The sequence below is a fragment of the Streptomyces sp. NPDC033180 genome (genome assembly GCF_055577645.1).
This window is the reverse complement of record NZ_JBVIPU010000001.1, coordinates 653,396-709,260: the sequence shown is the minus strand read 5'-3', so window position 1 is coordinate 709,260 and position 55,865 is coordinate 653,396. Positions and strand designations below refer to the sequence as shown.

The following is a 55,865-nucleotide window of genomic DNA, read 5'->3' as shown; positions in this document are numbered from 1 at the left end:
GCCGCTAGCCTTGGCTCATGCCCCGATACGAGTACCGCTGCCGTTCCTGTGGCGACACCTTTGAGCTGAGCCGCCCGATGGCCGAGTCCGCCGCCCCCGCGGCCTGCCCCGCCGGGCACGAGGACACGGTGAAGCTGTTGTCGACAGTGGCCGTCGGGGGCTCGGCCTCGTCCCCCGCCCCTGCCCCGCGTGGCGGTGGTGGCGGGGGCGGCTGCTGTGGCGGGGGCTGCTGCGGCTAGCAGGCCGGGGCCGGCGGGCCGGGCGGCTTCAGCCGGCGGGCCTTCAGCCGGCGGCCCGATCGGCTTCAGCAGAGGATCAACGCACCACGGTCCCGGGCCCCGCCCCCAGCAGCCCCAGCTCTGCCCGCGTGGGTGCCCCCTCCCAGTCACCGCGTGACGCCACGGCGAAGGCGCCCGTGGTCACCGCCCGGTCGAGACGCCCCGTCCCGTCCTCCTGGTCGAGCAGCGCCGACAGATACCCGGCCACGAACGCGTCCCCCGCGCCCACGGCGTCCACCGCCCGCACCGGGCGTGCCGGGGCGTACAGCTCTCCGTCGGCGGTGTACGCGGTCGCCCCGTCGGCGCCGAGCTTGACCACGACCTCGCGCACGCCCTGCGCGAAGAGCGCCTTGGCCAGGGCGTGGGTCTCACCGGTGGCCGTCGTCTCCGGTACGCACAGCGGCAGTTCGTCGTCCGACGCGATGAGGACATCGACGTACGGAATCCAGGAACGCATCACCGCCGCGGACTCCTCCTCGCTCCACAGCCGCGAGCGGAAGTTGACGTCGAGGCAGACGGTCGTGCCGTGCTCCCGGGCGAGTTCGAGGGCGCGGCGGCAGGCGGCCAGGGCGGAGGGGCCAAGGGCCGGGGTGACGCCGGTGAGGTGCAGGACGCGGGGCACGCCAGGAGCGGTGAAGGCACCCTCGACCGCGGCCGCCGTGAGGCGTGAACCGGCGGAGCCCGCACGGTAGTAGTGCACGCGGGTCACTTCGGGCAGCCGCGGTTCGAAGAGGACGAGGCCCGTGGGCGCGTCCAGATCACGGGTCGCGCCGGAGACGTCGACACGTTCGGCCCGCAGCGTGCGCAGCACCAGCTCGCCCGCCTCGTCATCGCCGACCGTGCCCGCCCACCGCGTCGTGTGGCCGAGGCGCGCGAGACCGATGGCCACGTTCGACTCGGCGCCCGCGATGGACACGTTCATCGAACCGCCCAGCTTGAGTGGTCCGCTGCCGCGCAGGGCGACCATGGTCTCGCCCAGGGTCAGGACGTCGGTGCGAGAGGGCCCCTGCTGCGTGGCGCTCATCGACCGCTCCCCGCGACCGCCGCGAACTCGGCCGCGCGCTTGCGCAGCGCGCCCAGGTCGCCGCCGTCCGCCGCGTCCCCGATGAGCGGGGAGCCGACGCCGACCGCGACCGCGCCGAGTGCCAGGTACTCCTCGGCGGCGGCCGCGTCCACGCCGCCCACCGGTACGAAGGGCAGGTCGGGGAAGGGGGCTCGCAGCGCCTTGAGATACGCGGGGCCGCCCATCGCGGAAGCGGGGAAGATCTTCAGCGCGGTGGCGCCGGCGGCGCTCGCCGCGATCACGTCGGTGGGGGTCAACACTCCGGCGGCGACAGGCAGTTCACGCCGCAGCGCCTCGTCGACCCCGGCTCCGAGCCCGGGTGTCACGATGATGTTCGCCCCCGCGTCCGCGGCTCGTCGCGCGTCGTCAGATGTGAGGACCGTGCCCGCGCCCAGCCAGGCCTGGCCGCCCAGCTCGGCGCGTGCCCGCCGCAGGACGCCCAGTGCGTCTGCGCCGCTGAGGGAGACCTCGACGAGCGGTACGCCGGACTCGACGAGTGCGATGACCGTCCGGAAGGAGGCCTCCGCGTCGGTGCCTCGCACGATGGCGAGCAGGCGCCGGGTCCGCAGGGCTGAACTGAAGGCAGTGGTGAGGTCCGACATGCCCCAAGGCTCGCACAGGGGATTCAGCGCGCCTGCTCAGGGCTGGGTCTCGGTGCCCGGGACTTTGGACCTGGGCTCGGGGCGGCGGCCTCCACGCCCGTGGCCGGCGTGCCGCACCTGCTCCGGGTGGCGTGCCCGCCAGTACGGATTGTCGTGCGGCAGGGCCGAGCCGACCCGCCCGTACATCCCGAAGATCATCAGGAGGACGCCCACCACGAAGCTGAACAGCACGTTCTGGATGCGGAAGGCGAGGAAGTTGAAGCCGGTGTCGAGGAGGGCGAGATTCACGAAGCCGCTGAGGATGAAGGCGCAGCCCAGGACCATGTTCAGCGTGGATGCGAAGTTCCCGCCGATCACCATGCCGGCGAACAGGAGCAGCCCGACGCAGATCGACAGGACGCTGAGCGCGCCGTTGGTGTTCAGACCGGCGACGGTGTCGCCCCCGGTGTCGAAGAAGCCGACCTTGTCGATCAGGCCGAGGATGCCGAACGCGAGCAGGACGAGCCCCATCAGACCCGCGCCGACGCGGTAGACCGTGCTGAGGCGGTGGTCGACGGGCAGGTGTTCGTTCAGCCTGACGCGCCGCCTGGGGCGCCTCGCCCCCGGGTGGAGTACGTGCGTGGCCATGTCCGCCTCCTGACGTCGGCGTACGGGTACCTCCAGGATCCGCCCGCGGGGCGCGGGCCGCCAGCAGAGGTGCCGGACCAGGCGTCCCTGGCCCGCTGTCCCCTAGGCTCCCTGCCCCCGCTCCTCCCGGATCTGGGTGACCACGCGGGCCACCGCCTGGCGCACGGCTTCGGTCTCGGTCAGGAAGTGCCAGTAGTCCGGGTGGCGCCCCTCCAGGGAGGCCACCGCGCGGTCCAGGCGGGCCACGGACTCGTCCAGCGGGCGGGCGTGCCGCTGCTCCGGGGTCTGGCGCCCCGCCATGGCCAGGCGCTGGGCGTCACGGATCGCGAAGCGGGTGCGCTCGATCTCGTGCTGGGGGTCCTTCGCCACCGCGTTCAGCCGCTGCAGCCGGTCGCCGGCGGCCGACACCGCCTCGTCCGTGGCGTTCAGCAGGGCGCGGACCGTCGAGAGCAGGGACGTGGCGTCCGGCCAGCGCTGGTCGTCGCGCGCCTGCCGGGCCTCCTGCAGTTTGACCTCGGCCTGGCGTACGTTCTCCGCGGCCTGGTTCGGCACGCGCTGCAGGTCCTGCCAGCAGGCGGCCGTGAAGCGTCGCCGCAGCTCGCTGAGGACCGGGTCGACCTGGCCGCTGCGGGTGGTGAGCGCCTGCGCGCGCGTACGCAGCGAGACGAGGCGGCGGTCTATCTCGGCGGCCCGCTCCGGCAACCGCTCGGCCTCGGCGCGGACGGCTTCGGCGTCCCGCAGGACGCGGTCGGCGCGCTGCAGCGTCTCCGGCACGCCGTGCTGCCCGGCGCCTTGATTGAGCTTGGTCAGCTCGGGCCCGAGGGCGGCGAGGCGGGCAGCCAGATCATCGGCCTTGAGCCCCGCCCCCCGTACGGCATCGAGGGCGTTGCTGGCGGCGAGGAGGGTCTGGCGGGCCCGCTCGACGGCCGGGGCGAGCCGGGCGAGCTGTGTCTCCGCCTTGTCGAGCAGCGGGCCCAGCCCCTGCTGGAAGCGGTCCAGGTCCTGCTTGGCCTTGTCCAGCTCGCCCTTGGCCTGCGTGAGTTCGGTGCGTGCGCGGGCGGCGACGGAGGCCTCGAGGTCGTCACGGTCGAGGTCGTGCGCGTCCACCGCGCTGATGTACTGGTGGCTGGCCTCGTCGATGCGCCGCCCGATGGCATCGAAATCGGAGACGGCACGCTGCGCGGCGGGCGTGGAGTCGACGGCGACGATGGTCTCGATGGAGATCCGCAGATCCCGCTGGGCGGTGTCCAGCTCGTAGAAGGCCGCGGCCGCCGCGTCCTTGGCGGCCTGGGCGTCGGCCCGCACGCTCTCCCCGCGCCCGCCGAACCACCGCCGGGTGCCGCCACCGGCGAAGGCGGCGGGAAGGGCGAGGGCGAGCAGGGGGAGGGGCAGGAGGGCGAGCGCCACCGCATCGCGGAGGGGGCCGCGGCGGCCCCGGACGCCGTCCGGGCGGAGACGCGGCCGCACGCTCCCGCAGCGACGTACATCCTCATCCGGCACTGCTGACGCACTCGATCTGCTCGACGTGTCCAGTGTGTACGGCTGCGAAGGTGTCGCCGTCACTATCCCTCTCCCGTGCTGTCATCCGCCTTGCCCGGTGTCACATTCTCCCACCGGTTAATGACGAACACACGGGCCGGTTAGTTCGCGCTGCGCACCGTGACTTTGCCGTCTTCGCCACGGGCGGACACCAGGTGCGAACTACCACCGCCGCGGGGAACGGAAACATCCACCCCGACCCCCTCCTGAGCTCGCCCCCATACGGGTTTGCGACCCGGGGCCACAGGCAAGGTAGGCTGTCGAAACATCCCGGGCGCGTAGCTCAGCGGTAGAGCGCTGCCCTTACAAGGCAGATGTCGGCGGTTCGAAACCGTCCGCGCCCACCCGGACGAAGACCCCCAGTCGATCATGGCTGGGGGTCTTCGACGTAGCTGTCCTTCACCTGGGCGCTGTCCTTCACCTGGGCCCGGAGGTCGTCGATCTCCTGTTGCATCGACTTCAGTTGCGCGTAGGTGTCGAAGAGATAGCGGACCTTGGTGCGCAGGGTCAGCGGGTCGATGGGTTTGAGGGCTACGTCGGCGACGCCGAGCAGGAAGGCCGCGGCGGCGATCTCGCGGCTGACGTCGAAACCGGTCAGCAGGATGATGGGTATGGTGCGTGTCTGGTCGAGACGGCGCACGTAGCGCACGACGTCGAGGCCGCTCACGCCCGGCATGCGCACATCGAGCAGGATGAGCCCGACGTCCCCGCGCAGGACCACTCTGAGGGCGTCGTCGCCGTTGGTCGCGCTCACCAGCGGGTAGCCGAGAGGGGCCAGTGCGCTCTCCAGTGCGAACAGGGTGTCCTTGTGGTCATCGACGACGAGGATCACGGATGTGGTCGGCATGGGCCTGAGCCCCCTCTCTCAGTAACTACGGTAAGCCGAAGTCGAGTTGGAGAATCCGTTCGTCACCTCAGGTTGATGCCCGAGTTGGTGCCCGGGGCCATGACCGCAGCACCGGAGGTAGCAGTAGCACCGTCAGCAACAGAGAAGAAGCCCCGCACCTGATCGGATGCGGGGCCGGGGCCGAGGGCTCGGCTTGTGCTCAGTGCAGCGGGGGGAGGGCCTTCGCCGCGTGATCGATGGCATTTCTGTTGGGGCAGTTGTTCTTGTCGTCACCCGCCCAGTCCCGCGGACGGGCACGACGGCGACCTCTTGCATGCACACCGCCGCTGCCGTGAAGTTCAGTTGTTCGCGGCGTTCGTGCCGCCGCCGCCGACGTTGTTGTCGCCGTCGGCGGTGGGGGCGTGGGCAGGCGTGGCCAGGGTGATGCCGCCGAGAGCGAGCCCGGCGAGCGCGATGATCTTCATGGGCTGCCAACGGTGATCACGTGAAAGCGTCACCCACGGTCGGCGCTATTCCTGTGCAGCCTTTGCGTAGTCCTGCGCCATGCCTCCCGCGAAGTCGTACAGCAGGACCTGTTCCTCGCCGACGACCCACGCATCGTGTCCGGGCGGACATACGAAGACATCGCCCGGTCCGACTTCGGCCTCGCCTCCGTCGTCCATGAGCAGGTGCATCCGCCCCGCGACGACGTAGGCGTTGTGGTGGATCTGGCAGCTCGCGGTGCCCGCGAGGGGGGCCACGGACTCGGACCAGCGCCAGCCGGGCTCGAAGGTGCCCACGGCGAAGTCCAGCCCTGTGAGATGGACGGCTTCGAGATGGCCGCGCGGGAAATCGCGACGCTCGTCCGGCTTTTCGACCGCCTTGACCTCGATCATGACAACTTCCTCCGTCCGGGCTGTGCCCGCTGTCTCGGAGTCAGTTGTCGCCGCCGCGGGGTCCACGGCCGACGTCATCACCAGCCGACCCCTTCACTCCATCGTCTGCCTGTCAACCGGGGGACGCCACTTGGAGGCTTCCGGGCTCGTCCGCGGCCGGGGCACCTGGACCGCGCTTCTGGCATCGATCGGGTGGTCGTCCAGAACCTTGGGGATCTTGGGTGAGTTGGAGAGTTCGGCAAGGGCTGTGCGAGTGTCCGGTCCGGATGCGTCCGGGTGCCTCGGATGCCGCGGGTGGACGACCGTCGTGCTGCCGTCGGGCCCTGCCGGAAGGGATTCACTCGTGAAGATCGCCAAGGCCGCTGCCGGCGTCGTCGGTGTCGGGCTCGCTCTGGGGGCCGCTTCTCCCGCGTTCGCCGCGCCGCAGCCGCAGCCGCAGCCGCCCGCCGACGCCGTGACGCGGACGCTCGACTCCGCCACCAAGACCACGCAGGACCTGCAGGACCTCCTCGGTGAGGCCGCCGTGGACCCCACCACCGGAGAGTTGACCGCGAACAACCCCGGGGCCGTCACGACCAAGGTCGGCGACGCGGCGCTGGGGGCGGCCTCGATGCTCGGAGGACTTCCCGCCGGGGCGCCGATCGGCTGAGTCCGGCCCGCCGAAGTGATGGCGTGGGACATGCCGTTGGCGCGGTCCGAAGGGGCGTTGCGGCGGGTGCGGCCGCCCGGCGGCGACCGCCCCGCTCAGCGGCCCGAACCCGGGTGTGTCCGGCGGTACCTGCGGTCCCAGCGTTCCTGGCGTTCCTTGCGGATGCGGTAGTCGCGGTAGGTCTTGGGGTAGCCGCCGCCTCCACCGCCTCCGCCACCCCCACCGGCTCCGCCGCCGGCTCCGGCACCTCCAGCACCCGAGGCTCCGCCCGCGCCGCTTCCGCTGCTGCTGCTCTTGCCGGAGCCCCCGCGGTCGTACTGCTGGACCATGAAGAAGACGAGCGCCGCAGCGGCCAGCCACAGAAGTGGCTGGCTGAAACCCAGGCCCACCAGTGCAAGGAGCAGGACGACCAGAAGAACATTCATGGCAGCACCTCCTTGGCGTAGGGGGAGTCAACGCCCGCTGTCACTCGGTGTCAATGGATTTCTCGTGGATGTGTTTGAGCCGTGCGCGAGCCGCCACCGCGTCGGGTCCCGACACCTCGTCCCAGAAGCGGTGACAAGTGACGAACACCGCCAACTCCCGTTCCCGCGCGCGGAGTTTCTCGACCTCCGCCTGTTCGTCCGGGGTCCAGCCGGGGGAGGCGGGGCGCTCCACCTTTCGCCAGCCGTGGTCGTCGCTGAAGCCGTCGAGGGGCGTGACCGACCAGGGGAGCCGCTTCAGCAGGGCCAGGAGTTCGGCCCGGACCTGGTGCAGTTCCTCCTGACCCGCGAGGAGGTCGCCAGGGAAGTCGTATGCAGGGGTTGCAGGCACCCCGTAATGCTACTCCTGTTCGAATTTCGAGTGCGAGAGCCGCCGCGCGTGAGGCGGGGTGAACTTCGGGGCATCCGGGGCCGGGGGTACGGGGCCGGGGATACGACGGCGCCCGGGGATACGACGGCGCCCGGGGATACGACGGCGCCCGGGGGACGTGCGGGCACCCCGGGGACGCGGGGGCGAGCGGACGACTTCACGTCCGCGCCCCACTCGCGGCAAGCTGTAAGCATGTGCCGCAGCATCAAGACGCTCCGTCCGCCCGCCATCCCCGAAGACGCCACCGAGGAGGAGATCCGGGCCGCCGCGCTCCAGTACGTGCGCAAGGTCTCGGGGTTCCGTGCCCCGGCCGCGCACAACCGCGAGGTCTTCGACCGCGCCGTGGACGCGATCGCCGAAGCCACCGCCGAGCTGCTCGCCGGGATCGAGGTGCGCGGGGCCAAGCCGCGGGCCGCCGAGCAGGTGCCCGAGGAAGCCCCGGCGGCCTAGTTCGCCGTCGCCGCCGTCGCCGTCGTTGTCCGCCCCGTCGCAGGCCCCGTCGCCGTACGAGGCCTGCGGACCAGGAACGCCGCGCCCGCGCCCGCCGCGAACAGCGCGAGCAGTGAGACGCCCGTGGCGAGCCACGTAGCGCCGAGCCACTGCCCTCCGAAGTAGCCGAGGGCGACGCTGTACCCGGCCCAGGCCACGCCCGCCAGGGCCGACCACGGCAGGAACTCTCGCACCTTGCGGTGTGCCGCGCCGGCCGCGAGAGAGACGATGGAGCGGCCCGCCGGGGCGAAGCGAGCGAGGACGACCAGGGCGCCGCCGCCCCGGGAGAGCGCCGTGCCGAGTCGTTCCTGCGCGGTGGTGAGGCGGCGCGAGCGGGCGATGGCGCGGTCCAGGCGCTCGCCGCCGCGCCAGGCGAGGCGGTAGACGGCCAGGTCGCCGAGTACCGACGCGGTGGCCGCGCAGAGCAGCAGGATCAGGATGTCCGGGACCGCGTGCGGAACGCTGCCCGCGCCCGTACCCGCCGTGCCCGCCGCGGCAGCCGCGGTGGCCGCCGTGATGACGAGGACGCCGCTCGGCAGCACGGGCAGGACGATGTCGAAAAGCACTGAAAGCGCGACTACCGCGTAGATCCATGGGCTGCTGGTCAGTGAGCCCAGACTCTCAAGCACCGAAATTCCCCGTAACTCCCCGGTCGACGACTGACTGCCGCGACGTCGCGGGGGAGCGGCAGGGGCGGCTTGGTGACAGCTGTACAGCGTACGCCGCGCTCTCTGCCGCAGATCCACGGGGGGCTCATATGTTCGCTACGTCACGTTCACCCGGCTGCCGCCTTCGATGGGGCATACGACGCCGAAGTCCCGTACCAACAGAGGCACCAACAGGAAGGAGCGGGGCAATGGTGGCAGGAACGCTCGCCGGGGCCGTGGCAACGGCGGTGCTCGCAGCGGGAGGTGGCGCGGTCGGCGGGAGTGCGCCCTTTTACGAGATGCGGGTCGAGGGGCGGTTCGCGCCGCCCGCGGCCTCCATGTACTCGTGGGCGGTCACGTACGACACGGAGCTCGTCCCCGCCGGTTCGCGGATCGAGGTCGAGCAGCGGGGCAAACCGAACGACATGACGGTCATGCTCCGGGTGAAGGGCATGAAGCCCGGTTACGCGTACGGCGCGCACGTGCACCAGAAACCGTGCGGCGCCGACCCCGCCGCGGCGGGCGGGCACTACCAGCACCGCCAGGACCCGGTCCAGCCCTCCGAGGACCCGGCCTACGTGAACCCGGAGAACGAGGTCTGGCTGGACTTCACCGCGGGCGGGGACGGCTCGGGCACGGCGACGGCCCGCCATGACTGGGAGTTCCGTGCGGGTGCGGCCCGATCCGTCGTGCTGCACCGCGAACAGGGCGGCGCGGGGGACCGGTTGGCGTGCTTCACGGTGCCGTTCCTTCCCACTCACTGAGTCCCATCCGCTGACGCGACGGCGCCCCCTTCCTCGTAACGTACGAGGAAGGGGGCGCCGTCACATGCCAGCGTGGCTGTGGCTGTGGCTGTGACTGTGGCTGCGCGCCCGCGTCAGGCGGCCACCGGCGTCCGCTCCGACGCCGCCTTGTCCTCGCTCTCGCCGCGCGAGGCGAAGAGCCGGTCGAGGCCGAGCGCGCCCGAACCCGTGAAGACGAGCAGGAGCATGGCCCAGCAGAAGATCGCGGAGGCCTCTCCGCCGTTCTGCATCGGCCACAGGGCTTCCGGCTGGTGCACCTTGAAGTAGGCGTACGCCATCGATCCCGACGAGATGAACGCCGCGGCGCGGGTGCCGAGGCCGAGGGCGACCAGGCCGCCGCCGATCAGCTGGATGACGGCCGCGTACCAGCCCGGCCAGGTGCCGGCGTCGACCGTGCCGCCGCCCATCGCGCCACCGAGCACTCCGAAGAGCGAGGCGGCGCCGTGGCAGGCGAAGAGCAGGCCGATGACTATGCGGAAAAGCCCGAGGGCGTAGGGCTGGGCGCTGTTGAGACGTCCAGTCATGGCGGGGGACTCCTTCGGTTTTTGGGGACGGTAACCGAGCGGAGGCCCAAGGTTAGGGGAACCTAATCAATGCTTGCAAGTTCAACATCTGGCCATTCCGGTGATTCCGCTTTCCGTGCGGACGGGACCGTTCCCCGCGGGGAGGGGATCTCCATCGCGCCCGCTCTTCCCGCGGCTGTCCGCAGCGCGGCCCGCGCCACCGCGTCCGCGTCCGACAGGGTCACCGAGTCGACACCCGGCCTGGCCCCGGCGGCCGTCACCCAGTGCACGCCCTCGGTGGGCACGCCGAACGCGAACCGCCTTGCGTGGGCACGACCTTGACGGTCGATCAGGTGGTAAGGGCGCGGTGTGACGTCGAGACCCCCGGTTTCATGGCCGTCCACGACGTGGGCGCGGCACTGGCCCGTCCCGAGGAGCTGCCCGAGCAGCTCGTCGGCGGTGCGCCGCACGTCCGGTTCGGGGAGCCGGGCCTCGATCACTGTGGTGACCGACACATCCGACCCCGGCACGTCGGGGGAGTGCGCGAGAAACGTGCCGTCCGCCGCGGGCCGTACGTCGAGACGCGGACCGAGCACCTCGACGACGCCCGCCTCGATCAGCGCCGCCATCTCCTCGACGCGGCGCCGGGGCGGTCCGATCGAGAGGAAGGCGTTGAGCGGGGTGTACCAGCGGTCCAGATGCTCGCGGCGTGACGTCCCCGACAGGCCGCCGTGGTCGAGGACCAGGCGGAGTTCGTTGCGCAGGTCGCGCAGCACGTCCAGGGCGGACTTGAGCGGGCTCGCGACATTGCCGAGCGCGGCGTGCGCGATGTCCTCGCGCAGATACGCGAGCAGCCAGGCGCGGAAGTCGTCCGGGGAGCGGAAGGTGTGGCCGGTGTGCGGCTGCGCGAGGCGGTCCCAGGACCAGAGATCGGCCTCGGGGATCTCGAACTCGTCCAGTACCAGGGCCTCTTGAGGGCTGTGGTGCGGGACCGCGAGGAAGGCGTCCCGGAAGTCCGCGGCCCGCTCCCGCTCCCGCTTCCGTTCCCGCTTCCGTTCCTGCTCCTGCTCCTGCTCCCGCTCAGAGCCTTGGACGAGGGCCGTGTAGTAGACCGTCTCCACCTCCTTCGCGACAAGGGGCCATATCTCGTCCAGGAAATCCGGGGCGTCGCCGCTGTCCGCGCGCTTGCGGAAGCGGGCTATGACGTCGGCGGTGAGGACGAGCGGTTCGTGCCGTCCGTAGGGGCCCTTCGCGTTGTCGCCGCGCGCTTGGTAGGGGATGCCGCGCCGCGATCCCGCGTACAGCTTCGGCTCGTGTCCCGAAGGCTGGTAGCGCAGGCCGCCTTCGGACGCCTGGGCGAAGCGTCCGCCGCGGCCCTGCGTCAGGAGCGCCATGTGGTCGAAGAAGTTCAGGCCGAGCCCGCGCAGCAGGACGCGCTCGCCGGGGGCGATGGCCGACAGGTCCACGTCGGCGGGGTTGGCCGGCGGTATGTGGCGCAGCCCGTGCCGTGCCGCGTGCGCGGCGAGGTGTTCCTGCCCTTCGTCGCTGATCGTGGGGAGATGGCCCTGCGCGAGGACGACGGCGTCGAGCCCGGTGAGCTCACGTCCGCTGTCGAGTACGAGGGACTGGGCGCTGTCGGCGGGCCCTTCGAGGCGGACGGCGCGCGCCGCGTGCACCTCGACCCGGACCGTGCCCGGGGCGCGGCGCAGGGTCTCGGCGAAGACCCACTCCAGGTAGCGGCCGTAGCAGGCACGCGTCGGATAGTCGTCCGGGCCGAGCCCCGGCGCGTGCCCGGCGGCGGCCCACGCGTACAGGCTGGGCCCCTGTCGTATCGGCCCCGCGCAGTCGACGCTCTCGTCCGTGAAGAGGGTCACCTGGGAGGCCACCGTGTTCATGAGCAGCTCGGCCGGCTGGGCGGTCCGCCAGACGCGACCCGGCCCCGGGGGTGAGGGGTCGACGACGTGGACCGCCAGCCGTGCCCCCGGCGGCAGGAGTTCGGCTGCCGAGGCGCAGAGGCGCTCCAGGACACTCGTGCCGCGGGGCCCCGCGCCGACGACGGCGACTGCAACGCCATGTTCCGGTGCGGCCGCTGCGGATGGTGCGGACAAAGGCGTGACTCCCGGGCATAGCAGGGGGTGGTGGGGGGCGTGGGGGTGATGGAAGCGGACGGTCCGCCTCATCATGCCGCCGGAAGCCCCGAAGTCGAACCCCGTGGCGGAGGTTCGTCAGAGGGGTGTGGGCTGTGTCACGTGTTGCCGGTGGGGTGCCGGTCGCCTTTGCGGGGCTATGAGAAATAAGGGCCCCGTGAGAAGTTCACGAACCCGTGAGGGGTACGAGAGTTGCTGTGCGGACCGAGCGGGCTGGGAGGGGTGTGGGGACTGGAAGGATTGGGAGGGCTGGAGGCAGAGCTGGAGGCAGAGCTGGGAGGACTGCTGGGGGCCGGGGGAGCCGTGAGACCGGGGGGCTCGACAGATGCTTCGCGGGTTACGGGCCTGAGAGACCGGCGGACCGGCGGACCGGCCGACCTGGCGGACCTGCAATGCCGGCGAGACCCGCGGGAATGCCGGCGAGACCCGCGGGGCTCGTGAGACCTGCGAGCTTCACGAGGTCCGCGAGACCCGTCAGGTTCGCGACGCCCGAGAGGCCTGCGAGACCTGAGGGATCTGCGAAGTCCGTGAGGCCCGCGAGACTCAAGAGGTCTTCGAGGTCCGCGAGACCCGAGGGATCTGCGAGGTCCGCGAGACCCGTCAGGTCCGCGAGGCCCGAGGGATCTGCGAAGCCCGTGGGGCCCGTCAGGCTCGCGAGACCTGCGAAGCCCATGAGGCCGTGAGACCTGCGAAGCCTGTGAGGGTGTGAGACCTGCGAAGCCTGTGAGGCTTACGAGACCTGCGAGGCCCGTGAGGTCCGCGGGACTCACGAGCCTACGAAGCCCCCGAGCCCCTGGGACCTGCGAAGCCCGTGAGGGTGTGAGGGCCGTGAAACCTGTGAGGCCTGCGAGACCCGTCAGGTCCGCGAGGCTCAAGAGATCTGCGAGGCCCGTGAACCTGAGATGCCTGAGATGCCTGAGAGGCCCGTGAGACCTGCGAGCTTCACGAGGTCTGCGAGACCTGCGGAGCCCGTGAGGGCGTGAGGCCCGTGAGGGCGTGAGGCCCGCGAGGCTCGCGAAGCCCGTGAGACCCGCGAGACTCACGAGGCCTGCGAAGCCCGTGAGGTTACGACAGTCGTGAACTCTGGGTCGTTTCCAGGCGTACGCCGACTCCCTTCACCACCCGCGCCTGATCGAGCTGCACGTCCGCCGAACGGCCCCGCAGTGTCAGCGTCATGAGCTGGTTGCCGAACCAAGGTCCGCCCGTTTTGCGCCAGTTGATGGCGGCCCGTGCCATCCGGCCGTGTCGCTCGAAGCGGCGGCCCAGGGCCCGGCCCACCCTGCTCCAGCCGAAGTGGAAGCCCAGCTTTATCGACGCGGGAATCGAATTGTGGACGGGGGAGCACGTCAGCTGCAGGACGCGGGATTCGGGACCGCCACCGCCCGGCCAGGTCGGTTCAGCGATGTACGCGTGGTGGACGTCGCCGGAGAGCACGCACACCGTCGCCGGTGCGCCCGCCCCCGTGCCCGCCTCGGCGATCAGGGAGGTCAGCGCGTCGAAGGACGAGGGGAACGCCGCCCAGTGCTCCAGATCCGAACGCCTGCGCAGGTTCTCGCCGAAGCGGGCCCACCGCGCTCCTCGCTCGCCGCGGCACAGCGCGGCGTTCCAGCCCTCCGCGTCATGGATGAGGTGCGGAAGCAGCCAGGGCAGCGACGTCCCGATCAGGAGGTGGTCGCAGCCGCCCGCGCCGTCCGCGTCGTCCGCCCCGTCGAGCGCCTGCTCGCGCAGCCAGCGGGCCTCGTCCGGGTCGATCATCGCGCGGTTCTGCTCGTCCAGGACGCGCGCCGCCCGGGTGTCGATCATGAGCAGCCGTACGCGGCCGAAGTCCCGGCGGTAACTCCACCGGGTCGCCCGGGGATCGGCGTCCGAGGCCGCGGCGAAGGCACGCAGCGCGTCCGTGCCGTCCGGCGTCGCGCGCAGCAGGGCGTACAGCTCGTCACGCTCCAGCTCGGCGGGCGGCAGATTGCCGAGGTGCTGGTAGACCCAGTACGACATCAGGCCGCTCAGCACACGCTCGCGCCACCAGGGCGTCGCCCGCATCTCGGCGAGCCAGGCCGCGCTGGTGTTCCAGTCGTCTATGACGTCGTGGTCGTCGAAGATCATGCAGCTGGGCACGGTGGAGAGCAGCCACCGCACCTCGGGGTCGAGCCACGATTCGTAGTAGAGGTGGGTGTACTCCTCGTAGTCCGCGACCTGGTCGCCCGGCGGGTCGTTCAGATTCCGGCGGGCCGCGAGCCAGCGCCGGGTCGCCTCGGACGTGTTGTCCGCGTACACCTGGTCGCCCAGGAGGAGCAGGACGTCCGGCCGGTCGGCGGGTGTGCCGGTGACGATGCGGGCGGCGAGGGTGTCCAGGGCGTCGGGCCCGACGGGGTCGTGCTCGTCGCTCGGCGGGGCCGCCCAGCGGCAGGAACCGAAGGTGACGCGGAGCGTCTCGCCTTCTCCCTCGCCCGGCGTGCGGATGGTGCTCGGCGGGAAGGGTGAGCCCTCCAGCGGCCACACGGGGGCGCCGCTGTCGCCGAGCCGCACCTCGTACGCGGTCTCCGTGCCCGGACGCAGGCCCGTGACCGGGATGAGCGCGTAGTGATGGCCCGCGATCTGGAACGTGTTCGCCGTGCCCTTGGCGCCGTCCGCGCAGCGCACTTCGGCGGTGCAGGGGCGGTCGGTCTCGACCCAGACCGTCGCCGTTGAACCGTCGACATACCTCAGCAGTGGACCCAGGCGCAGCCGTGCCACGATGATCACTCTCCTCCGTCGCCCCGTACGGTACGGAACGACGGAGGCCGGTGGCGAGGTTCCGGGTATTCCCGCTGGTTACAGGCCGGTGACCTCAGCGGTTCTTTCAGCAGCCGTGGAGGGCCAAGGCGCAGCAGCGGTTGAGGGCCAAGGCCAAGCAGCCGTCGAGGGCCAAGGCTCAGCAGCCGTTGAGGACCGAGGACAGCTTGGTCTTCTCCTCCGCGTTGACCGTGAGGTTGTAGTGGTGCTTCACGTCCACCCACATCCGGGCGTAGTAGCAGTGGTACGACGCGGTGGGCGGCATCCACTCCGCCGGGTCCTGGTCGCCCTTGCTCTGGTTGACGTTGTCGGTGACGGCGATCAGCTGGGGGCGGCTGAGGTCGTTGGCGAAACCTTCCCGCTGGGCGGTGGTCCAGCTGTTCGCGCCGGACTTCCAGGCCTCGGAGAGCGGGATGACGTGGTCGATGTCGACGTCGGACGCCGCGGTCCAGGTGCCGCCGTCGTACGGCGACTTCCAGGTGCCCGACGTGGCCGCGCAGCTGGAGTCCTGCTGGACGTTGGTGCCGTCGCGCTTGAGGACGACCTCGCGGGTGTTGCAGGCGCCGGACTGGGTGCTCCAGTGCGGGAACTTCTCGCGGCTGTAGCCGTCGGAGGAGCCCTCGGCCTTCTCGGTGAGCTGGCCCAGATAGGTGCGGGCGGTGGCGGCGGAGACCGGTGCCGGGGGAGCGGCCTGGGCCGGGGCGCCGGTGAGGAGCGTCGCCGCGGAGGCGAGTGCGGTCAGGGCGGTGAGAGTGGCGAGGCGTCGACGCGCGTAGACAGCGGACATACGAACTCCCTTGATGTGGGGGGATGTTGGCCGTTGGGGCGGCCATGCTGACGCGGTGGGGTTTCCTGCGGATGTGCGTCAAGTGACAGGGTCGCGTCAATCAGGTGGTCAGTTCAAGAGTTCTGGCACTGGGTCATGTGCGGCCATCTGTGCTGGAGTTGGGATTTCACGACCCGGGTCACACGCGAGGGGGTCGGAAGGCCCTGGCCCGGGAGCGAGGACGACCCCGCCGCAGGCGTCCCGCGCGGGCGTCCCGCGCGGGCGTCCCGCGCGGGCGCCCCACGCAGGCGTCCCACGCAGACGCCCCACGCAGGCGTCCCGCGCAGACGCCCCGCGCAGACGTCCCGCGCCGCCCCGCGCAGACGTCCCGTACGATGGATGGCGCAGAAGGGGAGTAGCTCTTCGCCGGACCGTCGACATACTGCTCAGCTCGCCTGAGCCGGCGCCCGGAGGCAGGCCCCGTCATCCACGCGATGGACCGCGATGGACGAGGCCGGCCAGCGAGACCTTCGGCAAGCAGTGCCCGACGTACACGACCGTGTACGTCTGTGTGCGCTGCCGTGCCGAGGTGTCGTACGTGACGTACAGATTGCTCTCGGCGGGGCAGCCCCGACCGATTGAGGAACCTTGATCAGCATCAGCGTGATGGCGCTCGTCTTCGGCGTCGTCTTCCTTGCCGAACTCCCGGACAAGACAGCGCTGGCCGGGCTCGTCCTCGGGACGCGCTACCGCGCCTCGTACGTCTTCGTCGGGGTCGCGGCCGCCTTCGTCGTCCATGTCGTGCTCGCCGTGGCGGCGGGCAGCGTGCTGACGCTCCTGCCGCAGCAGCTGCTGCACGCGCTCACCGGCGTCCTCTTCCTCGGCGGGGCGGCGATGCTGCTCCTGAAGGGCGGCGAGGACGAGGAAGAGGTCCGCGAGCCCAAGGATCAGAGCTTCTGGAAGGTCTCCGGCGCGGGCTTCATGCTGATCCTGGTCGCGGAGTTCGGTGATCTGACGCAGATCATGACCGCGAACCTGGCCGCGCGGTACGACGACCCGCTCTCCGTGGGTCTCGGCGCGGTGCTCGCGCTGTGGGCGGTCGCCGGGCTCGGCATCGTCGGTGGAAAGGCGCTGATGAAGCGTGTTCCGCTCGCGCTGATCACCAAGATCGCGGCGATGCTGATGCTGGGCCTCGGTGTGTGGAGCCTGTACGAGGCTATTGCCTGAGAAATCTGGCCGGGGGCCTCGCCCCGGGCCTCACCCCGGGCCTCGCCCCGGGCCTTCCTGAGAGCCCCGTCGGGGGTGTGACCTGCGATGCTGGCGTCTGTTGGCCCCGTTTTGTATCGTGTGGGAACAAAGTGGCTCCGCCCGTGTTCCCTGACCGGCGGGCGGGGCCGCCTTGATTCTTCCTCCGCGGAGTCTCCCCCTGCGATCCGCGGAATCTCCCCCTGTGCTCTGGAGTACGTAGATGACGGCTGAGACTGCCTCTGCACTGACCGCCCGGGCCCTTCTCCTGGACATGGACGGGACCCTCGTCAACTCCGACGCGGTGGTCGAGCGCTGCTGGCGGCGCTGGTCCGAGCGGCACGGGCTCGACTTCGACGAGACCATCAAGGTCGTCCACGGGCGGCAGGGATACGCGTCGATGGCGGTGCTGCTGCCGGAGCGGGCCATGGAGGAGAACTACGCGGAGAACCGCGAGATGCTGGCCGCGGAGACCGCGGACATGGAGGGCGTCGTCCCCGTGCCGGGGGCCGAGGCCTTCCTGGCGTCTCTGGAGGGCCTGCCGCACGCGCTCGTGACGTCCGCGGATGTGCCCCTGTCCACCGGGCGGATGGCCGCGGCCGGGCTGTCGCTGCCTGCCGTGCGGGTCACCGCGGAGAGCGTGGGGGCCAGCAAGCCCGACCCTGAGGGGTTCCTCAAGGGGGCCGCCGAACTGGGCTTCGAACCCGCTGACTGCGTTGTCTTCGAGGACTCCGGAGCGGGGATCGCCGCGGGGCTCGCGGCGGGTATGCGGGTCGTGGGGATAGGCCCCCGGGCCGGGGAGTTCGGGCCCACCGTGCATGTTGACGACTTGACGCGGGTCCGGGTGGAGCCGGTCGAGGGTGGTTCGCTGCGGCTGACGTTCGGCTGATCCGCAGCTGTTCTTCGGCCTCGGTCTCCGGTCTTCGGCCTCGGTCTTCGGTCTCTGGTTGCCGTTCGGGCAGCGGGGCAGCCGGGCTGCCGGCCAGCGGGTTGCCGGCCAGCGGGGCAAGGGGTGAGCCGCCCAGCTGGCCCGAGCCCCGTCAGGGCGCGGGGAACCGCGCGACCAGCCCCACGCACCCGCGGACGAAAGCCGGCCGGGGCAGCTGTGACCGGCGTGAGCCGGGCCTACGGCTCCCTCGTCTCCCGCTCCAGCGCCTCCCGCGTCCTCTTCCCGTAGACCCCCTCGCCGTCCGTCTGCGTCCCGCGGGCGTACTGGAAGCGGGTCACCGCGTCGGCCACCGGGGTGTCGTACGTGCCATGGGCCTCGCCCATGTACAGGTACAGCTGCCGCAGGCGCTGCTGGAGTTCCTCGACCTCCGGGCCCCTGTCACCGCGCTCCAGGACGCCGTCGGCCCTCGGAGTCGCCGACTCCACCGAGCCCGTTGCCCGCGCCGTCGAGCGGCTCGGCGGCGGGGTCGACCGCGGCCTGGGCGATGCCGAGCGTGATGGGGACGGGGAGGGGCCGGTCCTGGGCGACGCGGACGCGGACGAGGAGGTGGACGAGGAGGTGGACGTGGACGGGGGCGCGGAGGGATCCGGGGAAGCCGGCGACGACGGGCGCTCCGTGGCGGAGTCGGACGGTGCGGTCGCCGCACGCGTCGGCACGTCCGGCATCGCCTGCTCCCGTTGCGGCTTGTCGGGTGAGAGCAGCACCGCCGCGAGCACCGCGACGGCCACCACGGCCACCACCGCGCTCACCCCCGCGTACAGGCCGGCACGACCGCGCCGCGGTTCCGGTTCGTCGTCGTAGGCCTCGTACTCCTCGTCGTACGGCAGAGGGGCCGGGGCTGAGGGCAGGGCGCCCTCCGACGTGCCCCCCTCCGACGTGCCCCCCTCCGACGCGTCGCTCGCCAACGCGTCGCCCGCCGCGAAAAGACCCACATCCGCCGACCGCGGCGGAGCCACGGCCTCCGGCGGGAGAACGGGCGCGGGAGCCGGGCCCGGTTCGGGCGCCGCATCCCCCGCGGGCCCGGGCTCCGGCAGCGTCACATACGGACGTATTCGCAGCGGATCGAAGTCCTCCGCGGCGGCCGCGGCCACGGCCCTCGCGTCCCGTGCCGCGTCGGCGGCCCGCTCCGTACAGCCGCAGGCAGGCGCGCTGCCCGGCTCCCGCGACGTACCGCATTCGGGACATCGCTGACCGTCCCGGCGGCCTTCGGCGCCGTTCGGACGTCCTTCCTCCGTGCTGCTCACTCTTCGTATCCCACCCCTAGAGAACTCCAGCGATTATGCAGACCCCCGGTTCAACAGGCCATAACGGGTCACACGGACCAGGATGGAGAGGGAGTGCCCTCGCGAGGACACGCGGGAGCCCTCAGGAGGTGTCCATGACGCAGGACGTCAGCGCCCGCCCCGAGGGGCCGGAGCCAGATCCCGTCCCCGGGCCCCCGGACGAGCACGCGCACGGCGGCGTACTGGTCTCCATCGGTGCGCTGCTGCTCGGCATGCTGCTCGCCGCCCTCGACCAGACCATCGTCTCCACCGCACTGCCCACCATCGTCAGCGAGCTCGGCGGCATGGAGCACCTCTCGTGGGTCGTCACCGCGTATCTGCTCGCCGCCACGGCCGCGACGCCGCTCTGGGGCAAGCTCGGCGACCAGTACGGCCGCAAGAAGCTGTTCCAGCTGGCCATCGTGATCTTCCTGATCAGTTCGGCCCTCTGCGGCATGGCGCAGAACATGCCGCAGCTCATCGGCTTCCGCGCGCTCCAGGGAATCGGCGGCGGCGGTCTGATGGTCCTGTCGATGGCGATCGTCGGTGACATCGTCTCGCCGCGCGAACGAGGCAAGTACCAGGGCCTGTTCGGTGCGGTCTTCGGTGCGACGAGCGTCCTCGGTCCGCTGCTCGGCGGCCTGTTCACCGAGCACCTCAGCTGGCGCTGGGTCTTCTACATCAACCTGCCCATCGGCGTCGTCGCGCTCCTCGTCATCGCCGCGGCCCTGCACATACCGGTGCGCTCGACGAAGCACACCATCGACTACCTCGGCACCTTCCTGATCGCGGCCGTCGCCACCTGCCTCGTCCTCGTCGCCTCGCTCGGCGGCACGACCTGGGAGTGGGGCTCGCCGCAGATCGTCGCCCTCGCGGTGCTCGGCGTCGTGCTCGCCGTGGCCTTCGTGTCCATCGAGCGAAAGGCGGCCGAACCGGTCATTCCGATGAAACTGTTCCGGGTCAGGACGTTCACGCTCTCCGCGATCATCAGCTTCGTGGTCGGCTTCGCGATGTTCGGCGCGATGACCTATCTGCCGACGTTCCTCCAGGTCGTCCAGGGCGTGTCACCGACGATGTCGGGTGTGCACATGCTGCCGATGGTGATCGGCATGCTGATCTCGTCCACCGCTTCCGGCCAGATCGTCAGCCGCACGGGACGCTGGAAGGTGTTCCCGATCGCGGGCACGGGAGTCACCGCCCTCGGTCTGCTGCTGCTCCACCAGCTCGACGAGAACAGCGGCACGGGCGAGATGAGCGCCTACTTCTTCGTCTTCGGCTTCGGGCTCGGCCTGGTCATGCAGGTCCTGGTGCTCATCGTGCAGAACGCGGTCCCGTACGGGGACCTGGGCGTGGCCACGTCCGGCGCGACGTTCTTCCGCTCCATCGGAGCCTCGTTCGGTGTCGCGATCTTCGGCACCATCTTCGCCAACCGGCTCGTCACCAAGCTCGACGACGCCGTGGCGGGGCAGCAGTTGCCGCCCGGCGTCAGCGCGGACTCCCTCAAGGCCGACCCGCGCGGCATCGCCGAACTCCCGGCGGCACTACGGCCCGGCGTCGTGCACGCGTACGCGTCGTCCATCACGGACGTCTTCCTGTACGCGGCGCCGGTGGCCCTGGTCGCGTTCGTCCTGGCCTGGTTCCTGCGCGAGGACAAGCTGCGCGGCTCGGTCATGGCGCCCGATCCGACGCAGACGCTCGCCAGCAATCCCGTCGAGCGTTCGTCGTACGACGAGGTGGCGCGGGCGCTCTCGGTGCTCGGCACGCGGGAGGGCCGCCGCGAGATCTACGTACGCATCACCGAGCGCGCGGGCTACGACCTGCTGCCCGGTGCCAGCTGGCTCCTCCTGCGCATCAGCCGGCACGGCCACGTGGAACCGGCGATGCTCGCCGAGCGCAGCACCGTGCCGCTGTCCGTGATCACGGCGGCGTCCCGCCAGGTCGAAGAGCGCCGCCTCGCCTGCCGCGAGGGCATGGGCCTGCGCCTGACCGACGAGGGCCGGGCGGCCGTCGCCAAGCTGGCCAAGGCCCGCGAGGAGTCCCTGGCCGAGCTGCTCGGCGACTGGTGGGGCCCCGACCGGCCCACCGACCTGGTCAAGCTCGTCGAGGAGCTAGGCGCCGAGATGTGCGGCTCGGACGCCGAACAACCGCACAACGGTCCGCACGGCGGTAAGACCGGCAGGCCCGGCAGGCCACCACAGCGCGGCGTTGCGGCCTGAGCGGCGCCGCAACGCCGCTCCGGCCCGCGGCCGGTGAAGCTCCACCGGGCTCAACGCGCCGCCGGAGCCAGCTTCTTGGCGTACCAGCACTCCGCGTACTTCCGCTCGGTCAGCGGCTCGCTCTCCTCGTAGCCATGCCGTGCGTAGAGCGCTCTGGCCTCGACCAGATCGAGGCGGGTGTCGAGGATGAGGCGCTCCGCGCCGAGTGCGCGGGCGGCGTCCTCGGCGGCGGCGAGGAGGAGCGCGGCGCCGCCCTTGCCGCGCATGTCCTCACGGAGGTAGACGCGCTTGAGCTCAGCGGTGCGGAAACCCAACAGGTCGCCCATGAACCGCACCCCGGCCGTGCCCGCGGGCTCGCCGCCGAACCGGGCGACGAGGAGGGCGCCGGTGGGCGGGCGGAGGTCCTCGCCCGTCTCGGCGGCGATCTCGCGCTCCAGCTCTTCGGGGTCGGTCCTGCGCCTCTCGTGGAGCAGGTAGTACCGGTCGCTCATTTCCGTGTAGTACGCGCGCCAGAGCGCGGCGGCGACGGAGGAGCCGACGGTTTCGGGGGTGACGGTCCAGGAGGCGGGCCCCGCGGAGCTGGTCTCGATGTGGCTCATGAGGGCCATTGTCGGGACGCGACTGCCGTGCCCCGCAAGCGAATTACCCTCGCCGGGCGCCTGCGCTCAGTCCTTGCGGCCGGTCGCGGCAACGCTGACGCCGAGCCCGATCATGGTGAGACCGCCGGCCCCGCCGATCATCGAGAGCCGCCGCGGCGAGTGCGCGAACCAGCCGCGCGCGGTGGCCGCCACCAGACCCCACACACTGTCGGACGCCAGGGCGATGGCGTTGAAGACGAGGCCGAGCACCAGCATCTGCAGCATGACGTGCCCCTGCTCGCGGTCGACGAACTGCGGCAGTACGGCGGCGAAGAAGACGATCGTCTTCGGGTTGGCCACCCCGACCGCGAACCCTTCCCACAACGTGCGCAGCCCGCTGTGGGCGGGAGCGTCACCGGTGAACGCGGCGTACAGCGAACGGCGTTGGCGCACCGCCTTGACCCCCAGATACACGAGGTAGGCGGCGCCCAGCAGCTTCAGAGCGGTGAAGACGACGACGGAGCGCTCGACGACGGACCCGACCCCGAGCGCGACGGCCACCACGAGCACGTAGGCGCCGACCGTGTTCCCCACCACGGAGGTCAGCGCGGCCCGGCGCCCCTGCGCCAGCGCCCGCCCGATCACGAACAGGACGCTGGGCCCGGGAATCACGATGAGCAGGAACGACATGGCCGCGAAGGCGAGTATGCGGTCGGTGGACATCATGGTGCTCATGGCACCACGGGGGCGGTGCGCGCCGGTACCGCTTTTTTTCCGGCCCCAGCCGCCCCGCCCGCCGGCCGCTACTGGCTCTTGGGCGCGGCCTGCTGCACGACCTCGAACGACCACACCGCGGCGCTGCTGGAAGCGGGCTTGGGCCGCTCGCCACCGGCCGCGCCGCCGCCCTGGTGCGCGGCCTTCATCGGGCCCTCCATCCACGCCTTGAAGGACTCCTCGTCACGCCAGCGGGTGTAGACCAGGTAGTCGTCGGTGCCTTCGATGGGACGCAGCAGCTCGAACCACTCGAAGCCGTCCGAGTTCTCCACGGCGCCCGCGCGGGACGCGAAGCGCTTCTCCAGGACCTCTCGCTGCTCGGCGGGGACGGTCAGGACGTTGATCTTTACGATGCTCATGCGCCCATCCTCGCGCATGCCCCCGTTCATCCACCTGCCCCCTGCGCTCGGTCCGGGTGGCGTTCGCGCCAGGTGCGGGCCACCTCGTCGACGTCGAAGGGCCTCAGGCCGAGGGGCGGGCCCGGGGGCGGCATGCGCAGGGACTCGCGGATCTTGGTGTTGAGGTCGGTGACGAGTTTGCGGGCCGCCTGCTCGGAAGGGGCGTCCGGCGCCGCGGCCAGGACGTCCTCGGCCTCCTTGCGCAGGGCGAGGGTCGGAGGCAGGTGCGAGAGGCCCTCGCGGGCCATCTTCTGTTTGATCCACCATTGCTCGTCGTGCGATGTGGTGTTCAGGCCGTCCGGCAGTGGCTTGCCGCGGCCTTTCAGGGTGGCGAAGTCGCCCCGCTCCTCGGCCTCGCGGATCTGCTTGTCGATCCAGGACTCGAAACTGACCTCAGGTGGTTTCCGTTCAGTCATGCGTCCATTGTTCCAGGCGGTCGTGCGGTCGCGTGAGGTGCGCCATAGGATGCGGCGGCGTGGGGGCGTGTGCGGCCGCCGCGCGTTCTGACCGCTGAGAGCTGGGGGAGCGTACGTGCTGGAGCTGACCATGGCCTCGTTGTCCGGGGCGGACGAAGGGGCGACGGCGGGCATGCTCATGGCTGACGCGCCGAGCGCACCGGGTTCCGTGTTGCGGGTGGGGCGCGATCGCAGCGTGTGCCGTCTTGTGCCGCCCGAGGACTGGCTTTTCGTGTCGCGTACGCATCTGGAGTTCCGCTGCGGGCCCGACGGTTCCTGGACCGTCACCTGGCTGCGCGGGTCGCATCCCGAGCCCGCCTCACAGGTGCTTCTCACCGTGGGCGGGGCGCCGTCGCCTCTCGCGTACGGGGGGACGGCGCCGTTGCCCCGGGGCGGTTCCGGTGACGTCGTCATCCAGGACCGGGCCGGGCCGCGCAGCGTGAACGTCGGGTTCTATCAGGAGGGTTGAGGCAGGAGGGTCGGGGGAGGGCTTGCTTCGGCCGGCCGGCCGGCGTAGCGCTCAGTCCAGTACTCGGGCCAGCGCCAGGCCGTCGTACCCCTTCGTGCCCACCGTCTGCAGCGCCGTGCCGCTCAACTTCGGGTGCTCGGCGATGATTTCAAGCGCCTTGCGTGTGCCCTGGACGCTGGGGTCCACGGAGTCGGCGTGGGCCACCGCGCCGCTTCGTACGACGTTGTCGATGATGATGAGGCTGCCGGGGCGGGTGAGCTTGAGCGACCACTCCACGTAGTGCGGGTTGTTGGCCTTGTCCGCGTCGATGAAGACCAGGTCGAAGGGGGCCGTGTCCTCGGCCACGAGCGCGGCGAGCGAGTCGTTGGCCGGGCCCACCCGGACCTCGGTGAGCTTGTCGAGGCCGGCGCGGGCGAGGTTGCCGCGGGCCACGTCGGCGTGGACCGGGGAGTACTCCAGGGTGACGAGGCGGCCGTCCGCGGGCAGGGCGCGGGCCAGCCAGATGGTGCTGTAGCCGCCGAGCGTGCCGATCTCGAGGATGCGGTGCGCGCCCTGGATCTGGGCGAGGAGCTGGAGCAGCTTGCCCTGGTTCGGTGCGACGCTGATCTGCGGCAGACCGGCGGCGTCGCTGTCGTGCAGGGCCGCCGTCAGTGCCTCGTCGGCGGGGGTCAGGAGGTCGGTGAAGTACGTGTCGACGGCGGTCCATTGCTGCTGGGTCATGGGGGCCTTTCCAGGTACTCGTTAGGTTCGCTAACGATGTTAGTGGGGGCGGGGTCGATTGTCAGTGGCGGCTCGCATACTGGGGTCGTCGGTCCGTGATGGCGGGACGAGGGCTGTGGGCTGCGGGGGTTGAGATGACGTACGGGACTGGGACAGAGGCGGGGGTCGGGGCCGGGCAGGTGTTGCCCGCGTCGGCGGTCCGGGGGCTTGCCGAGCGGTGGCTGGCGCTGATGGCTTCGCCGGGGGTGGGGTCGGGAGCGGGGCTCGGGCGGGCGCAGGGGCACGGCGTCGCGGCAGGGGCCGGGGACTTCGTGTGCTCGCCCGCCGGGCTGTGGCTCGCGCTGGCCGCCGTCGCGGTGGGCGCGCGGGAGGAGACAGCCGGGGAGCTTCGGGAGTTGCTCGGTGTCGCGGGGGAAGAGGCCGCCGGTGCGGTCACGGCGGCGGCGCGGGCGTTGGACGGCACGGACGCGGTGGCCGTCGCCACCCGGGTGTGGAGCCGGGTTCCGGTCTACCGCGCCTATCGGGAGGCGCTGCCGGACGTGGGATTCGGGCCGATGGACCCCGAGGGCATCGACGCGTGGGTGCGGGAGGCGACGGACGGTCTCATCGAGCGGCTGCCGGTGGTGATCACCCCGGATGTGCTGCTGGTTCTGGTCAACGCGCTCGCGCTCAAAGCGCGTTGGGAGATCCCCTTCGAAGGGGCGGGTACGCGGGATCAGGACTTCACGGATGCCCTCGGTGTGCGGCACCGGGTGCCCACGATGCACCGGCCCGTTCCGCTGAACTGCGCCTGGACAGTGGGCGGCGCGAGTGTCGTCGAGCTGAAGTGCCGGGCGGAGGACGGAAGGGGTGGAGGGGGCCGAAGCGGCGGAAGCGGCGGCAGGGCGCCTGCCCGGGTGCGGTTCGTGCTCGGTGAGCCGGGCGCCGGGGCTGCCGAGGTGCTGCCGCTCGCGTGGGCGCCGGAAGGCCGCTGGACGGGGATCGACGCCGAGCAGATCAACATGGCACTGCCGCGGATGTCCTTGCGGACGCGGATCGACGCGACGGAGCAGTTGGCGGCTTTGGGCGTGCGGTGGGCGATGAGCGAGGGGGCCGACTTCTCCGGGATGTCACCGGAGAAGCTCGCGATATCGCAGGTGGTGCAGGAGGCCGTGGTGAAGGTCGCGGAGGAGGGGGTCGAGGCGGCGGCGGTGACGGCTGTGCCGATGGCTCCCGGTGGGGCGCCGTATGTCCCTCGACGGATCGAGTGGATCGCCTTCAACCGGCCGTTCGGGGTTGTGGTGCTTGATGGGGCGGGGGAGGTGCCGTTGTTTGCGGGGTGGCAGGCGGGGGTGCCGGTCCCTGCGGGGGCTACGGGGTAGGGCGGGGGCTACGGGGTAGGGCGGGCCCTGCGGGGCTTTCCCCCATCCCGCCCCTTCCCGAAACCAAGGGGCTCGCCCCCTGGACCCCCGAAAAGACGGCCTCAAACGCCGGCCGGGCTGGGTGGGGTGGCCTCAAACGCCGGCCGGGCTACTTCTCCACCGCCGGGCGCGACCCCGGCAGCGGACGCCCCGCGCTCTCGCTCATGAACCACACCGCGATGCCGCCCACCACGGCCGCGGCCATCATGTAGTACGCGGGCATCATCATGTTCCCCGTCGCTCCGATCAGTGCCGTCACCACCAGCGGTGTCGTGCCTCCGAAGATCGATACGGAGATGTTGAAGCCGATGGAGAGCGAGCCGTAGCGGACCTTGGTCGGGAAGAGGGCGGGGAGCGTCGACGGCATCGAGGCCGTGAAGCAGACCAGGAGCAGGCCGAGCGCCGCCATGCCGAGGCCGATCGCCCAGAGCGAGCCCTCGCGGATCAGGAGCAGGGCGGGGACGGAGAGGAGCAGGAAGCCCACGCAGCCCGCGGCGATCACCGGGCGGCGGCCCACCCGGTCGGTCAGCGCGCCCGCGAACGGCTGGACACACATCATCAGCGCCATCACGGCGAGCACGACCAGGAGCCCGTGCGTCTCGTCGTACTTCAGCTCGCTCGTCAGATAGCTCGGCATGTACGAGAGGAGCATGTAGTCCGTGACGTTGAAGACCAGGACCAGGCCCATGCACAGGAGCAGCGCCTTCCACTGGCCCTGCACCATGTCGCGCAGGCGCACCTTCGGGCGGGACTGCTCGTCCTTGTGCGCCTTGCTGAGCTCCGCGGCGAACGCCGGGGTCTCCTCCAGCCTCATCCGCAGGTACAGGCCGATCAGGCCCATCGGACCCGCGATCAGGAAGGGGATGCGCCAGCCCCAGGAGAGCAGGTCATCGGTGGAGAGCAGGGCCGTCATCAGGGTCACCAGGCCCGCGCCGCCGATGTAGCCCGCGAGGGTGCCGAACTCCAGCCAGCTGCCGAGGAATCCCCGCTTCTTGTCGGGCGCGTACTCGGCGATGAACGTGGCAGCGCCCGCGTACTCGCCGCCCGTCGAGAAGCCCTGCACCAAGCGGGCGAGCAGGAGCAGGATCGGGGCGCCCACGCCGATGGAGGTGTAGGACGGGATCAGGCCGATCGCGAAGGTTCCCGCGGCCATCATGATCATGGTGAGGGCGAGGATCTTCTGGCGGCCGATGCGGTCGCCGAGCGGGCCGAAGACCATGCCGCCGAGCGGCCGGATCAGGAAAGCCGCCGCGAAGGCACCGAAAGTGGAGAGCAGTTGGGCCGTGGGGTTGCCCGAGGGGAAGAAGACCTTGCCCAGCGTCACGGCGATGTAGCTGTAGACGCCGAAGTCGAACCACTCCATCGCGTTGCCGAGGGCTGCCGCCTTCACCGCCCGCTTGACCAGCGCCGGGTCGACGACAGTGACGTCCGCCGAGGCGTGCGCGGACGGAGGGGCCTGGGTCTGCGGGGCGACGGGTGCGACGGATGCGGCTGCCGGCAAGGGTTCGCTCGCCTGCCTCTCGGTTGGCTACAAGTGCAGAGCCGCCCAGCGCGGGGCGGCCCGCAAGCGACCATAGGTGTAGGCGGCATCATTACGGTCGGTGTCCGGCCAACAGCACACTGGTCCGAAAGTGCCGCTATCCAGGGCAAATGGTTCCGCTTCCGGTGGTGGCGAGAAGACGTCCTTGTGATCTATGTCGCGGCTTCCGCGAGGAACCGCCCCACGGGGTGCGGGCCGTCGTTCCATGGATGAGAGGTGGACGGCCTGTGGAGATCCGGTCGCCAACCGGACAAAAGGGCTGGTTAGGAAGTCTGCGCAAAAGCCGGTAGAAAGCGGTGTGGCTGCCAGGTGAAATGGGGGTTGCGCGCGTCTTATCCGAAGGCGCGGGCCTTTCGGGCCCGACCGCACATCTCGGAGCCGAGGGAGAACTCTCGGAGCCGACCGGACGTTGGGACCGAGCAGAGATGTTGAGCGGGGCGGGAGGGCCGACGGCGCGTGGCGAATATTGAGCACGGGGGACCGGGAAATGCCTTTGGGGCGGGGACGCCCGGCACACCGAGGACGCGGATCGGGGCGCTCCGCGTCGCCCTCTGGCTGATCGCTGCCGTACTCGCGGTACGACAGGTGGCGGTCGTCCTGCGTACGCCGAAAGGTGAGCGGCTGACCGACCTGGAGACCTGGATCGGCCCGGACGGCGTCCTGCATGTGAACGGTTCCTTCTACGACGCGGACAAGTTCACCGGCACTCCCTTCGCCGGACTCGTGCTCAAACCCTTCTCGCGTGCCGCCGAGCAAGCGCTCGGCTGGGGCTGGACGTTCGGCACGCTGACCCTGGTCGTGATCCTCGGCATGGTCGCGGCTCGGGCGCTGCCGCAGCCCGTGTCCCGGCGCACCTCGCTGCTCGCCGCGCCCGTCGCGATCTGCCTCCTGATGCTGTCGCTCCCGGTGCGCAACACCCTGCACCTGGGCCAGACCAGCATCATTCCCGTACTCCTCGTCCTGCTCGGCTGCTTCGCGGTGCGCGGAGAGCGGGCCAGCGGCGTGCTCATCGGCATCGGGGCCGCGCTCCAGCCCACCCTGCTGCTCTTCGCCGCCCTGTTCTGGTTCACCGGCCGCGGCCGTGCCACGGCGTCCACCGGCGCCACCTTCCTCGCCGTCACCGCCCTCGCCTGGGCCGCGATGCCGCACGACTCGTGGACGTACTGGATCCACCACCTGGCGGGCGCGGGCCTCGGCGCGAGCCCGGACGGTCTCGCCAACCAGTCGCTGCACGGCGCCCTGCTCCGGTTCGGCCTCGAAGGGCCCCTGGAGATCGGCGCCTTCGTGGTCCTGAGTGTGGCCGTCATCTGGTTCGGCGTGCGCCGCGCCGTCCGCTTCGCCAAGGACGGGCAGCTGCTGCTCGCCGTCGCGATCACCGGCTGCGTCGCCGTCGCGGTGTCCCCGACGACCTGGCAGCACCAGCTCCTGTGGGTGCTGCTCGCGGTGGTCGGCCGGGTCGGCAGGAAGCAGTCCGACCGGTACATGTGGCCGGTCGCCGTCGTCCTCGTGTCGACGCTGCCGGCGAAGATGATGCTGCCGAACATGCCGGTCGTGGAGCCCATCCGCCACAACATCGTGTTGATCGCCGCGCTCGCCGCCGCCACGGTGGTGCCGTTCCTGTCCCGCACGGACCCGCAGTACCAGGAGCCCATCCCGACCGACTACGCCAAGCCCGCCCTGGCGCGCTGGAGTTGGGTGCCGCTGCTCCCGTTCTGGCGGCGGGTCACGACCCGGCCGAACCTCCTCCTCGAACTGCTCCTGATCCGCGTCGGCTACTCCGCCTACCAGCAGGCGCGGCTCGCCGCGACGGGCGGCACCAACTCGGGCGGCCGTGTCACCGCCGAGCAGCACGGCGAACACGTCTACGCGATCGAGCAGTTCCTGCGCATCGACATCGAGCACTGGGTCAACCACGCGGTGGTGAAGGTCAGTTGGCTGGAGGAGTTCTTCAACTTCTACTACACGTCGTTCCACTTCGTGGTGCCGCTGACCGTCCTCGGCGTGCTCTACGTCCGGCGCCCCGCCGACTACCGCTGGGCCCGCACCGCGCTCGGCTTCGCGACGGTCCTCGCGCTCGTCGGGTTCTGGCTCTACCCGCTGGCCCCGCCGCGTCTGATGCCCGAGCTCGGCTTCATCGACACGGTGCACGGCGTGCAGGACTTCACCCAGCCCGACTACGGCACCCTGACCGCGCTCACCAACCAGTACGCGGCGATGCCCTCGCTGCACTTCGGCTGGTCGCTGTGGTGCGGTGTGGTGATCGTGATCCTCGCGCCGAAGCTGTGGATGAAGGCGCTCGGACTGCTGCATCCGCTGTTCACGGTCTCCGCGATCGTCGCCACCGGAAACCACTGGGTCCTTGACGCGGTGGGCGGCGCGGCCGTCGTCGGCGCGGGCTTCGGCCTCGGCTACCTCCTGGCCGGCCCCCGGGTGGGCAGCACCCTGAAGGTGGCCACGGGGGCACAGCCGCCGGTCATCGACATGACGAAGGACTCGGCGAAGGACCGTACCCCGAGCTGATCTTGTACGTGCCCGGGGTGGAGACCGTGAGCCGGGTGAACTCGCCCTGCTGCCGCAGGCAGGCTCCCTCGGCCCGGAGCCACCGCGAGTACACCAGGCGCAGCGTCACGGGCTCACGCGTGGGGACGCGCACCACCATGGCGGAGCCGGTGGACCGCACGACGGTCGCGGGCTTCGACACCATCGGCACCGCGTCCTGCACCCGGAACACCTGCCAGTGCGCGTCCCGCCACACCGGCTCGAGCCACTTGGGGCCACTGGCGACGAGGGCCGCCTCGTCCTCGGCGAACCCGTCCGGCTTGCCCGAGGGCAGCACCACGTAACTGACCGCCCACTTGTCCAGCCAGGCCCGGTAGGTGGCCGCCGAGAAGGACCCGTCGTAGAACAGGCGACCGCGCTCGATGTCGAGCTGACGGTTCCAGCCGCGCGCCATGTTCACGTACGGCGCGAGGGCCGTGGCCTCGCGGTGATTGCGGGCCGGGACCACCTCCACACGCCCCCGGTCGGCGCCGAGCCGCTCCAGCTCCCGCACCACGCCCCGGGTGTCGGCGGCCCACTTCGGCACGGCCGTCGACACCGTCAGATCGTCCGCCGTCTTCTGCGTCACCCACGCCGTGGACAGCACGAGCGCGACGCTGAGCACGATGCGGCGTACGCGGGACAGCGCGGGCATCAGCAGGGCGCCGAGCAGCGCGGCGGGCGCGAGCAGCTCGGCGAGGCGCTCGACGTTCGTGCCGATCGGGGACGGGATGAGGTACGTCAGGACCGTCCCGGCCGCGTACACCCCGGCCCCCCACCGCAGCACGCGCCACTCGCGCGGAGCCGCCACGATGAGCGCGAGGCCGAACAGTACGGGCGGGAAGATCCGGTCGAAGGGCATCAACTGCTCGCCGGTGAACGGGAAAAGCACGGTGGTCGCCCCCACGACCACCACCGGCGGCACGATCAGGGCCGCGGCCCGGCCCCAGTCGCGTACGAGGAAGTAGGCGGCGCCCGCCACCACGAGGAAGAGCCCCGCCACCGGGCTGGACATGGTGGCGAGCGCCGCGCACGCCACGGCCGCCACCACGCGCCGCTCCCGCACGAGCACCAGGCAGGCGGCGAACCCGAAGGCGATGCCGAGTGCGAACGTCGTGCGCCCGGACGCGACGTTGCACCAGACCGCGAGCGAGGCGAGGACGGCGGGCCACAGCGGGCGCCGCATGCCGGTGCGTTCGACGAGCGCGGCGACCAGCCAGGCACCGGCGACGCCCGACACCACCGTCACCGTCTTCACGCCCACGGCGGCCATCAAGTAGGGCGAGATCAGGCTGTAGTTGGCGGTGTGCATGCCGCCGTACCAGAACAGGCCGTACGCGGATGCGCCGTGCTCCGACGCGAAGCGCGCCCAGGCGTACTGCGCCGCCAGGTCGCCGCCGCCGGTGGCGAGGAACACCGCCCACACCGCGTACAGCGGAAGCGTGGGCAGCGTGGCGATGAGCGGGATCCGGTGGCGGCGGCAGAAGGCGCGGAGGGAGGTCTTCCGCTCACTGGGTGTGCTGCCCGATGGCGCGAGGGGGAGACCTGCACAGACCACGGCAACCGTTTCCGTTCGAAGTCTTGGAGTAGCAAGGCTTACTCCTCAAGACGCCGCACGCAACGGAAACGTTGGCTCCGGGCGGCGCCTGGCCGGATCTGTCCCCTGATCGGACAGGCCGCCGGGACAGGCTGCCAAGGCAGGCCGCCAGGGGGAGGCAGGGGCAGGGCGTAGGGGGGAATCGCCCCTGCCTCCCTGGCCGCAGGTCAGCCCGTGCTGACCTGCAGTTCCTTGACCCCGTTCAGCCATGCCGAGCGGAGTCTGCGGGGGTCGGAGACCAGACGCAGATCGGGCAGCGCGTCCGCGATCGCGTTGAAGATGAGGTTGATCTCCAGGACCGCGAGCGACTTGCCGAGGCAGAAGTGCGGGCCTCCGCCGCCGAAGCCGAGGTGCGGGTTCGGGTCGCGGGAGATGTCGAACTTCCCGGGCTCGTCGAAGACATCGGGGTCGTTGTTGGCCGAGGAGTAGAAGATCCCGACGCGGTCGCCCTTCTTGATCTTCGCCTCGCCGATCTCGGTGTCCTGGGTGGCGGTGCGCTGGAAGGAGACGACGGGGGTGGCCCAGCGCACGATCTCCTCGGCGGTGGTCCCGGGGCGCTCGCGTTTGAAGAGCTCCCACTGCTCCGGATGGGTGAGGAAGGCGTGCATGCCGTGGGTGATGGCATTGCGGGTGGTCTCGTTGCCGGCCACCGCGAGCAGGATGACGAAGAAGCCGAACTCGTCGGAGGAGAGGTTTCCTTCGTCCTCGGCGGCCACCAGCTGGCTCACGATGTCCTTGGCCGGGCACTCCTTGCGGGCGGCGGCGAGATTCATCGCGTACGAGACGATCTCCATGGCCGCCTCGGCGCCGACCTCCTCGGTGATCGCGTACTCCGGGTCGTCGTAGGCGGCCATCTTGTTGGACCAGTCGAATATCTTCGTCCGGTCGTCCTGGGGCACGCCGATGAGCTCGGCGATGGCCTGGAGGGGAAGTTCGACGGCGACGTTCGTGACGAAGTCGAAGGAGCCGTCCGCTGCGGCGTTCGCCAGGGCCGTCTCGACGATGGAGCCCGCGCGGTCGCGCAGGGCGTCCTCCAGGGACCGTATGGCGCGGGGCGTGAAGCCGCGCTGCACGATCTGGCGGACCCGGGTGTGCTCGGGCGGGTCCATGTTGAGCATGATCATCTTCTGTACTTCGATCTGGTCGCGGCTGATCGACTCGTTGAAGCGGATGACCGCGGTGTTGAGATTGGAGGAGAACAACTCGGGGTGCGTGGAGACGTACTTGACGTCCTCGTGCCGCGTGACGGCCCAGTAGCCCGCGTCGTCGAAGCCGGAGATGCGCGGCGGCTGGGCGATCCAGCGCACCGGTTCCGTCTGCCGCAACTGGGCGAACTCCGGGAGGGGTACGCGCTCTTGGAGCAGGTCGGGGTCGGTGAAGTCGAACCCGTCGGGCAGCGCTGGACAGGGCATCGGCAACTCCAGGAGTTCAGGTCTGACATCTCTGCAGCTTTCCTGACGGTCCATCAGGAGATGCCCCGCAAGGTAGTAACGGGTTCTACAAGAGGCAAGGCCCGTGACCGCACGGCTTTCGTGCAGGTAGTGCGCAAGGTGCGTGCAAGCCCCTTGCGGCGGTGGGGTCGCGCTCAGCAGACTGCATGCAGAACTAGAACGCGTACTAGTTCTCCGCGTGGGTGCCGGGACACCCCCGCGGGATGTGGATGGAGAGGACGCCCATGGCCGCGGAACCTGTCATCGTCGAAGCCGTACGCACCCCCATAGGTAAGCGCGGCGGCGCGCTCGCCAATCTCCACCCCGCCTATCTGCTCGGCGAGACCTACCGAGAGCTCCTCGGCCGTACGGGCATCCACGCCGACTGCGTCGAGCAGATCGTGGGCGGCACGGTCACCCACGCCGGGGAGCAGTCCATGAACCCGGCGCGCACGGCCTGGCTCACGATGGGCCTCCCGTACGAGACCGCGGCGACGACGGTGGACTGTCAGTGCGGCTCGTCGCAGCAGGCGAGCCACATGGTCGCCAACATGGTCGCGGCCGGTGTCATCGACGTGGGGATCAGCTGCGGCGTCGAGGCGATGTCACGGGTGCCGCTGGGTTCGGGCTCCAAGCACGGTCCCGGCAAGCCGTTCCCCGAGGAGTGGAACGTCGACCTGCCCAATCAGTTCGAGGCCGCCGAGCGGATCGCCCGAAACCGGGGCCTCACGCGGGAGAACGTCGACTCGCTCGGCCTCATCTCGCAGGAGCGCGCCGGCACCGCCTGGGCCGAGGAGCGCTTCAAACGCGAGACGTTCGCCGTCCAGGTCCCGACGACGGAGGAGGAGCAGGCCGCCGGGCAGGGCATGTGGCGGCTCGTCGACCGGGACGAGGGCCTTCGGGACACCACGATGGAGGGCCTTGAGCGGCTCAAGCCCGTGATGCCGACCGCCGTGCACACCGCGGGGAACTCCTCGCAGATATCGGACGGCGCGGCGGCGATCATGTGGGCGTCGAAGCGGATGGCGCGGGCGCTGAAGCTGAAGCCGCGCGCGCGGATCGTCGCGCAGGCGCTGGTGGGTGCCGATCCGCACTTCCACCTCGACGGGCCGATCGACGCGACGCGGGCGGTCCTGGGCAAGGCCGGGATGTCCCTGAAGGACATCGACCTCGTGGAGATCAACGAGGCGTTCGCGTCGGTGGTCCTCAGCTGGGCGCAGGTCTTCGAGCAGGACCTGGAGAAGGTGAACGTGAACGGCGGCGCGATCGCGCTGGGGCACCCCGTGGGGGCGACGGGGGCGCGGCTCATCACCACGGCTCTGCATGAGCTGGAGCGACGGGACAAGGAGTTCGCGCTGATCACGATGTGCGCGGGGGGCGCTGTCGCTACGGGGACGATCATTCAGCGGCTGTAGGCCGTTCCGGAATCCGAAAACGCCGGACGGGCTGGGATGTCCAGCCTGTCCGGCGTTTGAGGACGAACTCGGCGGAGCCGGTGATCTCCGGTGCGCCGCGACGGAGTTCGGCTCAGTAGGAGCCGTTCGCCTGCCAGTGAGCCCATGCGCCAGTCGGGCTGCCGTAGCGGTCGTTCATGTAGTCGAGGCCCCACTTGATCTGGGTCTCGGGGTTGGTCTTCCAGTCCGAGCCCGCCGAAGCCATCTTCGAGGCGGGGAGGGCCTGGACCAGGCCGTAGGCGCCGGAGGAGGAGTTCGTCGCCTTGTGGTTCCAGCCGCTCTCGTGCTCCACGATCTTGCTGAACGCCTTGTACTGAGCGGGGTCCGGGATCATCTTCTTCGCGATCGCCTGGGCCGAGGAAGGCGCCGCGGCGGGAGCGGCGGCCGGAGCGGCGGCCTTCGCCTCGGTGGGGGCCGCGGCCTGGGCCGGGCCCGCCATGAACACCATGCCGGACGTGGCGGCTGCCACAGCGACACCGGTGAGGGCCTTCTTCGGAGTGGCGATACGGCGGAGGAGCGTGGCGGACAAAGCGTGACCTTCCGTGGGGGACAGAGTGTCGCGGGCACGCCGTGGGCCACGGTGTGTGGCGGGAGGAATGCGTCGGCACCCTGGACCTGTCGGTCGTCGGCGCCGTGCGACTCGATCCAGAGAAGCAGGGCCGGCGCGTCTCCGCAATGACCCCTTTTACTAGTGGATGTCGCATCCGAGTAGAAGGTCCTTTGTGTGACGTGGCTCTCAATCCCCAGGTCAGACCGCTTTTTGACGCGTGCGCGTCAGAGTTGATGATCTACGGCCCTGCTTAGTGGAGGACCAAGGTCCTGTGGGCCGCCTCACCGTGAAGGGACCCCTTCGGTGACGGAGAGCCGACGGCCGCCTACAGCTTGGGCCCCTCGAATGTGACCTGGGCCTCGAAGGCGGCCCGGCGCGTGGCCCGGCGCAGCGCCCTCAGCACGGCGGGGCCGAGGGCGAGGCTCAGCAGGACGGTGACGACGGCGCGGGGCAGGTCCCAGCCCAGCGAGGTCGCCAGGCAGTACGCGATGAAGCGGCCCAGGTTGTCGCCGACCGGGTCGCCGGGCACGAAGGAGACGCCGGTCGCGAGACCGCCGAGGTAGGGCCAGCCCTGCAGATTCATGACGGTGCCGTACAGGACGGACGAGACGGCCCCGTAGGCGGCGAGCAGCCACAGCTCGCCGCGCCCGCGGATGCTGTCGGGCCCGGGCAGCAGCCCCGCGCCCATGCAGACCCACCCCATGGACAGCATCTGGAACGGCATCCACGGACCCACGCCGCCGGTGAGCAGCGCGGAGGCGAACATGGACACGGCGCCGAGCACGAACCCGAACCCGGGCCCAAGGACGCGCCCGCTGAGCACCATGAGGAAGAACATCGGCTCGATCCCGGCCGTCCCCGCCCCCAGCGGCCGCAGCGCGGCACCGGCGGCGGCGAGGACCCCGAGCATCGCGATGGCCTTCGCGTCGAGCCCGACATCGGCGATGGTCGCCACGACCACGGCGAGCAGCAGCGGCAGCAGGGCCGCGAACAGCCAGGGCGCGTCCTGGGCGTGCGCGCTCAGCCCCGATTCACCGCCCGCGATGAGCGGCCACCCGAAGGCCACCACGCCGACCGCGCTGACGAGGGCGAGGGCGCCGACCGAGCGCGGGCCGAGACGGATGGGGCGGGCCTGACCGGAGCCCGCCCGGCGGGAAACGGGAGAACGGCTCACGCGGGCCCACCCCCGGAATCCAACGCGTCCCGTACCTCCGCGACCGTCAGCCACTTCTGCGGGGCAAGGATCTTGGTGGTCTGCGGGGCGAAGGACGGGGAAGCGACCACGATCTCCGCGGTCGGGCCGTCGGCGACGATCTCCCCGTCGGCGAGGATCGCCACCCGGTGGGCCAGTTCCGCCGCCAGTTCCACGTCGTGCGTGGCCAGGACGATCGCGTGGCCCTCGACGGCCAGGCCGCGCAGGAGCGTGACCAGACGGGCCTTGGCCGCGTAGTCGAGGCCGCGGGTCGGCTCGTCGAGCAGGAGCAGGGGAGGGCGGGCCGTGAGGACGATCGCCAGGGCCAGGGTGAGGCGCTGGCCCTCCGAGAGGTCGCGGGGGTGCGTGTCGTCCGCGATGCCGGGGAGCAGCTCGGTGACCAGCGCGCGGCAGGTGCCCTCGGAGGCCGCCGCGTCATGGTCGGCCGCCGCGCACTCGGCGGCCACCGTGTCCGCGTAGAGGAGGTCCCGGGGTTCCTGGGGGACAAGGCCCACGTGGCGGATCAGCTCGCGCGGCCCTGTGCGGTGCGGGACCGCGCCGCCGACGCGGACCGAGCCCGCCGCCGGTTCGAGCAGCCCCACCAGGGTCGAGAGGAGCGTGGACTTTCCGGCGCCGTTGCGGCCCATCAGGGCCACCGTCTCGCCCGCGGAGACGGTGAGGTCCACCCGGCGCAGGGCCTCCACCCGGCCCCGGCGGACGGCCAGGGCGGAGACCACGGCGGCCGCCGCTTCGGGTGCGTCCCCCTTCGTACGTCCACGGAGTCGGCCCAGGAACGTCGCGGGGCGCTCATCGGGGCGCACGGCCACGACCTCCTCCCGAGGCTCGGCCCCGGCCAGGCGCTCCCGCAGCGCACCCGCCCTGCGCCGCGCGTCCCGCACCGTCAGCGGCAGCGGTGACCAGCCCGCGAGGCGGCCGAGGCCCACCACAGGCGGGTAGACCGGCGAGCGGGCCATCAGCGACGCGGGATCCCCGAGCACGGGCGGCTCGCCCGGCGCCGCGAGCAGCAGCACCTGGTCCGCGTACTGAACGACCCGCTCCAGGCGGTGCTCGGCCATCAGGACCGTCGTGCCCAGGTCGTGCACGAGCCGCTGCAGTACGGCGAGTACCTCCTCCGCGGCGGCCGGGTCGAGTGCCGACGTCGGTTCGTCGAGGACGAGGACCTCGGGGTGCGGTGTGAGCACCGAGCCGATGGCGACGCGCTGCTGCTGGCCGCCGGAGAGGGTGGCGATGGGGCGCTCGCGCAGATCGGCGAGCCCGAGCAGGTCCAGTGTCTCCTCGACCCGGCGGCGCATCACGTCGGGGGCGAGCCCGAGCGACTCCATCCCGTAGGCGAGCTCGTCCTCGACCGTGTCCGTCACGAAGTGCGAGAGCGGGTCCTGGCCCACCGTGCCGACGACATCGGCGAGTTCGCGGGGCTTGTGGGTCCGGGTGTCGCGCCCCGCCACGGTCACACGGCCCCGCAGCGTGCCCCCGGTGAAGTGCGGCACGAGGCCGCTCACCGTGCCGAGCAGCGTCGACTTGCCGACCCCGGAAGGACCGACGAGGAGCACCAACTCGCCCTCGGGCACGGCGAGATCGACCCCGCGCACGGTGGGCTCGGCGACCCCTTCGTACGTCACGGAGACATCCTCGAAGCGGATCATGAGGACTCCTTGGTGCGACCGGGGGCGCGAACAGGGGCGGAGGCGGCGGAATCGGCGGGCACCGGCGCCACGAAGGCGGGCAGCAGGCCGATGAGCACGGCGGCCGCGGGCCACAGCGGCAGCGTCGGCGCCGTCAGGGGGACGACCCCGGGATGCAGGGCGGACGCGTCGTAGGTGGCCGCCCAGACCATCAGGCCCGCCACCGCGATCCCCGACCCGGCGACGAGCCAGGCGCGCACGCCCCACGGGTCGGGCCGGTAGCGGGTGCGCACGGAGCGCCGGCCGCCGAGGCGCAGTCCCGCGAGGGCGGCGACGAGACCGGCGCCGAGGACCGGCAGACCGTAGCCCGTACCGTCGGCGGAGAGCAGGCCGTACGTACCCGCGCAGACGCCCATCAGGCCGCCGAGCGTCAGGAACGCGGTCGCCCTGCGTACCCCGGCGGGCACCGGCGCGCTGCGGCCGAAGCCGCGCGCGTCCATCGCGGCGGCCAGGGCTACCGACCGCTCCAACGCGCCCTCAAGGACGGGCAGCCCGACCTGGAGCAGCCCCCGGATGCCCTTGTCCGCGCGCCCGCGAAGGCGTCGCGCGGCCCGCAGGCGCTGCACATCCATGATCAGGTTCGGTGCGAACGTCATCGCCACGACGATGGCGACCCCCACCTCGTACAGCGCGCCCGGCAGCGACTTGAGCAGCCGAGCCGGGCTTGCGAGCGCGTTGGCGGCGCCCACACAGATGAGGAGACCGGCCAGGCGCACCCCGTCGTAGAGCGCGAAGAGCAGCCCCTCGGCCGTCACGCGGCCCCCGATCCGTACGCCCTTCGCCCAGTCGGGCAGCGGCACTTCGGGAAGCGTCACGATGACGTGCGAACCGGGGATGGGGGAGCCGAGGACGACGGCGAAGACGAGCCGGATCGCGATCACGACCAGGCCCAGCTTCACGAAGGCGCCGTAGGACCGTGCCCACGGCGCCGACGTCCTGCGCGCCGCGACGACATAGCCCGCGACCCCGATCAGGAGGCCGAGCAGCAGCGGGTTGGTGGTGCGGGACGCCGCGACGCCGAGGCCGAGCGCCCACACCCACCAGGCGCCCGGGTGCAGCGCGTTGCTCCGGTGCGCTTCGGGGGCCAGCCGCCGCCGCAGCGCACCGGGAGCGGTGCTCGGGTGATCGCTCATCGTGCGGTCAGCCGCGTCGGCGGCGTGCCTGCCAGACGGCGGCCCCGCCGAGCAGTGCGATGGCGGCCACGCCCGCGATCAGTCCGACGGAAGGACCGGAGTCGCTCTCCTCGTCGCTCGCGGTCGGCTTCTTCTTCGTGTCCTCCAACTCGCCGTTGCCCGCGACCTGCTCGCCGCAGCCCGCCTTCGGGTAGTCGGCGATGGCGCACAGCAGCGCGTTGCTGTCGTAGCGCAGGGGCTTGGCGACCGCGGCGAGGGCGTCCGCGCTCGTCGCGTCGTCCGCGATCCGCGCGCAGGCGGTACGCGGTTTCGGCGGGCTCTCGCCGCCGGGGGCGTCACCCGGCGTGCCGAAGTCGATGACCAGGGCGATCCGCTTGCGGTCGTCCTTGGCGGGCGTCTTGGCGCAGATCGTGTCGAAGTCGGCGGCGCCGCGCGGCTTCGCGGAGTCCTGCGAGTCCTCGGACACGGAGAACCGGAAGCCCTGGACGGCCCCGTCGTCGGGACGGGCGGTGCTCGGCCCCTGGCTCGCGTACGCCCACTTCGAGCCGTCCCGGTCCCAGAAGGACCAGTAGCGGTAGCCGGAACCGGCGGCCTGGGCGGGGGCGGCGGCGAGGACGCCGAGCAGGGCGGCGAACAGCGCCCCGATCACCAGGCGCCCGCACCGCGCGCGACCCCGCGTCACAGCTGCTGCTTCTTCTTGTTGCCGCTGTACAGGAAGCCGATGCCGATGCCGGCGACCATGCCGACGCCGATGATCCACCAGATGCTCAGGCCGCCGTCGTCGCTGTCCTTCTTCTCGTCGGATGCCTGATCGGCCGCCTGCGGGGCGGGGCCCTGCGCGTTCAGCTGCTTGACCAGGTCCGCGCCGCCGAAGTCGCGCGGGTCCATGCCGGAGGCGTGGGCGGCGAAGATCAGCTGGGCGTGGGCGGCGGGGCCGGACTTCTCGGCCCACTGCGCGGAGTTCCTCGCCAGCCACTTGGCCGACTTCTCGGCCTGCTCCGGCTGACCGGCCGCGGCGAGCGCGAGCACGGAGTCGGCGGTGTTGCCCAGGTCGGGCATGTTCTTGGCGCCGGGCATCGACGACATCAGGTGGTCGTCACCCTTGGCGAGGGTCTTCAGGAGGTAGCCGGTGCCGTTCGACGCGGCCTGCTCGGCGGTGTCCGCCTTCGCGCACTTCGGTGCGGCTTCCTTCTTCTTGGCCGCGTCCACGACCAGGCCCTTGCCGTGGGCGCCGAGGACGCCCGCCGCGGTGGCGTCCGCGTTCGGCGAGAGCTTGCCGGACTTGACGTCCGCGAGGCCGAAGGCGCCGCCGTCCTTGGCACAGCTCATCGAGAGGGCGGGCAGCGCGTTGAACGCCGTCTTGCCGCTCTGGGCCTTCACGCCCTCCGGCTTCTCGCCCGCCGCGGTGAGCGCGCCGATGACGATGCCGGTGGAGTTGGCGTCGGAGTCCATGCCGGGGCTGTAGCCCCAGCCGCCGTCCTCGTTCTGCACCGACTTCAGCCAGCCGACGCTCTTGTCGACCGTCTTCTTCTGACCGCCGAGCGCGGCGAGCGCCTGCACGGCGGACGCCGTCGCGTTGCTGTCGAACATCGTCTTGGAGTCGCACGGCTCGCCCGCGTCGGCGCGGTAGGCGGCGAAGCCGCCGCTCGCGCAGCTCTGGCCGGTGAGCCAGTCGACGGCCTTCGCGGCGGGCTTCACACCGGCCGAGTCCTGGGCGAGCAGGGCGTACGACTGCCGGAACACCCCGTCGAACTTGGGGTCGGCGTCGCCGTACAGACCGGACGGCAGCTTGGCGGAGGGCGACGGTGACGCGGTGTCCGCGAAGGCGGCCGGGGCCGCGGTCGAACCGAACACGGCGACGGCGGCCAGGACCGCTGCGCTGCGGCGAACGTTCATGATGCGGCGGGTGCCTCTCCCTGCGGGGAGCGGGGCAGCACGGGCACGTAGCGGGCACGAGCACCGGGCGGCTCCGGCTCCGTATACCTCGACGGTGCCGGCCATCGGAGGTCCCGATGACGTGAGCCGGTCACGCTCCGTGCGGGGCAATCCGGCTCTCCTGCGGTCCTTGCGGACCGCGGATAACGGCTGCGGGTCAGCGCCGGATTCGCACCGGCTTCCCCCCGTACGGGCATGATGACGACGGAGGCCACTCTACCGGCCCGTAGGGGGAGCGGCCCGGGGCGCCCGCCCCCGGCGGGAGGTCACACCGCGCGGTACCGCACCGGATCGTTGCCCACCGCCTCAGCGCGCCCCAGCTTCACCAGGCGCCGTACATGGGCCTCGGCCTCGGAGACGGCGATGTTCCGCGAGCCGTAGCGGATCTCGGCCCAGGGGCGGTTCCACTCCATCTGCTCGGCGAGCTGCCAAGGAGTGAGGGGCTCTGCGAGGAGGGCGAGCAGGTCCGTCAGACGCTCCTCGTGGTGGGCAAGGATCTCCCGCACGCGGCCCGGGGCGTCGGTGAACGCGTACTGGTGGGCGGGGAGCACCTCGGCGGGGCCGAGGCGGCCGATGCGCTCCAGGGAGTCGAGGTAGTCGCCGAGGGGATCGGTGATGGTCTCGTCGTCGGGGTCCTCGTAAAGACCGATGTGCGGGGTGATGCCGGGGAGCAGATGGTCGCCGGAGAACAGGCGGCCGTGGCCGGGCAGTTGCGCCGGGTGCTCCTCCTCCAGGTGCAGGCAGACGTGGCCCGGTGTGTGGCCGGGGGTCCAGATCGCGCGGAGCCTGCGGCCCGGCAGTTCGAGCAGCTCGCTCGGCGTGATGTCGCGGTCGGGGAGCGCTGCGGCGAGGCCCGGCACCCGGGGCGCGCGGCCCGCGTCGCGGGCGGCGAGCAGCGGCGTCAGATGATCGGCGGGGGCGCCCGCGGCCGTCAGTTTCTCCACCATGTAGTCGAACCAGCGCGCGGGCGGCCCGGTCCGCGTGCGGCGTACGACCGACGCGTCCGCCTCGTGCATCGCGATCCACGCGCCCGAGGCCTCGCGGACCTTGGCGGAGAGGCCGTGGTGGTCGGGGTGGTGGTGGGTGATGACGACGCCGTGCACCGCCTCGACGGACGTGCCGCAGGCGGCGAGGCCGGAGGCGAGGGCGTCCCAGGATGTGGGGTCGTCCCAGCCCGTGTCGATGAGGACCGGGCCGCCGTCGGTGTCCAGGAGGTGGACGAGGGTGAAGCCCAGAGGGTTGTCCGGGATGGGGACCTTGATGCTCCAGACGCCCCCGCCGTGCTCGGTCACCTGCGGCTCGGTCACCTGCGTCATCGGGGGCCCTCATCTCTCGTCGCTGCGCGGCCACGACCACGGCCACAGTCAGCATAACTAGAACTAGTTCCAATGATCGCCCAAGTCGACTGTTTTGGCTGGCTACTTGAACGGCTGCGTGCACCTTGCTCTCCGTGGACTACTGGAACTAGAACTGGTATCAGTTCTGAAGCAGCGTCAGGAAGCAGCGTCAGGAAGCAGCGTCAGGAAGCAGCGTCAGGAAGCAGTGTCAGGAAGCGTGCCGCGCAGGGCGGAATCCCGCAGGAGGCAGTCAGCCATGACCGAGCTCGTGGAACACGGACAGCTTTTCATCGGCGGGGAGCTGGTGGACCCCCTCGGCAAGGACGTCATCGAGGTGATCTCGCCGCACACCGGCGAGGCCTTCGCGCGGGTGCCGCACGCCGCGCCCGCCGATGTCGACCGGGCCGTCGCCACCGCGCGCAAGGCGTTCGACGAGGGCCCCTGGCCCCGGATGACGCTCGACGAGCGGATCGAGGTCGTCACCAGGATCAAGGACGCGTTCGCCGTACGGCACGAGGAGATCGCCCGCGTCATCAGCTCCCAGAACGGCACCCCGTACACATCGAGCGTGATGGTCCAGGCCCTCGCCGCGATGATGGTCTGGGACTCGGCGCTCACGGTCGCGAAGAACTTCACGTACGAGGAGGCGCGCGACGGAGCCCTCGGCAAGATCCTCGTGCGGCGCGAGCCGGTCGGCGTCGTGGCGGCCGTGGTCCCCTGGAACGTCCCGCAGTTCACCGCCGCGGCCAAGCTCGCGCCCGCGCTGCTCGCCGGGTGCCCGGTGATCCTCAAGACCTCGCCCGAGACGCCGCTCGACGCGTACATCCTCGGAGAGATCGCCACCGAGGCGGGGCTGCCGCAGGGCGTGCTCTCGATCATCTCCGCGGACCGCGAGGTGAGCGAGTATCTCGTCGGGCACCCCGGCATCGACAAGGTGTCCTTCACCGGTTCCGTCGGCGCGGGCAAGCGCGTCATGGAGGTCGCCGCCCGCAACCTCACGCGCGTGACCCTGGAGCTGGGCGGCAAGTCGGCCGCCGTGATCCTGCCGGACGCGGACGCGGCGAGCGCGGTCGCCGGCATCGTCCCCTTCGCCTGGATGATCAACGGCCAGGCGTGCGTGGCCCAGACCCGCATCCTCGTGCCGCACTCTCGCCACGACGAGTTCGCCGAGGCCTTCGCCGCCGCGGCCTCAGCGCTCAAGGTCGGCGACCCGCTCGACCCGGAGACCGAACTCGGCCCGCTGGTCACCAGGCGCCAGCAGCAACGCTCGCTCGACTACATCCGCATCGGCCAGGAGGAGGGCGCCAAGATCCTTACGGGTGGCGGGCGTCCGGCCGGGCTCGATCAGGGCTGGTACGTCGAGCCGACGCTCTTCGGCGGCGTGGACAACTCGATGCGCGTCGCCCGCGAGGAGATCTTCGGCCCGGTCATCTGCCTGATTCCGTACGGCGACGAGAGCGAGGCCGTGAACATCGCCAACGACTCGGAGTACGGGCTCAGCGGCAGCGTATGGACGGCGGACACGGAGCGCGGCATCGACATCGCGCGGCGGGTGCGCACCGGAACGTACTCGGTGAACACCTTCAGCCTCGACATGCTCGGACCGTTCGGCGGCTACAAGAACTCAGGCCTCGGGCGGGAGTTCGGGCCCGAGGGGTACGGCGAGTACTTCGAGCACAAGATGATCCACCTCCCCGCCGGCTACGAAGGGGCGGGTGCCTGATGGGTGACCGCTGGCACGTCGAGGTGGACCGTTCGGTCTGCATCGGCTCCGGGATGTGCGTGAGCACGGCGCCGGGTGGTTTCGCGCTCGACTCCGCCCGCCAGTCGCACCCCGTGGATCCCGAGACCGACGCCAACGAGAAGGTGCTCGAAGCCGCCGAGGGGTGTCCGGTCGAGGCGATCACGATCACGTTGTCCGGCAGTGGGGAGGTCGTCTTCCCGCCGGAGGACTAGCGGCTTCGCTCCGGCAACCGGATTTACTTCCGTGATGCGATCCGAGCCGTTTTGTGTCGGTCCTATGCGCTTTATCTGCACTCGAACGTGTGCGAACAGGACTTTACCCATGCGTTCCGCATGGGTGATCGATGACATCCGTGACTGTCCGTCCCCTTTGCGGCCTGGAACTGTTCAGACCCAGACAACTTGGGGGAGGGGACGCCGTGGACAAGCGGTACGAGGTCTACTGCCTGGCCGACAGGTACTTCTACGAGACTCCGGACCGCTTGTCCGTGGGCGGGAGCGCCCCCGAGTTCAGGACGACGGGGCTCCCGGTCCCGCAGGGATGGCGATCGGCCCGCGAGGGCGACTGGCTGACCCTCGTCCCCGTCGACGAGGACGGGCACGCACGGCCCGCGCCCCAGCAGGGCTGGAAGATCCATGTGTCCGCCACGCTGGAGAACGCGGACCGGATCGCCGCCGCGGTCCGCGACCACTGCGTGCCGCGCGCCGTGCCCTTCAAGTTCATCGCGGGACGGCACCTGCTCCACCTGCGCAACAGCAAGTACGCGGGACGCGACGGCAGTGGCAAGTTCGCGACGATCTACCCCGCCGACGAGCAGCAACTGCACGCACTGCTGAACGAGTTGGGGCGAGTCCTCGAAGGGTTCGAGGGGCCCTACATCCTCACCGACCTGCGCTGGCAGGAAGGCCCGCTGTACGTCAGGTACGGCGCCTTCACCCGCCGCATGTGCGTCAACGAGCGCGGCAGTCTCGTGCCCGCGATCGAGGACGACCAGGGCCGGCTCGTCCCCGACTCGCGTGATCCGGCCTTCCGGGTGCCCGAGTGGGTGACGCTGCCGCCGTTCCTCGAACCCCAGCTCGCGGCGCGCAACAACACGACGGTCACCGACCTTCCGTACCGTATGGAGAAGGCGCTGCACTTCTCCAACGGCGGCGGGGTCTACGCGGGCACCGACACCCGTGACGGCCGCAAGGTCGTCCTGAAAGAGGGGCGGCCGTACGCCGGCCTGGCGTCGGACGGGGCCGACGCCGTCGCCCGTCTGGAGCGCGAGCGGGAGGCGCTCCAGAAGCTGGCGGGGCTCGGCGTCGCGCCCGAGGTGCGCGACTGGTTCGAACTCGGCGGTCACCGCTTCCTCGTCATGGACTTCCTGGAGGGCCGCACCCTCAACTCCTTCTTCGCGGACCGGCATCCGCTGCTTGTCAGCGAGCCGGACGACGACGCGATCGCCGCGTACACGGCCTGGGCGCTGCAGATCCACCGGGCCGTCGAGGAGGCCGTCGCCGCCGTGCACGAGCGGGGTGTCGTCTTCAACGACCTCCACATGTTCAACATCATGGTCGCGCCCGACGAACAGTCCGTATCGCTCCTCGACTTCGAGGCGGCGACACGGGTGGGCGAGAGCGGTCGACAGGTCGTGGCCCACCCCGGGTTCATCGCGCCCGCTGACCGCGAGGGCGTGGACGTCGACCACTACGCCCTCGCGTGCCTGCGGCTCGCCCTCTTCCTGCCCATCACCACGCTCCTCGCCGTCGACCGGGGCAAGGCCGCGCACCTCGCGACGGTGATCGCGTCCCAGTTCCCCGACGTGCCGCGGGAGTTCCTCGACGAGGCCGTGACGGAGATCGAGCGCGGCGGGCAGGGCCTGGCCGGCGCGAAGGGCGCCGTGCGGGCGACCGCGGGTGCGGCGGCGGGAGCGGCAGTGCCGCTCGTCGATGTCGCCGACTGGCCCTCCAGCCGGGACTCGATGGTCAAGGCCATCCTCGCCTCGGCCACCCCGGAGCGCGACGACCGGCTCTTCCCCGGCGACATCGCGCAGTTCACCGACGGCGGCGGGCTCGGCCTCGCGCACGGAGCGGCCGGAGTGCTGCTCGCCCTCGCCGAGAGCGGCGCCGAACGCTACGAAGAGGGCGAGCGCTGGCTCCTGAAGCACATCGACCCCGCCCCGCTCGGCACGCCCCTCGGCCTCGATGACGGCCTCGCGGGCATCGCCCACGTACTCGAACGGCTCGGCCACCGCACGCGCGCGCTCGACCTGATGGAGCTCGTCCTCCAGGAGAACTGGCAGCGGCTCCCCTCCGACCTGCACGGCGGCCTCGCCGGACTCGGCCTCGCACTCGACGCCATCGCGCACAGCACGGGCGAGGATTCCTTCGCTCAACACGCCCTGCAGGCAGCGGAGGTGATCGGCGAGCGGCTCACCGCGGAGCCCCCGGCGAAGGGGCGGCAACGGGCCGGTCTGCTGCACGGTGCCACGGGCCCCGCGCTCCTCTTCCTGCGGCTGTACGAGAGGAACGGCGACCCCGCGCTCCTCGACCTGGCGGCGAAGGCCCTGCGCGCGGACCTCTCCCGATGCGTGGCGCGGCCCGACGGCAGCCTCGGAGTGGACGAGGGCCGGCGCACGATGCCCTACCTCGGTGACGGCTCCGTAGGCATCGGGATGGTCATCGACGACTACCTCGCGCACCGGGGCGACGCCGGGTTCGAAGCGGCGCGTCCGGGCATCCTGGCCACCGCGCGCTCACGCTTCTGCGTGCAGCCCGGCCTGTTCCAGGGCCGGGCGGGGCTGCTGCTGCACCTCAACCGCAGCACAGCGCCCGGCATCACACCCGAGGACGTGGCCGCGCAGATCGAGGGCCTGGGCTGGTTCGCGATGCCCTACGGGGGGCAACTCGCCTTCCCCGGCCATCAGATGCTGCGCCTCTCCATGGACCTGCACACCGGAACGGCGGGCTGTCTCCTCGCGCTCGCCGCCGCCCTCGGGGACGGCGGAGCACACGTCCCCTTCCTGCCGCCGCTCAGGCGGCCCCAGAGCCGGTCCCGCCACGCGGCGGGGTCGTGACACCACCCACGAGGACATCAACGTCCCCAAGTGAGAGGGAAGATCATGGCGCTTCTCGACCTGCAGAGCATGGAGTCCGACGAGATGACCGGTGGCGGCGGCGGTGGCGGCGGCAGCCAGGTGAGCCTGCTGCTGTGCTGGAGCGACGCGAGCGTGCTGCTCTGTCTGTGACACCGCCCCGTGCCTGACACCGGCACGGTTCGTTCGTGAGGGACCGGGCGGTGCCTCTCCCCAGAGGCACCGCCCGGCTCCACCGCGGCCGTTCGCGGACGCCGATGCCACGGGGGTCGACGTCACGGACGCGGGCGCTCCGCCCCGCCGCTCCGCCACGGACACGAGGACTGCGAGGACCCGGACCGTATGGCGATCACGAACGCCCGGACCCATCAACCCGGCCACGACGCGGGCCTGTTGAAGGCTTCGACCCGGTACAGCGCCGCCCGTTGCGCGGCCCTCGCGCTGTGCAGCGTCGCGGGGGCGGGCGCGAGCCTCTTGCTGCCGTTCGCGATCGGGCGTGCCCTTGATGCCGTCCTCGCGGGGCACGCCGCCGGCCACGTCGGCGCCGACGCCACCCGCTGGATCCTCCTGTGCGCGGCGCTCATCGGCGCGAGCGCGCTCCTCGACGCCTGCGACGGCATCCTCACCGGCACCACCAACGCCCGCGCCACCGCCTGGCTGCGCGGCCGTGTCGGACGCCACGTCCTGGCCGTCGGGCCACGCGCCACTGCGCGCTTCGCCCCAGGCGACCTCGTGGCCCGCCTCATCGACAACGCGGCACACGCGGGCGTCGCGCCCGCCACACTCGCCGCGCTCCTCGCCGCCCTGGTCGCGCCCGTGGGCGCGGTGGTGGCACTCGCCCTGATCGACGGCTGGCTGGCCGTCGTGTTCATCGCCGGAGCGCCCGTCCTCGTCCTGCTGCTGCGGTGGTTCGTGCGCGTCTCGTCCGACTGCGTGGCGCGCTACCAGCAGGTCCAGGGGAACATCGCGGGCCGCCTCGGCGAGGCGATCGGCGGGGCCCGGACCATCGCGGCCGCGCGCACCGAGGAGAAGGAAGCCAGGCGCGTCCTCGACGCGCTGCCCGAACTCTCCCGACAGGGCCACCGGATGTGGCGGGTCCAGGGCCGCTCCCAGGCGCAGGCTGTCGCGGTCGCGCCCCTCCTGCAGATCGCGGTCGTCGCGGTAGCCGGTCATCTGGTGGTCCAGGACCGCCTCAGCGTCGGGGAGCTGTTGGCCGCATCCCGTTACGCGGTGCTCGCCACCGGGATCGGCATGCTCGTCGGCCAGCTGGGAGCGCTGGTGCGGGCCAGGGCCGCGGCCCGCCGCCTGGGGGAGGTGCTCGCGGAACCGGCCACCTCGTACGGAGCCTCTGAACTCCCCCCAGGAGATGGGCTATTGGAGATGCGCGGCGTCACGGTGATCCGCGGTGGGCGCACCGTGCTCGACGGCGTCGACCTGACCGTGCCCGCGGGCGGCACGCTCGCCGTGGTCGGGCGCTCCGGGGCGGGCAAGTCGCTTCTCGCGTCCGTCGCGGGCCGCCTCGCCGACCCGGACGAAGGGGACGTGCGCCTCGACGGTGTCCCGCTGCGCTCGCTCGGCCGCGAGGAGCTGCGCCGCGAGGTCGGCTACGCCTTCGAGCGGCCCGCGCTGCTCGGCACGACCCTGGAGGACACGATCGGCTTCGGCGCCCCGCGCCCGGCGCCGCCCCGCATCCGCGATGCGGCCCGCGCGGCGCACGCCGATCCCTTCATCACCCGGCTCCCCGGCGGTTACACCACGCCCTGCGCGGATGCGCCCCTCTCCGGAGGCGAGGCCCAACGCCTCGGCCTGGCACGGGCGTTCGCGCGGGGCGGCCGACTCCTGATCCTGGACGACGCGATGTCGAGCCTGGACACGGTGACCGAACACCACATCGCCGAGGCCCTGCTCCACCACACCCCGCACCGCAGCCGCCTGATCATCGCCCACCGTGCGGCGACGGCGGCCCGCGCGGACGCGGTGGCGTGGCTGCACGACGGCCGGATACGCGCGGTGGGGACACACGCGGAGCTCTGGGAGCGAGCGGAGTACCGGGAGGTGTTCGGCACGTGAGGCGCGTGGAGCGGGTGCGGCCGTCCTCGGCCCCGCAGGGCCCATACCGCCGAGGTGTCCGCTTCCTCCGGCGCAGGTGGCAGGCGGTGCTGCGGCTCGCGCTCTGGTCCGTACTGGAGACCGGGCAGACCTTCCTCACCGGCTACGCCCTCGCGCGTGCCCTGGACGACGGCTTCCTCGCGGGGCGTGAGGACGTGGGTCTCGGGTGGCTCGGCGGGGCCGGGCTCGGCGTGGTCGTGGCCGCGTACGGCACGGGGCGGGTGTACCGCGCGGTCGCCGATCTGGTGGAGCCGCTGCGGGACACGCTGGTGCGGCAGGTCGTCGGCCGGGGGCTGAAGGAGGCGGACAGCGCGTCAGTGTCCCGGCTCACTCAGCAGGTGGAGATCGCCAGGGACACCTTCGCGGGCCTGGTCCTCGTCTCCCGTTCCTTCGTCTTCACGGCGGCGGGCGCGCTGATCGGCCTGTTCTCGCTGGCCCCGCTCCTCCTCCTGGTCGTCGCGCCACCACTGCTCGCCGGGGTCGCCCTGTTCGTGGCGAGCCTGCGCCCGCTGGCCCGGCGTCAGGAGAGGTTCCTCGTCGCTGACGAGGGCATCGCGAGCCAACTGGGCACGGTGGTACCAGGGTTGCGGGACGTCGCGGCGGCGGGCGCGGAACAGGACGTGGCCGAGGATCTGGACCGGGGCATCGCCACGGAGTACGCGGCGGCCCGTTCCCTCGCCCGCTGGGGCGTCCTGCGCACCGCGGCCCTCGTGACCGGTGGCCAGCTGCCGCTCGTCCTGCTCCTGGTCACGGCCCCCTGGCTCCTGAACAACGGAGTGACGCCGGGCGCCCTGGTGGGTGCGATCGCCTATGTCACCCAGGCCCTGCTCCCGGCCCTGCACAACCTCATCCACGGCCTGGGCACGAGCGGTTCCCGCCTGGCCATAGTCCTACGCCGCCTCACCTGGGCCCCGGACCCGCCGGCGCCCGAGTCACCCGACACGGACACACAAGCGCCGCCCCCTGGCGGGGAAGCAACCCCCGACCACACCCCCGCCCTCCACCTCTCCTGCGTCACCTTCGCCTACGGCCCTCGCGCCGAGCCCGTCGTGCGCGACCTGTCACTTACCGTCCCGCGGGGAGGGCATCTGGCGGTCGTCGGGCCCAGTGGGATCGGGAAGTCCACCCTCGCCGGGCTCGTGGCCGGGCTGTTGGAGCCCGCTAGTGGCACCGTCCGCGTGGCCGGGCGGGGCGTGCGGGGGCAAGATGCCGTCGGGCGGCGGGTGTTGATACCGCAGGAGGCGTACGTCTTCAGCGGGACCGTGCGGCAGAACCTGGAGTACCTGCGGGCGGACGCCGTCGGTGACGCGGAGCTGCTGGCCGCCGCGCACGCCGTCGGGCTCAGTGGGGTGATCGAGCGGCTCGGCGGCCTCGCCGCCCCCGTGGACCCCGCCGCCCTCTCCGCGGGTGAGCGGCAGCTCATCGCGCTGACCCGCTCCTACATCTCGTACGCGCCCCTCGCCCTGCTCGACGAGGCCACCTGCCACCTCGACCCGGTGGCGGAGGCCCGCGCCGAGCGGGCGTTCGCGGCGCGGCCCGGCGGCACCCTCGTGGTGATCGCCCACCGCATCAGCTCGGCCCGCCGCGCCGACCGGATCCTGGTGATGGACGGGACGCACACCCTGTGCGGCCGCCACGATGAGCTGCTCGAACGCTCCTCGCTCTATCGTGAGCTGTCCGGCAACTGGGGTTCTGGCAGCGGCACTTCACACCCAGCCCTCCCCGCGCGAGATCCGTATGGCGTCGATTCTGTTCCGCGCCCCGGTCTTGCGGGTGATCGCGGCCATGTAGTTGCGCACCGTCCCGTTGGTCAGGTGCAGGCGGTGCGCGATCTCGGCGACGGGCGCACCCCCGGCGGCGAGTGACAGCACGAGTAACTCCCGGTGCGTGAGCGGCATCTGAGCTGCTTTCAGAAAGCCGAACCCCAGCGACTCGTCCACGAACCGCTGCCCGGCCGCCACCTGTCTGATGCCGGCAAGGAGGCGGTCGGGCGGGCTCGCCTTGTCCACATAGCCGAGGGCGCCTGCCTCCATGCAGCGGCGGAGCAGCCCCGGCCTGTTGCCGGACACCAGGACGAGGAGCGGGCAGCCGAGGCCCCCGGTCACCGGATGGGACTGCTCCCCGAACTCCGAGGAGGCGTACGCCGTGTCACCGTCGGGGTCGACCACGCAGACATCGGGACGCACTGCGCCCGTACGGTCGCGGGCCTCGTGCCACGGTGCATGGAACACCTCCAGATCCGGCTCACGGGCGAGGCGTTCCGCCAGAGCCGATCTCAGCAGACAGGCGTCGTGCACGAGAAGTACCCGGATCACCTTTGGCTCCTTCAGGTTCCCGCTGTCGGTCCCGGTTGCTTCATTCAGCACGTAGACCATTCATAGCGGCGCCGACCGCTCGTACGGATGCGAGATCTGGCCAAGAGGGATCAGGAGAGGCTCAGGGGCGCAATTGCCAGGCGGGTCTGCGCCCCCCGTGCACCGATTCAGGGGTTGCGGCAATCCGCTGCCGGTGAATGCGTGACGGGACGGAAGGCCCCTCGGCTACGGGGTCTTTGGAGACGTCAGGTCGATCAGGCGGCACACCATCTCGATGTCGATCTTGACCTGCGCGATCGACGCCCGCCCGGAGAGCCAGGTGATCAGCGCCGAGTGCCAGGTGTGCTCGATGACCCGGACCGCCGAGAGCTGCTCGGGGGTCGGCGCGTCCTCCAGACCCATCGCGTCCAGGATGATCGCCGTGGTCAGCCGCGAGACCGTGTCCACCTCGGGGCTCACGGAGCGGTCGGCGAAGGTCAGCGCCCTGACCATCGCGTCCGCCAGGTGCGGCTCGCGCTGCAGGGCACGGAAGGCCCGCATCAGCGTCTCGGCGCACCGCTCGGCCGGCGTCTCGCCCGCGGGCGGGCGTTTGCGGATCGTCGTGTGCATGTGCTGGAGCTGGTCCTGCATGGTGGCGACCAGGAGATGCACCTTGGAGGGGAAGTAGCGGTACAGCGTGCCGAGCGCGACGCTGGAGGACTCGGCGACCTCGCGCATCTGCACCGCGTCGAACCCGCCCCTGCTCGCGAGTTGGGCGCTGGCGTGCAGGATGCGGCGGCGGCGTGCCTCCTGCCGTTCGGTCAGGGGCGGCGACGCCGGATCAGCTGCTGCGACTTCCGCTGCCTTGGCTTCCGCTGTCATATGTCCCGTTGTTCCGTCGTCCCGGTCCGGTGATGTGGTGGGCCAGCATGGCAGGGCACCCGCCGTGGCGCGAATCACCTGATCCGGGCCTTACAGCGCGGCTACCTGCCGGTAGATTCAAAGCTCGTTCCGCGATCAATCAGCGATCATTCAACGATCAAGTCTGAAACTTGTTCTAGATTACCGTCCCGGCGTAACCTCGCGGACAACCGCAGGGAGAAGGGGGCCGAGAGTGACCGCTGAGGCCATGGAGGCGGGCCCCCGGACGGGGCCGGACGCCGATGGTGACCGTCCGTTGCGCATCGCTCTCCTCACGTACAAGGGCAACCCGTACTGCGGGGGACAAGGCGTCTACGTACGCCACCTCTCACGCGAGCTGACCCGGCTCGGCCACAGCGTCGAAGTGATCGGCGCGCAGCCCTACCCCGTCCTGGACGACGGCCTCGAAGGCCTCAAGCTCACCGAGCTGCCGAGCCTCGACCTCTACCGCTCGCCGGACCCCTTCCGCACGCCGAAGCGCGACGAGTACCGCGACTGGGTCGACGCGCTCGAGGTGGCGACGATGTGGACCGGCGGCTTCCCCGAGCCCGCGACCTTCAGCCTGCGCGCCCGCCGCCATCTGCGCGCCAGGCGCGGCGAGTTCGACGTCGTGCACGACAACCAGACGCTCGGCTACGGTCTGTTGGGCGACCTCGGCGCCCCGCTCGTCTCGACGATCCATCACCCCATCACCGTGGACCGCCGGCTGGACCTGGAGGCGGCGCCCAACTGGCGACGCCGCATGTCCGTGCGCCGCTGGTACGCGTTCACGCGCATGCAAAAGCGTGTGGCCCGCCGTCTGCCCTCCGTGCTCACCGTCTCCGGCACCTCGCGCCAGGAGATCGTCGACCACCTCGGCGTACGCGAGGACCGCATCAACGTCGTGCACATCGGCGCCGACACGGACCTCTTCTCGCCGGACGCGTCGGTCCCCGAGGTGCCGGGCCGGATCGTCACGACGTCCAGCGCCGACGTCCCGCTCAAGGGCCTCATCTACCTCGTCGAGGCCCTGGCCAAGGTCCGCGCCGAGAACCCGGCCGCCCATCTGGTCGTCGTCGGCAAGCGTGCCGAGGACGGCCCCGTCGCGCAGGCCATCGAGAAGTACGGCCTCGAGGACGCCATCGAGTTCGTCAAGGGCATCACCGACGAGGAGCTGGTGGACCTCGTCCGCTCGGCCGAGGTCGCCTGTGTCCCTTCGCTGTACGAGGGCTTCTCGCTCCCCGCGGCCGAGGCGATGGCGACGGGGACGCCGCTGCTCGCGACGACCGGCGGCGCGATCCCGGAGGTCGCGGGGCCGGACGGCGAGACCTGCCTGGCCGTGCGGCCCGCCGACCCCGGCGCCCTTGCCGCCGGCCTGATCCGGCTCCTCGGCGACCGCGAGCTGCGGACCCGCCTCGGTGCGGCCGGCCGCGAGCGGGTTCTCGCCAAATTCACCTGGGCCCGCGCCGCCCAGGGCACCGCAGAGCTGTACCGCGCGGCGATTGCCACAGACGCGGGTCCGCAATCCGGCCGCCGCCCCGCGGCCACCCCGACGTACTCCGGGAGCCATCGCTGATGCTGACCGTCGACTTCACCCGCTTCCCGCTCGCCGCGGGCGATCGCGTCCTGGACCTGGGCTGCGGCGCGGGCCGGCACGCCTTCGAGTGTTACCGGCGGGGGGCCCAGGTGGTGGCCCTCGACCAGAACGGCGAGGAGATCCGCGAGGTCGCCAAGTGGTTCGCCGCGATGAAGGAGGCGGGCGAGGCACCGGCCGGCGCGACCGCCACCGCGATGGAGGGCGACGCGCTCAACCTCCCCTTCCCCGACGCCTCGTTCGACGTCGTGATCATCTCCGAGGTGATGGAGCACATCCCCGACGACAAGGGCGTACTCGCGGAGATGGTCAGGGTCCTCAAGCCGGGCGGCCGCATCGCGGTGACCGTCCCGCGCTACGGCCCGGAGAAGATCTGCTGGGCCCTGTCGGACGCCTACCACGAGGTGGAGGGCGGCCACATCCGCATCTACAAGGCGGACGAACTGCTCGGCAGGATGCGCGAAGCGGGCCTGAAGCCGTACGGCACGCACCACGCGCACGCGCTGCACGCGCCGTACTGGTGGCTGAAGTGCGCGTTCGGCGTGGACAACGACAAGGCGCTGCCGGTGCGGGCGTACCACAAGCTCCTGGTCTGGGACATCATGAAGAAACCGCTGGCCACGAAGGTGGCGGAGCAGCTGCTCAACCCGGTCGTGGGCAAGAGTTTCGTGGCGTACGCGACGAAGCCGCATCTGCCGAAGACCGACGCGAAGACCGACGCGTGACGAGCCCGGAGCGGACCGAACACCTGGTCCTGCCGGGCGTCCTGACGGCCGATCAGGCGCTGCGGACAGTCCGCGGAATCCTGGCCGTCCAACGCGAGGATGGCGCGATCCCGTGGTTCCGCGGCCACCACCTCGACCCGTGGGACCACACCGAGGCCGCCATGGCCCTGGACGCGGCGGGCGAGCACGCGGCGGCGGCCCGTGCCTACGACTGGCTCGCGCGGCACCAGAACCCGGACGGGTCCTGGTACGCGGCGTACGCCGACGGTGATCCGCACGATGTGACGGACCGGGGTCGCGAGACGAACTTCTGCGCGTACATCGCGGTGGGCGTCTGGCACCACTACCTCTCGACCGGCGACGACACGTTCCTCGACCGCCTGTGGCCGACGGTGGTGGGCGCGGTGGAGTTCGTCCTCGCGCTGCAGCAGCAGGGCGGGCAGATCGGCTGGAAGCGTGAGGCGAGTGGTGAGCCGGTCAACGACGCGCTGCTGACCGGCAGTTCCTCGATCCACCAGGCGCTGCGCTGCGCCCTGGCGATCGCCGAGCAGCGCGAGGAGCCGCAGCCGGACTGGGAGCTGGCGACGGGCGCGCTGGCCCACGCCATCCGCAGCCACCCCGAGCGCTTCCTGGACAAGGACCGCTACTCGATGGACTGGTACTACCCGGTCCTCGGCGGCGCGCTCACGGGCGCGCAGGCCAAGGCCCGGATGGAGGAGGGCTGGGACCGCTTCGTGGTGCCGGACCTGGGCGTGCGCTGCGTCATCCCCAACAACTGGGTGACGGGCGGCGAGAGCGCCGAACTCGCCCTGTCCCTCTGGGTGTTGGGCGAATCGGACCGAGCCCTGGAGATCCTCCAGTCGATCCAGCACCTGCGCGATGCGCGGACCGGCCTCTACTGGACGGGCTATGTCTTCGACGACAAGGCGATCTGGCCCGAGGAGCTGACGACGTGGACGGCGGGCTCCCTGCTGCTCGCGGTGGCGGCACTCGGCGGTGACGAGGCCACCTGCGCGGTGTTCTCGGGAGAACGCCTGCCGGTGGGCCTCGCGCCGGAGTGCTGCGGGGCGACCGCTCAGTAGCGCCGCA

General features: G+C 71.4%; 51 protein-coding genes, 1 tRNA gene and 1 pseudogene. 21 read left to right on the top strand and 32 right to left on the bottom strand.

Annotation, left to right across the window (positions count from 1 at the left end):
- Positions 1–17 precede the first annotated feature (17 nt).
- Positions 18–239, top strand: coding sequence for an FmdB family zinc ribbon protein (locus tag ACZ5WE_RS03295; protein ID WP_467690819.1), 222 nt, complete (start codon positions 18–20; stop codon positions 237–239).
- 76 nt (positions 240–315) lie between these two features.
- Here the strand turns inward: ACZ5WE_RS03295 and ACZ5WE_RS03290 are convergent, their stop codons facing one another.
- The 4 genes from ACZ5WE_RS03290 to ACZ5WE_RS03275 all read right to left on the bottom strand — a co-directional run bounded on the left by ACZ5WE_RS03290 (position 316) and on the right by ACZ5WE_RS03275 (position 4,133).
- A complete protein-coding gene (locus ACZ5WE_RS03290) occupies positions 316–1,302 on the bottom strand; it encodes a sugar kinase (RefSeq protein WP_467690817.1) in 987 nt (328 codons plus the stop codon).
- Positions 1,299–1,943: a bifunctional 4-hydroxy-2-oxoglutarate aldolase/2-dehydro-3-deoxy-phosphogluconate aldolase gene (locus tag ACZ5WE_RS03285; protein WP_467690815.1), complete on the bottom strand. Its 645-nt coding sequence runs from the start codon at positions 1,941–1,943 to the stop codon at positions 1,299–1,301. The genes ACZ5WE_RS03290 and ACZ5WE_RS03285 overlap by 4 nt, the downstream gene beginning before the upstream one ends.
- A gap of 36 nt (positions 1,944–1,979) precedes the next feature.
- Complete coding sequence (locus ACZ5WE_RS03280; RefSeq protein WP_467690813.1) at positions 1,980–2,570, bottom strand: DUF4383 domain-containing protein; 591 nt, start codon at positions 2,568–2,570, stop codon at positions 1,980–1,982.
- 102 nt (positions 2,571–2,672) lie between these two features.
- Complete coding sequence (locus ACZ5WE_RS03275) at positions 2,673–4,133, bottom strand: hypothetical protein (protein ID WP_467690811.1); 1,461 nt, start codon at positions 4,131–4,133, stop codon at positions 2,673–2,675.
- Positions 4,134–4,381: 248 nt separating this feature from the next.
- Between ACZ5WE_RS03275 and ACZ5WE_RS03270 the strand changes: the two genes are divergently transcribed.
- Positions 4,382–4,453, top strand: a tRNA-Val gene (locus tag ACZ5WE_RS03270).
- A 23-nt stretch (positions 4,454–4,476) separates the two neighbouring features.
- Here the strand turns inward: ACZ5WE_RS03270 and ACZ5WE_RS03265 are convergent.
- The 3 genes from ACZ5WE_RS03265 to ACZ5WE_RS03255 all read right to left on the bottom strand — a co-directional run bounded on the left by ACZ5WE_RS03265 (position 4,477) and on the right by ACZ5WE_RS03255 (position 5,831).
- A complete protein-coding gene (locus ACZ5WE_RS03265; RefSeq protein WP_467690809.1) occupies positions 4,477–4,956 on the bottom strand; it encodes a response regulator in 480 nt (159 codons plus the stop codon).
- 338 nt (positions 4,957–5,294) lie between these two features.
- Positions 5,295–5,420, bottom strand: coding sequence for a hypothetical protein (locus ACZ5WE_RS03260; RefSeq protein ID WP_467690807.1), 126 nt, complete (start codon positions 5,418–5,420; stop codon positions 5,295–5,297).
- 45 nt (positions 5,421–5,465) lie between these two features.
- The gene (locus ACZ5WE_RS03255; RefSeq protein WP_467690805.1) at positions 5,466–5,831 is read right to left on the bottom strand and encodes a cupin domain-containing protein; all 366 of its coding nucleotides are present in this window, start codon (positions 5,829–5,831) and stop codon (positions 5,466–5,468) included.
- Positions 5,832–6,174: 343 nt separating this feature from the next.
- Between ACZ5WE_RS03255 and ACZ5WE_RS03250 the strand changes: the two genes are divergently transcribed.
- Positions 6,175–6,480 (top strand): hypothetical protein, encoded by a 306-nt coding sequence (locus tag ACZ5WE_RS03250; RefSeq protein WP_467690803.1) that lies wholly within the window; start codon positions 6,175–6,177, stop codon positions 6,478–6,480.
- A 95-nt stretch (positions 6,481–6,575) separates the two neighbouring features.
- Here ACZ5WE_RS03250 and ACZ5WE_RS03245 read toward each other — a convergent pair whose 3' ends face one another.
- Positions 6,576–6,905, bottom strand: a complete 330-nt coding sequence (locus ACZ5WE_RS03245; RefSeq protein WP_467690801.1) for a hypothetical protein — start codon at positions 6,903–6,905, stop codon at positions 6,576–6,578.
- Between the two features lie 40 nt (positions 6,906–6,945).
- Positions 6,946–7,293 carry a hypothetical protein gene (locus ACZ5WE_RS03240; RefSeq protein ID WP_467690799.1) on the bottom strand — a complete coding sequence of 116 codons (348 nt, stop codon included), beginning with the start codon at positions 7,291–7,293 and terminating at the stop codon, positions 6,946–6,948.
- Positions 7,294–7,524: 231 nt separating this feature from the next.
- On the opposite strand from ACZ5WE_RS03240, the gene ACZ5WE_RS03235 reads away from it, so the two are divergent.
- Positions 7,525–7,782, top strand: a complete 258-nt coding sequence (locus ACZ5WE_RS03235) for a DUF2277 domain-containing protein (protein WP_467690797.1) — start codon at positions 7,525–7,527, stop codon at positions 7,780–7,782.
- On the opposite strand, the gene ACZ5WE_RS03230 is transcribed toward ACZ5WE_RS03235, so the two are convergent.
- Positions 7,779–8,450 (bottom strand): DedA family protein, encoded by a 672-nt coding sequence (locus tag ACZ5WE_RS03230; RefSeq protein ID WP_467690796.1) that lies wholly within the window; start codon positions 8,448–8,450, stop codon positions 7,779–7,781. The genes ACZ5WE_RS03235 and ACZ5WE_RS03230 overlap by 4 nt on opposite strands.
- A 227-nt stretch (positions 8,451–8,677) precedes the next feature.
- Between ACZ5WE_RS03230 and ACZ5WE_RS03225 the strand changes: the two genes are divergently transcribed.
- Positions 8,678–9,232, top strand: coding sequence for a superoxide dismutase family protein (locus ACZ5WE_RS03225; protein WP_467690794.1), 555 nt, complete (start codon positions 8,678–8,680; stop codon positions 9,230–9,232).
- A gap of 113 nt (positions 9,233–9,345) precedes the next feature.
- Here ACZ5WE_RS03225 and ACZ5WE_RS03220 read toward each other — a convergent pair whose 3' ends face one another.
- From ACZ5WE_RS03220 to ACZ5WE_RS03205, 4 genes are all read right to left on the bottom strand, one after another.
- Positions 9,346–9,795: a DoxX family protein gene (locus ACZ5WE_RS03220; protein ID WP_467690792.1), complete on the bottom strand. Its 450-nt coding sequence runs from the start codon at positions 9,793–9,795 to the stop codon at positions 9,346–9,348.
- Positions 9,796–9,857: 62 nt separating this feature from the next.
- Entirely contained in the window at positions 9,858–11,882 is a 2,025-nt protein-coding gene (locus ACZ5WE_RS03215) for an FAD/NAD(P)-binding protein (protein WP_467690791.1), read from the bottom strand.
- Between the two features lie 1,104 nt (positions 11,883–12,986).
- Complete coding sequence (locus ACZ5WE_RS03210; RefSeq protein ID WP_467690790.1) at positions 12,987–14,654, bottom strand: alkaline phosphatase D family protein; 1,668 nt, start codon at positions 14,652–14,654, stop codon at positions 12,987–12,989.
- A 178-nt stretch (positions 14,655–14,832) separates the two neighbouring features.
- Positions 14,833–15,480 (bottom strand): HNH endonuclease family protein, encoded by a 648-nt coding sequence (locus tag ACZ5WE_RS03205; RefSeq protein WP_467690788.1) that lies wholly within the window; start codon positions 15,478–15,480, stop codon positions 14,833–14,835.
- Between the two features lie 627 nt (positions 15,481–16,107).
- On the opposite strand from ACZ5WE_RS03205, the gene ACZ5WE_RS03200 reads away from it, so the two are divergent.
- Positions 16,108–16,686, top strand: a complete 579-nt coding sequence (locus tag ACZ5WE_RS03200; RefSeq protein ID WP_367041483.1) for a TMEM165/GDT1 family protein — start codon at positions 16,108–16,110, stop codon at positions 16,684–16,686.
- 241 nt (positions 16,687–16,927) lie between these two features.
- Complete coding sequence (locus tag ACZ5WE_RS03195; protein WP_467690786.1) at positions 16,928–17,593, top strand: HAD-IA family hydrolase; 666 nt, start codon at positions 16,928–16,930, stop codon at positions 17,591–17,593.
- Positions 17,594–17,829: 236 nt separating this feature from the next.
- On the opposite strand, the gene ACZ5WE_RS03190 is transcribed toward ACZ5WE_RS03195, so the two are convergent.
- Complete coding sequence (locus ACZ5WE_RS03190) at positions 17,830–18,897, bottom strand: peptidoglycan-binding domain-containing protein (protein WP_467690784.1); 1,068 nt, start codon at positions 18,895–18,897, stop codon at positions 17,830–17,832.
- A 134-nt stretch (positions 18,898–19,031) separates the two neighbouring features.
- Between ACZ5WE_RS03190 and ACZ5WE_RS03185 the strand changes: the two genes are divergently transcribed.
- Entirely contained in the window at positions 19,032–21,131 is a 2,100-nt protein-coding gene (locus ACZ5WE_RS03185) for a DHA2 family efflux MFS transporter permease subunit (RefSeq protein WP_467690782.1), read from the top strand.
- 50 nt (positions 21,132–21,181) lie between these two features.
- Here the strand turns inward: ACZ5WE_RS03185 and ACZ5WE_RS03180 are convergent, their stop codons facing one another.
- From ACZ5WE_RS03180 to ACZ5WE_RS03165, 4 genes are all read right to left on the bottom strand, one after another.
- Complete coding sequence (locus ACZ5WE_RS03180; RefSeq protein ID WP_467690780.1) at positions 21,182–21,730, bottom strand: GNAT family N-acetyltransferase; 549 nt, start codon at positions 21,728–21,730, stop codon at positions 21,182–21,184.
- 66 nt (positions 21,731–21,796) lie between these two features.
- Entirely contained in the window at positions 21,797–22,435 is a 639-nt protein-coding gene (locus ACZ5WE_RS03175) for a LysE family translocator (RefSeq protein WP_467690934.1), read from the bottom strand.
- A 77-nt stretch (positions 22,436–22,512) separates the two neighbouring features.
- Positions 22,513–22,842, bottom strand: a complete 330-nt coding sequence (locus ACZ5WE_RS03170) for an antibiotic biosynthesis monooxygenase family protein (RefSeq protein WP_467690778.1) — start codon at positions 22,840–22,842, stop codon at positions 22,513–22,515.
- Positions 22,843–22,868: 26 nt separating this feature from the next.
- Positions 22,869–23,297, bottom strand: a complete 429-nt coding sequence (locus tag ACZ5WE_RS03165; RefSeq protein WP_467690776.1) for a DnaJ family domain-containing protein — start codon at positions 23,295–23,297, stop codon at positions 22,869–22,871.
- A gap of 115 nt (positions 23,298–23,412) precedes the next feature.
- On the opposite strand from ACZ5WE_RS03165, the gene ACZ5WE_RS03160 reads away from it, so the two are divergent.
- Positions 23,413–23,805, top strand: coding sequence for an FHA domain-containing protein (locus ACZ5WE_RS03160; protein WP_467690774.1), 393 nt, complete (start codon positions 23,413–23,415; stop codon positions 23,803–23,805).
- A gap of 51 nt (positions 23,806–23,856) precedes the next feature.
- On the opposite strand, the gene ACZ5WE_RS03155 is transcribed toward ACZ5WE_RS03160, so the two are convergent.
- Positions 23,857–24,525 carry an O-methyltransferase gene (locus ACZ5WE_RS03155; RefSeq protein WP_467690772.1) on the bottom strand — a complete coding sequence of 223 codons (669 nt, stop codon included), beginning with the start codon at positions 24,523–24,525 and terminating at the stop codon, positions 23,857–23,859.
- A gap of 134 nt (positions 24,526–24,659) precedes the next feature.
- On the opposite strand from ACZ5WE_RS03155, the gene ACZ5WE_RS03150 reads away from it, so the two are divergent.
- Positions 24,660–25,886 carry a serpin family protein gene (locus tag ACZ5WE_RS03150; RefSeq protein ID WP_467690770.1) on the top strand — a complete coding sequence of 409 codons (1,227 nt, stop codon included), beginning with the start codon at positions 24,660–24,662 and terminating at the stop codon, positions 25,884–25,886.
- Positions 25,887–26,034: 148 nt separating this feature from the next.
- Here the strand turns inward: ACZ5WE_RS03150 and proP are convergent, their stop codons facing one another.
- Positions 26,035–27,426, bottom strand: coding sequence for a glycine betaine/L-proline transporter ProP (gene proP, locus ACZ5WE_RS03145; protein ID WP_467690769.1), 1,392 nt, complete (start codon positions 27,424–27,426; stop codon positions 26,035–26,037).
- Positions 27,427–27,921: 495 nt separating this feature from the next.
- Between proP and ACZ5WE_RS03140 the strand changes: the two genes are divergently transcribed.
- Positions 27,922–29,985 (top strand): bifunctional glycosyltransferase 87/phosphatase PAP2 family protein, encoded by a 2,064-nt coding sequence (locus ACZ5WE_RS03140; RefSeq protein WP_467690767.1) that lies wholly within the window; start codon positions 27,922–27,924, stop codon positions 29,983–29,985.
- Here ACZ5WE_RS03140 and ACZ5WE_RS03135 read toward each other — a convergent pair.
- Positions 29,939–31,561: a hypothetical protein gene (locus tag ACZ5WE_RS03135; RefSeq protein ID WP_467690765.1), complete on the bottom strand. Its 1,623-nt coding sequence runs from the start codon at positions 31,559–31,561 to the stop codon at positions 29,939–29,941. The genes ACZ5WE_RS03140 and ACZ5WE_RS03135 overlap by 47 nt on opposite strands.
- A gap of 206 nt (positions 31,562–31,767) precedes the next feature.
- A complete protein-coding gene (locus ACZ5WE_RS03130; protein WP_467690763.1) occupies positions 31,768–33,012 on the bottom strand; it encodes a cytochrome P450 in 1,245 nt (414 codons plus the stop codon).
- 263 nt (positions 33,013–33,275) lie between these two features.
- On the opposite strand from ACZ5WE_RS03130, the gene ACZ5WE_RS03125 reads away from it, so the two are divergent.
- Positions 33,276–34,445 carry a steroid 3-ketoacyl-CoA thiolase gene (locus tag ACZ5WE_RS03125; protein WP_467690762.1) on the top strand — a complete coding sequence of 390 codons (1,170 nt, stop codon included), beginning with the start codon at positions 33,276–33,278 and terminating at the stop codon, positions 34,443–34,445.
- A gap of 112 nt (positions 34,446–34,557) precedes the next feature.
- Here ACZ5WE_RS03125 and ACZ5WE_RS03120 read toward each other — a convergent pair whose 3' ends face one another.
- The 7 genes from ACZ5WE_RS03120 to ACZ5WE_RS03090 form a co-directional block, all read right to left on the bottom strand.
- A complete protein-coding gene (locus tag ACZ5WE_RS03120; RefSeq protein WP_467690761.1) occupies positions 34,558–35,013 on the bottom strand; it encodes an aggregation-promoting factor C-terminal-like domain-containing protein in 456 nt (151 codons plus the stop codon).
- Positions 35,014–35,359: 346 nt separating this feature from the next.
- Positions 35,360–36,208 carry an ECF transporter S component gene (locus ACZ5WE_RS03115; protein ID WP_467690760.1) on the bottom strand — a complete coding sequence of 283 codons (849 nt, stop codon included), beginning with the start codon at positions 36,206–36,208 and terminating at the stop codon, positions 35,360–35,362.
- The gene (locus tag ACZ5WE_RS03110; protein ID WP_467690758.1) at positions 36,205–37,890 is read right to left on the bottom strand and encodes an ABC transporter ATP-binding protein; all 1,686 of its coding nucleotides are present in this window, start codon (positions 37,888–37,890) and stop codon (positions 36,205–36,207) included. Before ACZ5WE_RS03110 ends, ACZ5WE_RS03115 begins: the two co-directional genes overlap by 4 nt.
- On the bottom strand, positions 37,887–39,062 hold the full coding sequence (locus ACZ5WE_RS03105) for an energy-coupling factor transporter transmembrane component T (RefSeq protein WP_467690756.1): 1,176 nt from the start codon (positions 39,060–39,062) through the stop codon (positions 37,887–37,889). The genes ACZ5WE_RS03110 and ACZ5WE_RS03105 overlap by 4 nt, the downstream gene beginning before the upstream one ends.
- A 7-nt stretch (positions 39,063–39,069) precedes the next feature.
- Positions 39,070–39,744, bottom strand: coding sequence for an SCO2322 family protein (locus tag ACZ5WE_RS03100; protein WP_467690755.1), 675 nt, complete (start codon positions 39,742–39,744; stop codon positions 39,070–39,072).
- Positions 39,741–40,958 (bottom strand): prenyltransferase/squalene oxidase repeat-containing protein, encoded by a 1,218-nt coding sequence (locus ACZ5WE_RS03095; RefSeq protein ID WP_467690753.1) that lies wholly within the window; start codon positions 40,956–40,958, stop codon positions 39,741–39,743. The genes ACZ5WE_RS03100 and ACZ5WE_RS03095 overlap by 4 nt, the downstream gene beginning before the upstream one ends.
- A 305-nt stretch (positions 40,959–41,263) precedes the next feature.
- Complete coding sequence (locus tag ACZ5WE_RS03090) at positions 41,264–42,313, bottom strand: MBL fold metallo-hydrolase (RefSeq protein ID WP_467690751.1); 1,050 nt, start codon at positions 42,311–42,313, stop codon at positions 41,264–41,266.
- Positions 42,314–42,590: 277 nt separating this feature from the next.
- Here ACZ5WE_RS03090 and ACZ5WE_RS03085 point away from each other — a divergent pair, with 277 nt between their 5' ends.
- The 6 genes from ACZ5WE_RS03085 (at position 42,591) to ACZ5WE_RS03060 (ending at position 51,128) form a co-directional block, all read left to right on the top strand.
- On the top strand, positions 42,591–44,057 hold the full coding sequence (locus ACZ5WE_RS03085; RefSeq protein WP_467690749.1) for an aldehyde dehydrogenase: 1,467 nt from the start codon (positions 42,591–42,593) through the stop codon (positions 44,055–44,057).
- Complete coding sequence (locus ACZ5WE_RS03080; RefSeq protein ID WP_467690747.1) at positions 44,057–44,290, top strand: ferredoxin; 234 nt, start codon at positions 44,057–44,059, stop codon at positions 44,288–44,290. Before ACZ5WE_RS03085 ends, ACZ5WE_RS03080 begins: the two co-directional genes overlap by 1 nt.
- Before the next feature lie 206 nt (positions 44,291–44,496).
- Positions 44,497–47,136, top strand: a complete 2,640-nt coding sequence (gene lanKC / locus ACZ5WE_RS03075) for a class III lanthionine synthetase LanKC (protein ID WP_467690745.1) — start codon at positions 44,497–44,499, stop codon at positions 47,134–47,136.
- Positions 47,137–47,181: 45 nt separating this feature from the next.
- A complete protein-coding gene (locus tag ACZ5WE_RS03070) occupies positions 47,182–47,307 on the top strand; it encodes a SapB/AmfS family lanthipeptide (protein WP_363307399.1) in 126 nt (41 codons plus the stop codon).
- A 189-nt stretch (positions 47,308–47,496) separates the two neighbouring features.
- Positions 47,497–49,224, top strand: coding sequence for an ABC transporter ATP-binding protein (locus tag ACZ5WE_RS03065; protein ID WP_467690743.1), 1,728 nt, complete (start codon positions 47,497–47,499; stop codon positions 49,222–49,224).
- Positions 49,225–49,229: 5 nt separating this feature from the next.
- On the top strand, positions 49,230–51,128 hold the full coding sequence (locus tag ACZ5WE_RS03060) for an ATP-binding cassette domain-containing protein (RefSeq protein ID WP_467690932.1): 1,899 nt from the start codon (positions 49,230–49,232) through the stop codon (positions 51,126–51,128).
- Here the strand turns inward: ACZ5WE_RS03060 and ACZ5WE_RS03055 are convergent.
- Positions 51,054–51,296, bottom strand: a pseudogene (locus ACZ5WE_RS03055) (LuxR C-terminal-related transcriptional regulator); the annotation flags it as partial. The gene ACZ5WE_RS03060 and the pseudogene ACZ5WE_RS03055 sit on opposite strands and share 75 nt — an antisense overlap.
- Positions 51,297–51,803: 507 nt before the next feature.
- Positions 51,804–52,439, bottom strand: a complete 636-nt coding sequence (locus tag ACZ5WE_RS03050) for a TetR family transcriptional regulator (RefSeq protein WP_467690741.1) — start codon at positions 52,437–52,439, stop codon at positions 51,804–51,806.
- A 232-nt stretch (positions 52,440–52,671) separates the two neighbouring features.
- Between ACZ5WE_RS03050 and ACZ5WE_RS03045 the strand changes: the two genes are divergently transcribed.
- The 3 genes from ACZ5WE_RS03045 to ACZ5WE_RS03035 are packed head-to-tail and all read left to right on the top strand — an operon-like array spanning position 52,672 to position 55,858.
- Positions 52,672–54,033: a glycosyltransferase family 4 protein gene (locus tag ACZ5WE_RS03045; protein ID WP_467690739.1), complete on the top strand. Its 1,362-nt coding sequence runs from the start codon at positions 52,672–52,674 to the stop codon at positions 54,031–54,033.
- Positions 54,033–54,776 carry a class I SAM-dependent methyltransferase gene (locus tag ACZ5WE_RS03040; RefSeq protein WP_361827547.1) on the top strand — a complete coding sequence of 248 codons (744 nt, stop codon included), beginning with the start codon at positions 54,033–54,035 and terminating at the stop codon, positions 54,774–54,776. The genes ACZ5WE_RS03045 and ACZ5WE_RS03040 overlap by 1 nt, the downstream gene beginning before the upstream one ends.
- Positions 54,773–55,858 carry a prenyltransferase/squalene oxidase repeat-containing protein gene (locus ACZ5WE_RS03035; protein WP_467690737.1) on the top strand — a complete coding sequence of 362 codons (1,086 nt, stop codon included), beginning with the start codon at positions 54,773–54,775 and terminating at the stop codon, positions 55,856–55,858. Before ACZ5WE_RS03040 ends, ACZ5WE_RS03035 begins: the two co-directional genes overlap by 4 nt.
- Positions 55,859–55,865 lie beyond the last annotated feature (7 nt).

Excerpts from the sequence above, each read along its gene's own strand:
- ACZ5WE_RS03245 (WP_467690801.1), bottom strand. The coding sequence starts at position 6,905 with ATGAATGTTCTTCTGGTCGTCCTGCTCCTTGCACTGGTGGGCCTGGGT.
- ACZ5WE_RS03295 (WP_467690819.1), top strand. The coding sequence starts at position 18 with ATGCCCCGATACGAGTACCGCTGCCGTTCCTGTGGCGACACCTTTGAG.
- ACZ5WE_RS03090 (WP_467690751.1), bottom strand. The coding sequence starts at position 42,313 with ATGACGCAGGTGACCGAGCCGCAGGTGACCGAGCACGGCGGGGGCGTC.
- ACZ5WE_RS03290 (WP_467690817.1), bottom strand. The coding sequence starts at position 1,302 with ATGAGCGCCACGCAGCAGGGGCCCTCTCGCACCGACGTCCTGACCCTG.
- ACZ5WE_RS03280 (WP_467690813.1), bottom strand. The coding sequence starts at position 2,570 with ATGGCCACGCACGTACTCCACCCGGGGGCGAGGCGCCCCAGGCGGCGC.
- ACZ5WE_RS03050 (WP_467690741.1), bottom strand. The coding sequence starts at position 52,439 with ATGACAGCGGAAGCCAAGGCAGCGGAAGTCGCAGCAGCTGATCCGGCG.
- ACZ5WE_RS03040 (WP_361827547.1), top strand. The coding sequence starts at position 54,033 with ATGCTGACCGTCGACTTCACCCGCTTCCCGCTCGCCGCGGGCGATCGC.
- ACZ5WE_RS03195 (WP_467690786.1), top strand. The coding sequence starts at position 16,928 with ATGACGGCTGAGACTGCCTCTGCACTGACCGCCCGGGCCCTTCTCCTG.
- ACZ5WE_RS03180 (WP_467690780.1), bottom strand. The coding sequence starts at position 21,730 with ATGAGCCACATCGAGACCAGCTCCGCGGGGCCCGCCTCCTGGACCGTC.
- ACZ5WE_RS03205 (WP_467690788.1), bottom strand. The coding sequence starts at position 15,480 with ATGTCCGCTGTCTACGCGCGTCGACGCCTCGCCACTCTCACCGCCCTG.
- ACZ5WE_RS03070 (WP_363307399.1), top strand. The coding sequence starts at position 47,182 with ATGGCGCTTCTCGACCTGCAGAGCATGGAGTCCGACGAGATGACCGGT.
- ACZ5WE_RS03105 (WP_467690756.1), bottom strand. The coding sequence starts at position 39,062 with ATGAGCGATCACCCGAGCACCGCTCCCGGTGCGCTGCGGCGGCGGCTG.
- ACZ5WE_RS03225 (WP_467690794.1), top strand. The coding sequence starts at position 8,678 with ATGGTGGCAGGAACGCTCGCCGGGGCCGTGGCAACGGCGGTGCTCGCA.
- ACZ5WE_RS03260 (WP_467690807.1), bottom strand. The coding sequence starts at position 5,420 with ATGAAGATCATCGCGCTCGCCGGGCTCGCTCTCGGCGGCATCACCCTG.
- ACZ5WE_RS03125 (WP_467690762.1), top strand. The coding sequence starts at position 33,276 with ATGGCCGCGGAACCTGTCATCGTCGAAGCCGTACGCACCCCCATAGGT.
- ACZ5WE_RS03220 (WP_467690792.1), bottom strand. The coding sequence starts at position 9,795 with ATGACTGGACGTCTCAACAGCGCCCAGCCCTACGCCCTCGGGCTTTTC.
- ACZ5WE_RS03165 (WP_467690776.1), bottom strand. The coding sequence starts at position 23,297 with ATGACTGAACGGAAACCACCTGAGGTCAGTTTCGAGTCCTGGATCGAC.
- ACZ5WE_RS03150 (WP_467690770.1), top strand. The coding sequence starts at position 24,660 with ATGACGTACGGGACTGGGACAGAGGCGGGGGTCGGGGCCGGGCAGGTG.
- ACZ5WE_RS03155 (WP_467690772.1), bottom strand. The coding sequence starts at position 24,525 with ATGACCCAGCAGCAATGGACCGCCGTCGACACGTACTTCACCGACCTC.
- ACZ5WE_RS03130 (WP_467690763.1), bottom strand. The coding sequence starts at position 33,012 with ATGCCCTGTCCAGCGCTGCCCGACGGGTTCGACTTCACCGACCCCGAC.
- ACZ5WE_RS03170 (WP_467690778.1), bottom strand. The coding sequence starts at position 22,842 with ATGAGCATCGTAAAGATCAACGTCCTGACCGTCCCCGCCGAGCAGCGA.
- ACZ5WE_RS03065 (WP_467690743.1), top strand. The coding sequence starts at position 47,497 with ATGGCGATCACGAACGCCCGGACCCATCAACCCGGCCACGACGCGGGC.
- ACZ5WE_RS03175 (WP_467690934.1), bottom strand. The coding sequence starts at position 22,435 with ATGATGTCCACCGACCGCATACTCGCCTTCGCGGCCATGTCGTTCCTG.
- ACZ5WE_RS03285 (WP_467690815.1), bottom strand. The coding sequence starts at position 1,943 with ATGTCGGACCTCACCACTGCCTTCAGTTCAGCCCTGCGGACCCGGCGC.
- ACZ5WE_RS03095 (WP_467690753.1), bottom strand. The coding sequence starts at position 40,958 with ATGAACGTTCGCCGCAGCGCAGCGGTCCTGGCCGCCGTCGCCGTGTTC.
- ACZ5WE_RS03085 (WP_467690749.1), top strand. The coding sequence starts at position 42,591 with ATGACCGAGCTCGTGGAACACGGACAGCTTTTCATCGGCGGGGAGCTG.
- ACZ5WE_RS03080 (WP_467690747.1), top strand. The coding sequence starts at position 44,057 with ATGGGTGACCGCTGGCACGTCGAGGTGGACCGTTCGGTCTGCATCGGC.
- ACZ5WE_RS03235 (WP_467690797.1), top strand. The coding sequence starts at position 7,525 with ATGTGCCGCAGCATCAAGACGCTCCGTCCGCCCGCCATCCCCGAAGAC.
- ACZ5WE_RS03255 (WP_467690805.1), bottom strand. The coding sequence starts at position 5,831 with ATGATCGAGGTCAAGGCGGTCGAAAAGCCGGACGAGCGTCGCGATTTC.
- ACZ5WE_RS03110 (WP_467690758.1), bottom strand. The coding sequence starts at position 37,890 with ATGATCCGCTTCGAGGATGTCTCCGTGACGTACGAAGGGGTCGCCGAG.
- ACZ5WE_RS03265 (WP_467690809.1), bottom strand. The coding sequence starts at position 4,956 with ATGCCGACCACATCCGTGATCCTCGTCGTCGATGACCACAAGGACACC.
- ACZ5WE_RS03185 (WP_467690782.1), top strand. The coding sequence starts at position 19,032 with ATGACGCAGGACGTCAGCGCCCGCCCCGAGGGGCCGGAGCCAGATCCC.